Origin of the sequence: Henriciella marina (genome assembly GCF_027213945.1) — a bacterium.
Classification (GTDB): Bacteria; Pseudomonadota; Alphaproteobacteria; order Caulobacterales; family Hyphomonadaceae; genus Henriciella; species Henriciella marina_A.
In genome coordinates, this window is record NZ_JAPWGW010000002.1 from 1 (window position 1) to 57,671 (window position 57,671).

General features: G+C 58.7%; 50 protein-coding genes and 2 tRNA genes (1 of these 52 running past the window's edge). 23 read left to right on the plus strand and 29 right to left on the minus strand.

What is annotated here, in order from left to right; all coding sequences use genetic code 11:
• The 11 genes from O4G74_RS06450 to O4G74_RS06500 form a co-directional block, all read right to left on the minus strand.
• Positions 1-758, minus strand: a 758-nt coding sequence (locus tag O4G74_RS06450; protein WP_269401824.1) for a DUF2231 domain-containing protein, incomplete at its 3' end; no start/stop codon positions are given.
• A 9-nt stretch (positions 759-767) separates the two neighbouring features.
• Positions 768-1,571, minus strand: coding sequence for a copper resistance protein B (locus O4G74_RS06455; RefSeq protein ID WP_034813580.1), 804 nt, complete (start codon positions 1,569-1,571; stop codon positions 768-770).
• Positions 1,568-3,421, minus strand: a complete 1,854-nt coding sequence (locus tag O4G74_RS06460; protein ID WP_269401825.1) for a copper resistance system multicopper oxidase — start codon at positions 3,419-3,421, stop codon at positions 1,568-1,570. The genes O4G74_RS06455 and O4G74_RS06460 overlap by 4 nt, the downstream gene beginning before the upstream one ends.
• Positions 3,422-3,479: 58 nt before the next feature.
• Positions 3,480-3,866: a hypothetical protein gene (locus O4G74_RS06465; RefSeq protein ID WP_269401826.1), complete on the minus strand. Its 387-nt coding sequence runs from the start codon at positions 3,864-3,866 to the stop codon at positions 3,480-3,482.
• Positions 3,867-4,289: 423 nt separating this feature from the next.
• Positions 4,290-5,105 carry a crotonase/enoyl-CoA hydratase family protein gene (locus O4G74_RS06470; protein ID WP_269401827.1) on the minus strand — a complete coding sequence of 272 codons (816 nt, stop codon included), beginning with the start codon at positions 5,103-5,105 and terminating at the stop codon, positions 4,290-4,292.
• Positions 5,106-5,208: 103 nt separating this feature from the next.
• Positions 5,209-6,240 carry a 1,9-bis(guanidino)-5-aza-nonane synthase gene (locus tag O4G74_RS06475; protein WP_269401828.1) on the minus strand — a complete coding sequence of 344 codons (1,032 nt, stop codon included), beginning with the start codon at positions 6,238-6,240 and terminating at the stop codon, positions 5,209-5,211.
• Positions 6,241-6,356: 116 nt separating this feature from the next.
• The gene (locus O4G74_RS06480; RefSeq protein WP_269401829.1) at positions 6,357-7,544 is read right to left on the minus strand and encodes a type III PLP-dependent enzyme; all 1,188 of its coding nucleotides are present in this window, start codon (positions 7,542-7,544) and stop codon (positions 6,357-6,359) included.
• A gap of 98 nt (positions 7,545-7,642) precedes the next feature.
• A complete protein-coding gene (locus O4G74_RS06485; protein WP_269401830.1) occupies positions 7,643-7,777 on the minus strand; it encodes a hypothetical protein in 135 nt (44 codons plus the stop codon).
• Positions 7,778-7,922: 145 nt separating this feature from the next.
• Positions 7,923-9,083 (minus strand): cystathionine beta-lyase, encoded by a 1,161-nt coding sequence (gene metC, locus O4G74_RS06490; RefSeq protein ID WP_269401831.1) that lies wholly within the window; start codon positions 9,081-9,083, stop codon positions 7,923-7,925.
• Positions 9,080-9,931 (minus strand): sulfurtransferase, encoded by an 852-nt coding sequence (locus O4G74_RS06495; protein WP_269401832.1) that lies wholly within the window; start codon positions 9,929-9,931, stop codon positions 9,080-9,082. The genes metC and O4G74_RS06495 overlap by 4 nt, the downstream gene beginning before the upstream one ends.
• Positions 9,931-10,935, minus strand: coding sequence for a cysteine synthase A (locus O4G74_RS06500; protein ID WP_269401833.1), 1,005 nt, complete (start codon positions 10,933-10,935; stop codon positions 9,931-9,933). Before O4G74_RS06500 ends, O4G74_RS06495 begins: the two co-directional genes overlap by 1 nt.
• Before the next feature lie 127 nt (positions 10,936-11,062).
• Here O4G74_RS06500 and O4G74_RS06505 point away from each other — a divergent pair, with 127 nt between their 5' ends.
• Both O4G74_RS06505 and O4G74_RS06510 read left to right on the plus strand, forming a co-directional pair.
• Complete coding sequence (locus O4G74_RS06505) at positions 11,063-11,587, plus strand: cupin domain-containing protein (protein ID WP_269401834.1); 525 nt, start codon at positions 11,063-11,065, stop codon at positions 11,585-11,587.
• Positions 11,584-12,291, plus strand: a complete 708-nt coding sequence (locus tag O4G74_RS06510) for a DUF6134 family protein (RefSeq protein WP_269401835.1) — start codon at positions 11,584-11,586, stop codon at positions 12,289-12,291. Before O4G74_RS06505 ends, O4G74_RS06510 begins: the two co-directional genes overlap by 4 nt.
• 48 nt (positions 12,292-12,339) lie before the next feature.
• On the opposite strand, the gene O4G74_RS06515 is transcribed toward O4G74_RS06510, so the two are convergent.
• Genes O4G74_RS06515 through O4G74_RS06530 form a run of 4 tightly spaced genes read right to left on the minus strand, consistent with a single transcriptional unit; the run spans position 12,340 to position 17,133 of the window.
• Positions 12,340-13,572: an SAM-dependent methyltransferase gene (locus O4G74_RS06515; RefSeq protein WP_269401836.1), complete on the minus strand. Its 1,233-nt coding sequence runs from the start codon at positions 13,570-13,572 to the stop codon at positions 12,340-12,342.
• The gene (locus O4G74_RS06520; protein ID WP_269401837.1) at positions 13,569-14,372 is read right to left on the minus strand and encodes a DUF1365 domain-containing protein; all 804 of its coding nucleotides are present in this window, start codon (positions 14,370-14,372) and stop codon (positions 13,569-13,571) included. Before O4G74_RS06520 ends, O4G74_RS06515 begins: the two co-directional genes overlap by 4 nt.
• On the minus strand, positions 14,369-15,700 hold the full coding sequence (locus tag O4G74_RS06525) for an NAD(P)/FAD-dependent oxidoreductase (RefSeq protein WP_269401838.1): 1,332 nt from the start codon (positions 15,698-15,700) through the stop codon (positions 14,369-14,371). Before O4G74_RS06525 ends, O4G74_RS06520 begins: the two co-directional genes overlap by 4 nt.
• Positions 15,701-15,702: 2 nt before the next feature.
• Positions 15,703-17,133 (minus strand): cryptochrome/photolyase family protein, encoded by a 1,431-nt coding sequence (locus O4G74_RS06530; protein WP_269401839.1) that lies wholly within the window; start codon positions 17,131-17,133, stop codon positions 15,703-15,705.
• A gap of 181 nt (positions 17,134-17,314) precedes the next feature.
• On the opposite strand from O4G74_RS06530, the gene rfaE2 reads away from it, so the two are divergent.
• Complete coding sequence (rfaE2, locus tag O4G74_RS06535) at positions 17,315-18,766, plus strand: D-glycero-beta-D-manno-heptose 1-phosphate adenylyltransferase (protein ID WP_269401840.1); 1,452 nt, start codon at positions 17,315-17,317, stop codon at positions 18,764-18,766.
• On the opposite strand, the gene O4G74_RS06540 is transcribed toward rfaE2, so the two are convergent.
• The 3 genes from O4G74_RS06540 to O4G74_RS06550 are packed head-to-tail and all read right to left on the minus strand — an operon-like array spanning position 18,763 to position 21,051.
• Complete coding sequence (locus tag O4G74_RS06540; RefSeq protein WP_269401841.1) at positions 18,763-19,671, minus strand: hypothetical protein; 909 nt, start codon at positions 19,669-19,671, stop codon at positions 18,763-18,765. The two genes, rfaE2 and O4G74_RS06540, sit on opposite strands and share 4 nt — an antisense overlap.
• 2 nt (positions 19,672-19,673) lie before the next feature.
• On the minus strand, positions 19,674-20,051 hold the full coding sequence (locus tag O4G74_RS06545; protein ID WP_269401842.1) for a DUF6285 domain-containing protein: 378 nt from the start codon (positions 20,049-20,051) through the stop codon (positions 19,674-19,676).
• The gene (locus O4G74_RS06550) at positions 20,044-21,051 is read right to left on the minus strand and encodes a phosphotransferase family protein (protein ID WP_269401843.1); all 1,008 of its coding nucleotides are present in this window, start codon (positions 21,049-21,051) and stop codon (positions 20,044-20,046) included. The genes O4G74_RS06545 and O4G74_RS06550 overlap by 8 nt, the downstream gene beginning before the upstream one ends.
• A 227-nt stretch (positions 21,052-21,278) precedes the next feature.
• Here O4G74_RS06550 and O4G74_RS06555 point away from each other — a divergent pair, with 227 nt between their 5' ends.
• Positions 21,279-21,872: a DUF502 domain-containing protein gene (locus O4G74_RS06555; protein WP_269401844.1), complete on the plus strand. Its 594-nt coding sequence runs from the start codon at positions 21,279-21,281 to the stop codon at positions 21,870-21,872.
• Here O4G74_RS06555 and recG read toward each other — a convergent pair.
• Entirely contained in the window at positions 21,822-23,888 is a 2,067-nt protein-coding gene (recG, locus tag O4G74_RS06560) for an ATP-dependent DNA helicase RecG (RefSeq protein WP_269401845.1), read from the minus strand. The genes O4G74_RS06555 and recG overlap by 51 nt on opposite strands.
• A gap of 111 nt (positions 23,889-23,999) precedes the next feature.
• Here recG and O4G74_RS06565 point away from each other — a divergent pair, with 111 nt between their 5' ends.
• The 4 genes from O4G74_RS06565 to O4G74_RS06580 all read left to right on the plus strand — a co-directional run bounded on the left by O4G74_RS06565 (position 24,000) and on the right by O4G74_RS06580 (position 29,673).
• A complete protein-coding gene (locus O4G74_RS06565) occupies positions 24,000-24,260 on the plus strand; it encodes a succinate dehydrogenase assembly factor 2 (protein WP_119377988.1) in 261 nt (86 codons plus the stop codon).
• Between the two features lie 56 nt (positions 24,261-24,316).
• Complete coding sequence (gene mfd, locus O4G74_RS06570; protein WP_269401846.1) at positions 24,317-27,763, plus strand: transcription-repair coupling factor; 3,447 nt, start codon at positions 24,317-24,319, stop codon at positions 27,761-27,763.
• A gap of 111 nt (positions 27,764-27,874) precedes the next feature.
• Positions 27,875-28,972, plus strand: a complete 1,098-nt coding sequence (locus O4G74_RS06575) for a CaiB/BaiF CoA transferase family protein (protein WP_269401847.1) — start codon at positions 27,875-27,877, stop codon at positions 28,970-28,972.
• Positions 28,973-29,298: 326 nt separating this feature from the next.
• Positions 29,299-29,673 carry a helix-turn-helix domain-containing protein gene (locus tag O4G74_RS06580; RefSeq protein WP_269401848.1) on the plus strand — a complete coding sequence of 125 codons (375 nt, stop codon included), beginning with the start codon at positions 29,299-29,301 and terminating at the stop codon, positions 29,671-29,673.
• Between the two features lie 11 nt (positions 29,674-29,684).
• On the opposite strand, the gene O4G74_RS06585 is transcribed toward O4G74_RS06580, so the two are convergent.
• On the minus strand, positions 29,685-30,638 hold the full coding sequence (locus O4G74_RS06585; RefSeq protein ID WP_269401849.1) for a LysR family transcriptional regulator: 954 nt from the start codon (positions 30,636-30,638) through the stop codon (positions 29,685-29,687).
• Between the two features lie 122 nt (positions 30,639-30,760).
• Between O4G74_RS06585 and O4G74_RS06590 the strand changes: the two genes are divergently transcribed.
• From O4G74_RS06590 to O4G74_RS06600, 3 genes are all read left to right on the plus strand, one after another.
• Positions 30,761-31,336: a hypothetical protein gene (locus O4G74_RS06590; protein WP_269401850.1), complete on the plus strand. Its 576-nt coding sequence runs from the start codon at positions 30,761-30,763 to the stop codon at positions 31,334-31,336.
• A complete protein-coding gene (locus O4G74_RS06595; protein ID WP_269401851.1) occupies positions 31,336-31,980 on the plus strand; it encodes a GNAT family N-acetyltransferase in 645 nt (214 codons plus the stop codon). Before O4G74_RS06590 ends, O4G74_RS06595 begins: the two co-directional genes overlap by 1 nt.
• Before the next feature lie 109 nt (positions 31,981-32,089).
• Complete coding sequence (locus O4G74_RS06600; protein WP_269401852.1) at positions 32,090-32,473, plus strand: hypothetical protein; 384 nt, start codon at positions 32,090-32,092, stop codon at positions 32,471-32,473.
• 251 nt (positions 32,474-32,724) lie between these two features.
• On the opposite strand, the gene O4G74_RS06605 is transcribed toward O4G74_RS06600, so the two are convergent.
• Together O4G74_RS06605 and O4G74_RS06610 are read right to left on the minus strand one after the other, a co-directional pair.
• Positions 32,725-32,809, minus strand: a tRNA-Leu gene (locus O4G74_RS06605).
• 279 nt (positions 32,810-33,088) lie between these two features.
• A tRNA-Ser gene (locus tag O4G74_RS06610) sits at positions 33,089-33,178 on the minus strand.
• Between the two features lie 280 nt (positions 33,179-33,458).
• Between O4G74_RS06610 and O4G74_RS06615 the strand changes: the two genes are divergently transcribed.
• The 8 genes from O4G74_RS06615 (at position 33,459) to mazG (ending at position 41,062) form a co-directional block, all read left to right on the plus strand.
• Positions 33,459-34,472 (plus strand): septal ring lytic transglycosylase RlpA family protein, encoded by a 1,014-nt coding sequence (locus O4G74_RS06615; RefSeq protein WP_269401853.1) that lies wholly within the window; start codon positions 33,459-33,461, stop codon positions 34,470-34,472.
• Between the two features lie 510 nt (positions 34,473-34,982).
• Positions 34,983-35,573, plus strand: a complete 591-nt coding sequence (locus O4G74_RS06620) for an SPOR domain-containing protein (RefSeq protein ID WP_269401854.1) — start codon at positions 34,983-34,985, stop codon at positions 35,571-35,573.
• Positions 35,574-35,663: 90 nt separating this feature from the next.
• The gene (locus O4G74_RS06625; RefSeq protein WP_269401855.1) at positions 35,664-36,821 is read left to right on the plus strand and encodes a D-alanyl-D-alanine carboxypeptidase family protein; all 1,158 of its coding nucleotides are present in this window, start codon (positions 35,664-35,666) and stop codon (positions 36,819-36,821) included.
• Positions 36,818-37,441 (plus strand): dTMP kinase, encoded by a 624-nt coding sequence (gene tmk / locus O4G74_RS06630; protein ID WP_269401856.1) that lies wholly within the window; start codon positions 36,818-36,820, stop codon positions 37,439-37,441. Before O4G74_RS06625 ends, tmk begins: the two co-directional genes overlap by 4 nt.
• Positions 37,438-38,388, plus strand: coding sequence for a hypothetical protein (locus tag O4G74_RS06635; protein WP_269401857.1), 951 nt, complete (start codon positions 37,438-37,440; stop codon positions 38,386-38,388). Before tmk ends, O4G74_RS06635 begins: the two co-directional genes overlap by 4 nt.
• Positions 38,389-38,398: 10 nt before the next feature.
• Complete coding sequence (locus O4G74_RS06640) at positions 38,399-39,172, plus strand: TatD family hydrolase (protein WP_269401858.1); 774 nt, start codon at positions 38,399-38,401, stop codon at positions 39,170-39,172.
• Positions 39,169-39,981 (plus strand): MBL fold metallo-hydrolase, encoded by an 813-nt coding sequence (locus O4G74_RS06645; RefSeq protein WP_269401859.1) that lies wholly within the window; start codon positions 39,169-39,171, stop codon positions 39,979-39,981. The genes O4G74_RS06640 and O4G74_RS06645 overlap by 4 nt, the downstream gene beginning before the upstream one ends.
• Positions 39,982-40,252: 271 nt before the next feature.
• Positions 40,253-41,062, plus strand: a complete 810-nt coding sequence (gene mazG / locus O4G74_RS06650) for a nucleoside triphosphate pyrophosphohydrolase (protein ID WP_269401860.1) — start codon at positions 40,253-40,255, stop codon at positions 41,060-41,062.
• Positions 41,063-41,074: 12 nt separating this feature from the next.
• On the opposite strand, the gene O4G74_RS06655 is transcribed toward mazG, so the two are convergent.
• On the minus strand, positions 41,075-44,494 hold the full coding sequence (locus tag O4G74_RS06655; protein WP_269402328.1) for a DUF3971 domain-containing protein: 3,420 nt from the start codon (positions 44,492-44,494) through the stop codon (positions 41,075-41,077).
• 80 nt (positions 44,495-44,574) lie between these two features.
• Between O4G74_RS06655 and O4G74_RS06660 the strand changes: the two genes are divergently transcribed.
• The 3 genes from O4G74_RS06660 (at position 44,575) to O4G74_RS06670 (ending at position 46,972) form a co-directional block, all read left to right on the plus strand.
• On the plus strand, positions 44,575-45,033 hold the full coding sequence (locus O4G74_RS06660; RefSeq protein WP_269401861.1) for a peroxiredoxin: 459 nt from the start codon (positions 44,575-44,577) through the stop codon (positions 45,031-45,033).
• 192 nt (positions 45,034-45,225) lie between these two features.
• Entirely contained in the window at positions 45,226-46,443 is a 1,218-nt protein-coding gene (locus tag O4G74_RS06665) for a peptidoglycan DD-metalloendopeptidase family protein (protein ID WP_269401862.1), read from the plus strand.
• The gene (locus O4G74_RS06670; RefSeq protein WP_269401863.1) at positions 46,427-46,972 is read left to right on the plus strand and encodes a bactofilin family protein; all 546 of its coding nucleotides are present in this window, start codon (positions 46,427-46,429) and stop codon (positions 46,970-46,972) included. Before O4G74_RS06665 ends, O4G74_RS06670 begins: the two co-directional genes overlap by 17 nt.
• 53 nt (positions 46,973-47,025) lie before the next feature.
• Here the strand turns inward: O4G74_RS06670 and prfB are convergent.
• From prfB to O4G74_RS06685, 3 genes are all read right to left on the minus strand, one after another.
• Positions 47,026-48,139, minus strand: a protein-coding gene (prfB, locus tag O4G74_RS06675; protein ID WP_269401864.1) for a peptide chain release factor 2 whose coding sequence is annotated in 2 segments (ribosomal slippage) — positions 47,026-48,069 and positions 48,071-48,139 — 1,113 coding nt in all. Because the reading frame shifts where the segments join, the coding sequence is not laid out codon by codon here.
• A 62-nt stretch (positions 48,140-48,201) separates the two neighbouring features.
• Complete coding sequence (locus O4G74_RS06680) at positions 48,202-50,784, minus strand: penicillin-binding protein 1A (protein ID WP_269401865.1); 2,583 nt, start codon at positions 50,782-50,784, stop codon at positions 48,202-48,204.
• A 105-nt stretch (positions 50,785-50,889) separates the two neighbouring features.
• On the minus strand, positions 50,890-52,065 hold the full coding sequence (locus O4G74_RS06685) for an N-acetylmuramoyl-L-alanine amidase (protein WP_269401866.1): 1,176 nt from the start codon (positions 52,063-52,065) through the stop codon (positions 50,890-50,892).
• 402 nt (positions 52,066-52,467) lie between these two features.
• Here O4G74_RS06685 and O4G74_RS06690 point away from each other — a divergent pair, with 402 nt between their 5' ends.
• Positions 52,468-55,011: a ribonuclease E/G gene (locus O4G74_RS06690; protein ID WP_269401867.1), complete on the plus strand. Its 2,544-nt coding sequence runs from the start codon at positions 52,468-52,470 to the stop codon at positions 55,009-55,011.
• 89 nt (positions 55,012-55,100) lie between these two features.
• Here the strand turns inward: O4G74_RS06690 and O4G74_RS06695 are convergent, their stop codons facing one another.
• The 3 genes from O4G74_RS06695 to O4G74_RS06705 all read right to left on the minus strand — a co-directional run.
• Positions 55,101-56,147, minus strand: coding sequence for a Glu/Leu/Phe/Val family dehydrogenase (locus O4G74_RS06695; RefSeq protein WP_269401868.1), 1,047 nt, complete (start codon positions 56,145-56,147; stop codon positions 55,101-55,103).
• Between the two features lie 64 nt (positions 56,148-56,211).
• Positions 56,212-57,129, minus strand: coding sequence for an alpha/beta fold hydrolase (locus O4G74_RS06700; RefSeq protein WP_269401869.1), 918 nt, complete (start codon positions 57,127-57,129; stop codon positions 56,212-56,214).
• Between the two features lie 68 nt (positions 57,130-57,197).
• Positions 57,198-57,671, minus strand: partial view of a uracil-DNA glycosylase family protein gene (locus O4G74_RS06705; RefSeq protein ID WP_269401870.1) — the 3' portion only. It continues 51 nt past the right edge of the window; 474 of the gene's 525 nt are visible here — the last part of the coding sequence; the start codon falls outside the window, past its right edge; the stop codon is at positions 57,198-57,200.

Sequence of the window (57,671 nt, forward strand, 5' to 3'; positions counted from 1 at the left end):
CCGGTCTCCCAACCGGTTTCGATCGCGGCCATGATATCCAGGATCGCCTGTTCATCAGTCGAGACCGGTTTGGTGTCGTGATGGCCGTCGGAGTTGTCGTGTCCGGCGGGGACCGTGCCTGACATTTCTCGATCAGCTGCACCGTCGGTATGGTCGTGATCATGTCCATCGCCGCTCGCCGATGATCCATCCATCGTGTCGGATGGAGGCGCTCCGTGAGCGTCTTGATGATCGTCTGTTGAATTTACGGTGCCTTGGTCGCCATGACCGGCTCCGCCGCCATGATCATGATCGTGGCCTGGCCCGCTGGCTTCAGGAAGGGTCTGCACGCCAAGTCCGTACTTGTAGACAATTGTGCCTCCCCACCACGCTGTAACCGTCAAAAGACCTGCCACCGCCAGGGCACTGATCGCAAATACCGGGCCGGGCGACGAGGCCCTTCTCAGCCAGCGCCAACCGGCGAGGGCCAGTAATGCGAGGCCCGTGGGAACAGCCCAGTTGCGATGGGTTGTCATCGCTTCATGGGACGGCGCATCGTGAGCAACGCTGTAATAGGCCTGAAACCCGGCCGCGATGGTGGCCAGAACCGCCAAGGCAGCCAATGCCAGCATCCAGTCGGCGGCCGGTCGAAGGCTGTCGCGCCAGCGGCCTGCAGGTACGAGGAGGCCAGCCACATATGCCAGGGCTGCAGATGTGCCGAGGGCATAGGTAAAATGCACCAGCACGGGGTGAATATTGGGTTCTATGAAACCGCCCATTTTGTTCTCCTAATACCAGGTCCGCAGGCCCACGAGAAAGACGATATCGTCGCCTTCACCGCCTGCGGCTTTGATCATGTCGCGTGTCTCACCGAAGGCGCTTTGCCATTCGACGCCGACATAAGGCGCAAACTCCCTCCTGATTTCATAACGAAGCCGCAAGCCGGCATCGAGTGTGCTAAGTCCCGCGCCCGTTTCCCTTTCCGGTATGTCCTGCGCGGAAAGATTTGCTTCGATCCGAGGCTGCAAGATCAACCGCTGGGTCAGGAGCAACTCATATTCAGCCTCGATGCGGGCCGTTACATCGCCTTTTTCACTGAGAAAGGCGGAAGCGTCGACTTCGAACCAGTAGGGCGCCAGACCATTCAGTGCGACGACCCCATGCGCGAGACTATCCGGTTCGATGTCGTAGCGAACGCCCGCCTGAACATTCCAGAAAGGCGCAACCGCGCGGGAATAGAGTGCCTGGATCTCAGCATCATCCACGCCCTCTCCATTCAGAGAGGCGCGGCCTTCGCTCTTGAACCAGAGCTTGTTGATATCGCCCCCATACCAAGCCTGTCCGTTCCAGTACAAACTGTCGCCCTCGTCAGACATCTGAGCCTCGAGCTGGTTGAAGAGGATGTAGAAGCTCTTCTGGTCTCCGCCTTCCGCAAGAACGTCCCGGCGAGCGTCCGCCATTGCATCCTCGCCGTAGATGGCGTCGGCCTGATCCCAGGGCGGGGTTTGATTTGTGTCTTCCGCGAACGCGCTGCCGGTCGCGTAGAGCGCGAAGCCGAGGAGGAGAGGGGCTGCCAAATTCGGTTTCATCATGATTTTCCCTCCCCATGGTTCATGCCGTGATGGTCCATGGGCATATTCATCTGACCTGCCGGCATTTTTTCAGCTGGTGTCGTATCGTCTGCTGGCGGAATGACGCTGACGACCTGCATCATGCCAGCGTGCATGTGGTAAAGCAGATGGCAGTGGAACGCCCAGTCACCGACATGTTCTGCGGTGATGTCGACGCTGACCCTGTCTGCAGGCTTGACCGTTACTGTGTGCTTTCGAGGCATGTGATGACCACCGCCATTCACGAGATCGAAAAACATGCCGTGCAAATGGATCGGGTGTGGCATCATTGTATCGTTTACGAGCGTCAGGCGAACACGTTCACCCTCGTAGAACTTGATTGACTCGGTTACCTCGGAGAATTTTACACCGTCGAACGACCACATGTAGCGTTCCATGTTCGACGTCAGATGAATGACAATTTCGCGGCCAGGCGGGCGATGGTCCTCATTCATGTCGAGCGCGCGAAGCTGGTTATAGGTGAGCGTGCGGTGGGGGACATCATCAAGCCCGAGACCGGGTTCGCCCAAGCGGCTCATCGTCATGCCTGATACTTTTGCGACACCGGGGCCGCGCTCTATATCTGCTTCGATCTTGACGGGCTGGACGGCCGCACCGTTGGGGTCAGGCTGCATGGACATGGTGCCCATGTCGTGACCTTTCATGGCGTGATCCGACATGTCCGTGTCCATGCTGGTGCCGGGACTGTGATCCATGCCCTCCATGCCTGACATGCCCGCCATGTCTCCATGGGCCATTCCCATGTCCCGCATGGTCAGCATCGGCACGGCTCGAAGCGCAGGCGCATCGGCCCGCATACCGGCACGCGGGCCGAGCGTGGCAACGGCCTGGCCGGAGCGGTCGATCGATTCGGCAACAAAGGCGTAGGCGCGCGCTTCGGTCGGCGCGATGATGACATCATACGTCTCGGCCACGCCCATCTGGAACTCGTCGGTCTCAACCGGCTGGACATTCAGACCGTCGGCCTGGACCACCGTCATCGGCAAGCCCGGGAGGCGGACATTAAAGAGGGTCATGGCGGAGGCGTTGATAATGCGCAGGCGAACCCGCTCGCCCGGCTGGAAGACCATATTGAAATTATCGGCCGTCGAATGGCCATTGATCAGGTAGGTGTAGGTTTCGCCCGTCACGTCTGCGAGATCGCGCGGGCTCATTCGCATCTGCCCCCACATGCCGCCAAGTCCGGTTGGGTTCGACAGGGTCGGGCGGTTGAAATTCAGGCTCTCGGCATTCTTCTTGAGCTTGTCGAAGATCCGGTGCGGATGCGTGAAACTCCAGTCGCTGAGGACGAGAACATATTCCCGGTCATAAGCCACTGGGTCTGTACCTGCCGGGTCTATGACGATCGGACCGTAATGGCCGAGTTGTTCCTGCAGACCAGAATGGGAGTGATACCAGTAAGTGCCATTTTGCGGCACCTTGAACTGATATTTGAACGTTTCGCCCGGTTTGATGCCCGGGAAGCTGACGCCCGGCACGCCGTCCATATGGAAGGGGACAAGCAGTCCGTGCCAATGGATCGAAGTGTCTTCGGCAAGCCGGTTGGTGACGTTCATTGTAACGTCATCGCCCTCGCGCAACCGCAAGAGCGGACCGGGAAGTGTGCCATTGATTCCGGTTGCCATACCGACTTTGCCGTTGAGCCTGACCGGGAACTGCCCGATTTCGAGGTCGAAGCGCGTGCCCGAAAGTGAGGGCACACCAAGGTTTCCGTTGCTGGAAGATTTTGCCCAAGCGGGCAGGAGGCTGCTTGCCCCCCAGGCTGCGCCGGTGCCGAGCACCGTCTGCAGCATATGTCGTCTGTTCAACATAATCGTCTCCGTGAGGTGAATTTATGCAATCGAGCTGCTAATGCAGCGACGCACGAACTCAGCTCAGGGAGCGCACCTTTAATGTGATTGGCGTTTGTCGGAACAGGTGATTTCGGACCTCAAGCCAGGGCGTGTGGACATTGACGACGATATTCCAAGCGTGTTGCCATGATGGTTTTACAAGCCCGATCGGCTTCGTATCACCTGACACGTGCTGGACCGGGTTCGCCGTCTTGTCGGCTTGGGCGACCGTTGCTGTCTGAAGCTTGCAGTGATCAGTCTCATCATCGCAGGGCGCCTCAGGCCCATCGGCGGGCGCCTGGTGAGAATGAGCGGTGAACTCGGTTGCCATGCTGTTCGTCGCCGACATATCGACGGGACACGCGCAGAGCACCTGCGACAGGCTGAAAAATACCGTCACGAGAGTTGCGACAACAAAGTTCATGACTACCACTTATACCCCATAGGGGTTTAAATCAAGAAAGAACCTCTGAGCACTCAAGGTTTGTCGTAACGGAGCAGGATCAACCCAGACCCGCGGGTCAGTCCCGAGCGAAAAGTTGCATGGCTACGCTCCAGCGCGAATTTGAACGGCCAGCAAATCATGTTAGCGATGTGAATGTCGCTGATAGGCAGCGTCGAACTTTGACAACACGAAAGGGCTGCACCACAGTTTGCACTACAAATTGCAAACAATCTGCACAACAAGCGAAGTTTCGAGCGCCATAGTGCGTTGAATTAATTTAATTTCAAGCACGATTACCGGGCGCGTCACTCGCGCCACTTCGTTTGAAGTGGCAAAACAGATCAAGAAAAAGGCGACCGCCTCAAACGGTCGCCTTTCTTTTTGGACGAAATGTATTTGTCCTTAGCTATCCGCAAAGACAGCAGGGCGCTTCTGCAGCTCGGCCATAATTGCTTCGATCTGGTTCTTGCTGCCGATCAGTTTGTCCTGCAGCACCGATTCCTGAAGCAGGGCTTCTGCAGCCGTCATGTCAGGGAGATTGTTGAAGATGTCCTTGTTCGCGCGGATGGCGTCCGGGTTCTTTCCGGCAATCTGTACCGCAAGCTCCATGGCGCGCTCATACGGTGTCTCGCTGACTTCGGTGGCAAAGCCATATTCAGCCGCGTCAGCGCCCGAGAAGATACGTCCGGTATAGGTCAGCTCACGCAGGCGATCATCGCGGCAGAGCGACCCCATGATCGCGGTGCCGGCCATGTCTGGTACCAGGCCCCACTTGATCTCCATGATGGACAGCTTGGTCTCGGGATGAATGATCCGCATGTCGGCGCCCAGCATGACCTGGAAGCCGCCACCTAAAGCGACACCATGCACAGCGGCGATGACAGGCACGGGCAGGGCACGCCAGCCCCAGACAGCCTGCTGTGCCCGGTTCGTGATGCCGTGTGTGCGCGGCGTGAGCTCCTGACGCCCGCTGGGTGAACCGCCTTCCTTGTTGCCTTCGGCCATCTTGCCGAAATTGCCCATATCCAGGCCTGCACAGAAGGCACGGCCTTCGCCGGACAGAACCACGCAGCGGACAGACTTGTCGTTTGCCAGCTCTTCTGTGGTTGCCAGCAGCGCTTCGAACATCGCATCGTCCAGCGCATTCATCTTGTCGGTGCGAACGAGTTTGACGTCAGCGACGCCCTCTTTCTTCGTGACCTGAATCCTGTCGGACATGTGCGGTCTCCTCATGCTTGGAAATCTCGCTTCAATCTGCCCAACGAAAAACGCCGGGACAAGTAATGTCCCGGCGTCATGGTCATTCGTGTCGCGGTTCGCCCTAGAGGAAGAGCTTGGCGAACTCACGTTTGCGGCGGTTCTTCCAGGCGCCCTTGTGCCAGGCAGCGGAGGCCAGAAGCGGAACAACGGAGCCAGCTTCAGCAAATACCATCTGCTCATACACGGTCTGCACCTTGCCCCAGCTCGCCGCCTCTTTCAGCGTCGAGGACGAGCAAGCGCCGTCGCGCGTGTCAGCGACCGTGATCTGCACGGCATATTTGTGCATCTCGCATTCCTTGCCGAGGATCTCAGCGCAAACCACTGTATCCTGGACGAAATTCTTTGGCACACCGCCGCCCACCATGAGGAGACCCGTCGTACCGGCAGCAATCTTGACGTCCGTCAGTTCGCGGAAATCGGCAACGCTGTCGATGGACATGTAGTTGCCCGGATTTTCCACCTGATGTTTCACGAGGCCAAAGCCTGCCGAGCAGTCAGAGAAGGCCGGCACGAAGATCGGCACATTGTGATCATAGCAGGTCTCGATCAGCGAACCCTTCTTGACCGCATTCTCCTTCAGCCACTTGCCCATTTCCCAGATGAACTCACGCGAGGAGTAGGGGCGTGGCTCAAGCTTGTTGGCGATGTCATAGATGACGTGGTCGCAGGCCTGCAGCTCTTCTTCATCGATGAACGTGTCATAGATACGGTCGATGTAGAGATCCCGAAGGATATTGTCGTCGACCGACTCCGGCGCCTGATAGTGCTTGTAGCCAAGCGCTTCGAAGAAATCCATGTCGATGATCGACGCGCCGGTTGCGACGATACAGTCGATCAGGCCGTCCTTCACGAGGTCGCGGTAGACGTGCATACAGCCGCCCGCCGAAGTGGAGCCTGCGAGTGTCAGGATGGTCGAGCAGTCCTCGTCTTCAAGCGCCATATTGAAGATATCAGTCGCCCGCGCGAGGTCGCGCGAGGTGAATGACATCTTGCCCATCGACTCGACGATAGGACGCGCGTCGAATTTGGTGATGTCGATATGCTCTACCGGCTTGCTGAGCAGCTCGGCCTTACGATTGGAATTGTCAGACATATGGGTCTCCGATGACTTGGGAGGCGTTGTAACGGGGTGGGGTGATTGGGTCCAGAAGGCAGGCGGCCCTCACCCTTTCAGGCGAAGGTCGCTCTCAGACTAGATTGAAGGGATGACTACGCCATGACGGCGACGGTCGTCTCGCTGTAGAAGCCATTGAAACGCGAGGATAGCGCCTGACCATAGGCGCCGAGATGGCAGATCTCGACCCAGTCGCCTTCCTGCACATCGTCGGGCAGCTCGAATGGGCCATTCATGACATCAAGGCTGTCGCAGGTAGGACCAAAGAAACGGAACGCTTCGTTTTCGGCTTCGTCGCGCGGTTCGACCGTGTGAAGCTTCACAGGAAACTTCCACGCGCACTGGGCCGCATCGAACAGCGAGCCGTAGCTACCGTCATTGAGATAGAGGTCGCCACCTTTGCGAAGTTCAACACGGGCGAGCGTTGAACCGCCCTGCGCGCAGAGGGCACGGCCCGGCTCGCCAAGGACTTGCAAGCCGGCGAAGCCGTGAGCTGCCAACGACGAACGGATCGCGCTAAAATACTCACCCATCGGGCGCGGCGACATGCCTGGATACGGAACCGGGAAACCACCACCGCAATCGATCGAATCGATCTCAACGCCCGATGCGTCCACGATGGAGCGGACATAGGCCAGCGCCATGTCATAATCGCTAATCTCGAGGCATTGTGAACCGACATGGAAGGTGACGCCCAGCTTGAACGCATGTCGGCGGGCTTCGCCGAGAAGCTCGACGGCCTGGTCGCGGTCTGCGCCAAACTTGCCCGACAGCGGCATCGCTGCGCCGCCCTTTGGCAGCGCGACACGCAGGTGAAGTGTCAGGTCGCTCGCATAACCGGTGACCTCGAGCATCTTTTGAAGCTCGTCAGCAGAATCAAACGAGAAGTCCCGCACGCCGCACTCATAGGCGTGACGGATCGCTGCACGCGACTTCACAGGGTGCATGAAGAAAAGCTTCGCGCCCGGTACGACACTCTGGACGAGGTCCACCTCACGGGTCGAGGCAACGTCAAAGTTGCGCACACCGCTGGTCCACAGCGTCTTCAGGACGGCCGGATGCGGGTTTGCCTTCACGGCATAGAGAACCTTGCCGGGAAACCCATTCAAAAAGGTGCGCGCGGCGGCGGCGATCTTCTTCGGATAAAGGACGAAGATCGCATCATCGCCCTCATAGGCGCGCAGAACATCACCAACGCTCGCAAAGGCTGGAAGACCGGTGCGGGTGGTTGTGTCAGGAAGAATAGCAGGACGCGCCAGCGGCGCAGAACCAGATTTAAACATGGCAAGAAATCGGATGTTGGCTGGCGCAAGGCCAGTGAACTTATTGACTGCACCAGAACAAACGCCTGATGCGCACGACAGTTCGGCGGGCGAACCCGCTACCGCCTTATAAGTTCAGCGACCGCAGCCGCATAATCTCCGAATTTCTTATCGTAATAGTTATAGAGCCCGGTGTCCCAGGCCACATCAAAACGGCTGTAAGCTGCCGCCAAAGCGATCATGTTCGGTGCCATCCAAGTATCCTCGTCCAGCATTACCGGGCTCAGCACCCGATGATGAAAGTGAAGACATCTGGGCTCACCCGTACTGACGCCCTTTCGGGACCGTCGTAGCTCGCTTGCGTGTCGGCGGTCGAGATATTGAATCGCAATTCAAAGATCAAGTATTTTTTACGTCATGTAAGACGGCGAATGCGTGCGCCAGATCTGCGATGAGGTCGGCGGTGTCTTCAAGACCTGCATGGAGCCTGACAAGCCGCCCCTGACGAGCCTGCGTCCAGTCTTTCGGCAGCCGCGTCAGCTGCTCATCGCAAGGGATGATCAGGCTTTCAAAACCGCCCCAGGAGAAGCCCATCTTGAAGAGTTTCAGCGCTGACAGGAAAGCATCGACATGGGGATCCTTCGGCGCATCCAGAAGGAAACCGAACAGGCCGCAACTTCCTGAAAAGTCTCGCTTCCAGATCTCGTGATCGGGATGATTGGGCAGGGCAGGGTGAATGATGAGGCTGACATCATCCTGCGTTTCCAGCCAGTTCGCGATCTCAAGCGCGCTTGCTTCATGGGCTTTCAATCGTGTGCCCAGCGTGCGTGTGCCCCGGAGAGCCGCATAGGCATCATCTGGCCCGAGCGAGATGCCCCAGTCTTCTGTCAGTGCTTCAATCGCCGCTGCATGTCTTTTGTCATTCGTCACCACCGCGCCGCCGAACGCATCTGCATGGCCCACGACATATTTGGTGAGCGCCTGCAGCGAGATATCGACGCCAAGGTCCAGCGGGCGATAAAACACGCCAGCCCCCCAGGTATTGTCCATCACCGTCGTGATACCGGTCTTGCGCGCAATTTCGACAATGGCCGGCGTGTCAGAAATCTCGAAAGTGAGAGACCCCGGCGATTCGAGCACGATCAGTCTGGTCTCTGGCGTGATGGCCGCCTTCAACGCCTCAGGGTCGCGTGGGTTGAAGCGCGCGGCACTGACACCCATCGTCGGCAGTCGTTTCTCGCAGAAGCGCCTCGTGGGCCCATACACCGAATCTGACAGCAGCACGTGGTCGCCGGCCTCCACAACAGACGCGATCGCTACAGCGCAAGCACTGAGGCCCGAAGGCGTCAGCCGCGCATATTTGCCGCCTTCCAGCTCACACAGAGCCGCTTCCAGCTCCCGGTGCACCGACAGGCCCATCCGACCATATCCAGTCCCGCCGCCGTATAGCGACTGCCGGTCCGGCAGTAGAACGGTCGATGCGCGCTCGACAGGTGGGTTCACAGTGCGCCGCTCGGGATTGCCCTTACGGTTGTGGATGAGCCGGGTCGGAAGTTTCATGCCGATGCGGTCGCAATCTCGCTCTCTGGGTGCAAGGCCCATTCCGACCAGGAGCCGTCATAGACGGCGACGTCCCAGTTACCGATCTCGGCCAAGGCGAGCGCAATGACTGCCGCCGAAACGCCCGAGCCGCAGCTTGCAATAGCCGGCCGATCTGCATGATCTCCAAGAAGCGCCTCGATCTGGTCCTTCGAAACAAGCTTTCCGTCCGCGCCAACCAGTTTGCCGGACGGGACGTTCCCACTGCCGGGAATGTGACCGGACGGCAGATCCGGGCGTGGCTCTTTCTCAGTTCCGGAAAAGCGTCCCGCAGGCCGGGCATCGAGAATCGGTGTGTCCCCAGACGCCGACGCTGCAGCAACCTGCTCGCGCGACTTGATGAGTTCCGAGTGCACGCGCGGCGTGAAGTGGCGCCCGCCGGTGATCACAGGCGGCAGGTCTTCAAGTTCGCCGCCCTCAGCTTCCCAGGCGCGAAGACCGCCGTTCAGCACGTACACATCCTTGTGTCCCATGACGCGGAACATCCACCAGACACGCGCGGACGCGAAGAAGTCATTGGCATCGTAAACGACAACCCTGTTTCCGTCACCGATGCCGAGCTTGCGCACACGCGATGAGAACTTCACCGAGTCCGGCATCATGTGGGGCAGGCTGCTTTCCGTGTCGCTGATCTCGTCGATGTCGAAATAGACCGCGCCCGGAATGTGCCCGCGGTCATAAGACTGGCGCCCCGCACCGGCACTTGCCGTCCAGCTTGGGAACCAGCTCGCATCGACGACACGAAGATCGGGCGCTTTCAAATTGTCTTTCAGCCAGGCCGCTGAAACAAGCGGTGATCCATCAGCCATCAGGCTTCCTCCATCCATGGCGGAACGGGCAGGTCTTTGCTGCGCAGGAATTCAGGATTGTAGAGCTTGGACTGGTAGCGATTGCCGTAGTCACAAAGGATCGTCACGATCGTGTGGCCCGGGCCAAGGTCCTTTGCAAGGCGCACAGCGCCGGCAATGTTGATGCCGGCAGAACCACCGAGGCAAAGGCCCTCGTGCAGGATCAGATCGTAGAGGATATTAAGCGCTTCATCATCCTGACACCGATAGGCGTAGTCGACTTTCAGGTCTTCGATGTTCTTGGTGATACGGCCCTGGCCGATACCTTCGGTAATCGACGTGCCTTCAGACTTGAGCTCGCCATTCTTGAAATACTCATAGAGCGCAGCGCCGCCGGGATCGGCGATACCGATCTTTATGTCCTTGCTCTGCTCCTGAAGGTATTTCGCAACGCCAGCGAGCGTGCCTCCCGAGCCGACCGCGCAGATAAATCCGTCGACCTTACCATCAGTCTGTTCCCAGATTTCAGGACCGGTCGTTGCGTAATGCGCTTCAAGATTGGCAGTGTTGTCGAACTGGTTCGCCCAGATCGCACCATTCGGCTCTGTCTTCGCGAGTTCTTCGGCGAGCTTGCCAGAGTAACGCGCATAGTGATTGGGGTTGGAATAGGGGACAGCATCCACCTCGATCAGTTCCGCACCAAGCAACTTCACAGCCAGCTTTTTCTCCTGGCTTTGCGTGCGCGGCATCACGATCACGACGCGGTAGCCAAGAGCGCTGCCCACCAGAGCGAGGCCGATACCCGTATTGCCGGCTGTACCCTCAACAATAGTGCCGCCCGGCTTCAGCGCGCCAGAGCGCTCTGCGTCGCGGACAATGCCCAGCGCCGCGCGGTCCTTCACGGACTGGCCCGGATTGAGGAATTCGGCCTTGCCGAGAATGGTGCATCCGGTTTCCTCCGAAACACGTTGCAACTTTATGAGGGGTGTATTCCCGATGGCGTCGAGAACCGAGTTGAGGATCATTCAGACTACTCCGTTTGCAGTTTCGATGTAGCTATCAGCCACCGCAGTGACAACACCGGGACCGGCTGATCCAGTCCAGCTTTCTGCGCGTACACATTTCGAATCTAATCTGTTTGAGCGCACACGAATGTCCAACCCCGATACCTATCACGCCTTCATGCTAGATTATGCGACCGGCAATTTGTCGGCCAGCATGAGTCTCGCAGCAACGCTTCACCGTCTTATGACCGAAGAGGGAGATGAAGTAGCGCGCACTTGGGAAGCGGTTCGGGACAACATCAAACCAGCGCGCGAAGATCATCTGGAAGCACTCTTTCGCATGGAAGATATCGCGATCGAAATCATAAACACCGATTATCACGAGGTTTCGTGGCGCAAAGGCCTTTCGGGGGCCCAATTCTGCAAGCTTCCAGAAAATAGTGGGTCGCTGATGCGCCTGCAGTCGGGTGACCGGGTCTTCGCCCATGGCCATAGCGCCCTCGAGGCCATGATTGTCCTGGAAGGACAACTGGAAGATGGCCGCGATACCTTCGGCGCCGGAGATCTTGTTCTGGCGACACCGGGAGAGCGTCACCGACCCGCCGCAGCGGGGAACAAGGCCTGCACCTGCTTCGTTGCTAGAGCTGATACGCCATTCTGGAGATTTACGTGAAAACGACGCTCAGCACATTCGCACTCGCCACCGCATTCAGCGCTGCGCCATCATTCGCAGATACGGCTGAAACAGGCACCATCAGCACACCTGTCTCGCAAGAAGCTCCGACGGCCTGGCAACCCGAAGACGGCGATCAGATCGTCTTCAACGTTCTGCGCAAGGGCAAGGAGTTCGGGACTCACAAAGTCACCTTTGATGTCGAGTCCAATGACAGCTTTACCGCGCGTTCTGACGTCGAACTCAAGGCAGGTCTCGGCCCCATTACGGTTTTCAAGTACGAACTCGACGCGACCGAAACGTGGAAGAATGGCAAGCTTGTTGCCTTAAAAGGTCGGACCAATGACGATGGCGATGACGAATTCGTGGAAGCTGGCGTCAACGGCGATAACCTCGCGATCGAAGGTTCAGCCTATTCGGGTAATGCGCCCTTGGGAATCATCCCGTCGAGCCACTGGAACATTCAGCAGGCCTTCAGCCGTCAGATACTGTCAACTGAAACCGGCGAGCTGCTTGACACCAATGTGGAGAAAATAGGCCGCGACACGCTGACTATTGGCGGAGAAGAGGTTGAGGCCACTCATTACCGCCTTCAGTCCGATCTCACCGTGGACCTCTGGTACGACGATCAGTCTCGCTGGGTTAAGCTTGGATTTGAAGCGCGTGGCCAACAGATCGATTACGTGCTGACGCAGCTTTACTAGGCACGAGCAGAACCAAGGACTTTAGGCGGGCCGCATGGCCCGCCCTTTTTATGCTCGCGACAGCTGGAACTGACCAACATTGATCCGGCCATTGCCGAACCCAGCTTCACAATAGCTAAGATAGAAGCGCCAAAGCCTGCGAAAACGCTCATCAAAACCAAAGGTCTGGATCCTGTCCCAAGCCTCTTCAAAACGCTCGGCCCAAAGCTTTAGCGTGCGTGCATAATCCTGTCCGAAATAGTGCACGGCGTCGAAACGAAGACCTGCGTCGGCTAGTGAATCACGCAGTGCCTTCTCACTCGGCAACATCCCGCCAGGAAAGATATATCGCTGGATGAAATCGGTACGCTTGCGATAGCGCCTGAACAGCCGATCATCGATGGTGATAATCTGCAACGCCGCCTTTGCGTCCTCATTGAGACTTTCGCGCACCTTCTCAAAATAGCTTGGCCAGTACGCCTCTCCGACCGCCTCGAACATTTCTATGGAAGCAACGCCGTCATATTTACCCTGATGGTCGCGATAGTCTTCCAGTCGAATTTCCACACGGTCCGATAGGCCTTCACGCTGCATACGGGCGGCCGCATAATCTCGCTGCGCTTCCGAAATGGTCAGACAAGTTACCTTCGAGCCACGCGCCTTCGCGGCGTACTCGGCAAACCCGCCCCAACCGCAGCCAATCTCAAGTAAATGGCTGTCAGGTCCGGCGGCCAGCTGGTCCACGATGCCTTTATACTTTGCTGTCTGCGCCTGCTCCAATGAAAGGTTTGGCTTATCGTAGAGGGCAGACGAATAGGTCATCGTTTCGTCCAGCCAGGCAGAGTAGAAGTCGTTGCCGAGGTCATAATGCGCCATGATATTGCGGCGCGCGCCGGCGCGGCTGTTACGGTTAAAGAAGTGACGCATCTTATTGATGGCCTTCACCATCGATCCGCCAACCGCGAGCTTGCCGGCTGCCTCAAAATTCTCGGAGAAGTATTCCAGCACCGCGGTCAGGTCCGGCGTTGACCATTCGCCATCCATATAGCTCTCGGCAAAACCAATATCTCCGCCCGCGAGTGCGCGCTTCGCAAAGCCGAACTCGTGAACGTCAACGACGGCACGCGGCCCAGGCTTGCCTTGATCGAAAAGGACCGAGCGGCCGTCAGGGAGATTGAAGCGAAGCGAACCATTTTCTGTTCGCAAAAGGAAAAGCCCAGCTAACCTGAACCCAGCAGGTACTCCGGATAGCTGTCTCAGCGACGAAACCGTCGCGCGAATATCGGCTGATTGCTGGTTCATTGATGCGTGTCCTCCAAAGCGCTGCCCGAGGCGGTCGCAACTGACACCCTCCGCTGCGCCTGATGCGGTTTTGAATGATAGTTTGCGCCCTTCAGCCAAAGCTTCAAGGCTTCCCAATGGATGGCCAGAGTGACGCCAAGTGTCGAAAGCGGCATGAGGACCGCTTTCCGGATCAAGGAGCCGTCTGTGGCGGGCGCCGCTTTCGTTGACAGGGTCGCCATATGATTGACGCCGCCCTCGGAGACCGTGCTCACCCCAAGGCGAAGTGTCGTTTCGTCTCGCTGAAGCGAAAACTCATATTTTCCGGAAACATCGAAGAAGGGCGAAACATGAAAGACCTTGTCTGCAGCATGCCGGCTCCATCCGCCTTCAGCCGCTGCTACGTAAACGTGGCGCTCACCGAAAGTATTGCGCACTTCGTAGATAACGCCGGCAGGGCCGGCATCCTCATCCTCCGCAATCCAGACCGAGATGGGCGCAAACTTGTAGAACAGGTGCCGGGGAAACGAGATAAGCTTCAGTTTAAGCGCAGATGCGTCCACGCCCGCCTCGAGCAGCCGCTCCTCTGCCCAACCCCGCAATGACTGCCCACCTTGGGCGCCATGCTCATCTGTCCGAAAGCCAAACAGGGCGCCTTCATTGACACCAAATAAGCGACACTGACGACGCGCATCTTCCAGCCGGTCGACATCAACCTCGACCATGAAGACGCGATAGCTGAAGTCCGACACAAATGGCGTGAACCGCCGGTGCACCGTTTCACCATGGTGCAGCTTCAGTGCAGGGGCGGTGTCGCTCACTGCGCCGCAGCCCCGGCTGCCTTGGCATCCGCAGATATGGCACGTTCCGTTGACGGTACGACGAGTTCGACGCCCTCGGCGGCCCAAGGAACCTGTCCGCCAAGCGAGAGCGCCGCGCGAAGACCGCTTTTCAGGCCATCCTCATGGAAGCCCGATCCGAGCCACGCCCCTGCAAGCCAGAGCCCCCGGTCACCCTGAATCCGCTCCAGCGAGCGGCAGGCCGCAGCGGCCGGTGCGTCGAATTGCGGATGATCGAACGTCACCTCATGGAAAATATGGTCTGCCGCAGGTGGCACTGAAGGGTTCAGCGTCACAAACAATGGGCGCTCGTTTGGCAGGTTCTGCAGCCGGTTCATCCAGTAGGTAAGGCAGATGTTCTCGCCGTCTGAATACCTCTGAATGACGTTCCAGCTGGCCCAAGCGGCTTTACGATCCGGCATGTAAGCCGGGTCCCGATGAAGGAATATTCGGTTCGGTCGATAGCCGACGGAGTTCAGCAGGAAGCGTTGATCCTCATAGGCGGGGACCAGCATCTGCCGCGCCGTATCGGAATGAACGGCTAGAATGACATCGTCAAACAACTGCTCACGACCATCCTCGGTTGTGACGCGTACATGCTGACCGAAGGGGCTGACCTGTTTTACCGGCGCGCCGAGGCGCAAGCGGGACCCGAGCACCTCCGCTGCCTTGTCGACATATTGCTTGGACCCACCAGTCACCGTGCGCCATTTCGGGCGCTCAGCATGCATCAGATGGTGGTTTTCAAAGAAGCGAAAGAAGCTCAGCGCCGGATAGTCCATCATTTCCGAAGGGGGCGTCGACCAGATCGCGCCGCCCATCGGAAGAATGTAATTCTGCTTGAAGTCCTCGCTGAACCCTTTCTGGTTCAGCCAGACTCCCAGCGTCTCATTGCCGATTCGACCGGCCGCGAGTTCCTCGCGGGCGATGTCGTTGAATTTGAGGATCGTCCGCCAGAATTTATGAAACCGCGGGCGCAGCAGGTTCCGCTTCCGCGCGAACATGCCCTTGACGGTCGAGGCCCACTCGAACCCGTCCTCATTGGACACGGCAAAGCTCATATCGCTTTGCTCTGTCACTACGCCCAGCGCATCGAAAAATCCAGTGAGATTGGGATAGTTGCGGCCATTATAAACGATGAAGCCGACGTCGACGTTCAGCTCTTGCCCGTCATAGTCGATTGTCCGTGTATGGGCATGCCCACCCGCGCGCTCACGCGCCTCGAAGACGGTGACGTCAGCGTTATCTTTCAACGCATAGGCGGCACCCAGACCGGTAATTCCTGAGCCAATGACAGCTATTTTCTTCATGCTCAGTCCTGCTTTCCCTTGAGCGTTTCCCAGGCTTCCAGAGCACGCTGGCGGCCCTGCTTGTGTTCGATAATCGGTCGCGGATAAGTTTTTCCCAACTCGACACCCGCTTTCTTCAGTACGTCGCTTCCCGCTTCCCAGGGTGCATGAAGATGTTTGTTGGGCAGTTTTTTGAGCTCCGGGCACCATTTGCGGACATACGCACCGGTCTGGTCAAACTTCTGCCCCTGCGTGATAGGATTGAAGACCCGGAAGTAGGGCGACGCGTCCGCGCCAGACCCGGCCGTCCACTGCCAACCGGCGGCATTGGAGGCAGGATCAGCATCGACAAGCGTATCCCAGAACCAGTCTTCACCTTCAGTCCAGTTCAACAGCAGGTGCTTGGTCAGTAGCGAGGCAACGATCATGCGAACGCGATTGTGCATCCAGCCGGTCGTCCAAAGCTGCCTCATTCCAGCATCCACGATAGGGTAGCCTGTCTGCCCCTTCTGCCAGAGCTCAAGATCCTTTTTACTGGATCTCCACTCCATTCCATTGAATTTGCTATCGTAATTTTCCCGTCCCATCTTCGGGTGATGATAAATCAGAACGTAGGAAAATTCACGCCAGACGATCTCGGAGAGGAATGACCAGGCGCTTTCTTCCTCTTTCAAGCCGCGATTGATACGACCCATGACGGCCCGCCAGACCGTCGCCGGACTGATCTCGCCATGATGCAGGTGCGGAGAAAGCCCGGACGTGCCATCCTCATCCGGACGGTTGCGCATCTCTTCATATTCGCGGATTGGACCATCGAGGAAGTCCTGCAATCGCACCTGCGCGCCTTCCTCACCCGGGGTCCACATTTCGTCGAACCCCTTCGACCAGTCCGGCTTGCTTGGATGCAGCTCCCAGCTCTCAATCTCATCGCCGTCGATCCCGACACCGGCAAATGTCTCTGGCGCCTGCATCGGGTCCGGCGCTTCGAAACTGCTGCGGACCGCCCGCCAATAGGGGGTAAAAACCTTGTAATAACCGCCGGACTTCGTCTGGTAGGACCACGGCTCAGTCAGAAGGCATGTGTTGAAGCTTTTGGCCTCAATGCCATCATCCTGAAGCGCTTTCTTGATATCGGCGTCACGGTCCATTTCTGGCTGGGTGTATCTGCGCCCCCAGAAAACCGCGTCAGCACCTGTCTCACTGACAACATCACGCAGAATCTTCTCAGCATCTCCCTTCCGGCAGATAAGCTTGCCACCGCGCTGCGAAATTGCAGAGCGAAGAGACTTAAGAGACTTGTCCAGCCACCATTTCGAGGCGCCGCCAAGCTCACGTCTCCCGGCGACCGTCTCCTCGAGTATGTAGACCGGGAAGATTTTCGCATCCGCTTCTACTGCGGCAGCGAGGGCTGCATGGTCTGCAAGTCGAAGATCGTTCCTGAACCAGACGATCACTGAGGTTGGGTTTTCCTGTCCCAGCTTTTTCTCCTGTGTGCGCAATGTCGTAGGCGTCTACGCGGCAAACTGTGGCTCGGATCAATCTTGTCCACATTGTAGGTGTCTGGCGCCAAAGGAAATATTTGTTTAGTCAGGCGTGGCGCGACCGAAAACAAAGGCTGGCACGGGGAGTTGCGGCTTGAGACAACAAATATCTGACCTTCTGGACAAGGCGCACGGCAAGCAGATCATCTGCGTTGGTGACTTGATGCTGGACCGGTATGTCTATGGCAGCGTTGGCAGGGTCTCGCCGGAAGCACCCGTCCCGGTTCTGCGCAAATCGCATTCAACAGAAGTGCCCGGCGGCGCAGGCAACGTGGCCCGCAACCTCAGCGCCCTTGGCCTGCACACCATTATGATTGGCTGTATCGGTGATGATGATGCCGGCACGCATCTTACTGAGCTTCTCGAAGTCGATCCGCTGATCAGCTGTCAGCTTGTCCGCACGGGCAGTACGCCGACGGTGATAAAGACACGCTTCATAGCTGGCACACAGCAATTGCTACGCGTCGATACCGAAGACGATCGCCCAGACCTTGCTGATGCCTCATCAAAAATCGGTAAACTGGTCACAGACGCCGCAAGAACGGCTGCACTGATCATTGTGTCGGATTATGCGAAGGGTGCGGTCAATCCGATTGTTTTCGGCGCTTGTATCAACGCTGCCCGGGACAATGGCATACCCGTTCTAGTCGACCCGAAATCGAAGGATTTCAGCATCTACACAGGTGCAGACCTGATCAAGCCGAATGCGAGTGAGCTTGCGGCTGCCAGTGGTCTGCCCACCGCAAGCGATAGCGATGTCGAGACCGCACTTGGCACCTTGGCCGATAGCCTGCCTGGCACCAGGCTTGTCGTGACCCGCGCGGGAAAGGGCATGTCCTGGTATGAGGGGACAAAAACCTTCCACATGAAGGGAGAGGCCCGGCAGGTCTTCGACGTCTCAGGCGCTGGGGATACCAGCATGGCGGCGCTCGCAGCGGCCATCGCCGCAGGTGCAGAGCTCAACGACGCGGTTGCGCTCGCTATTGCAGCCTCCGGCATCGTCGTTGGAAAAGTCGGCACAGCAACTGTCAGCGTGGCGGAACTTCAGCGCGCGCTTCCAGCAGGTGAGGCACCGCAATCGGCAGGATTGTTGCCCCGCACAGATGCCGCTGAACTTGCAACGCGCTGGCGGGCATCTGGACTACGCGTCGGATTTACCAATGGGTGCTTCGACATTCTACATCCCGGCCATCTGAGGGTTTTGCGTCAGGCCCGGGCTCAATGCGACCGCCTGATCGTCGCGATCAATACCGACGCCTCGGTCAAGCGCCTCAAAGGCGAAAGCCGCCCGGTAAACACGGAGCAGGACCGCGCCGAGCTGCTTTCAGGCATCGCAGGCGTCGATGCTGTTACGAGCTTCGATGAAGATACGCCCGCTGAACTGATCGAAGCCCTGCAGCCAGATGTTCTGGTCAAAGGGGGAGACTATAAAGCCGACGAGATCGTGGGCGCCGACACGGTCAGGGCCCGCGGCGGTGAAGTGGTCATTGTTCCGCTGCTGGAAGGCCGGTCGACGACGAACATTATCGAGCGCTCGCGCAGCTAGTTGCCGCGCTCGCCTGAAATATCGCGTTCCGAATTCGGGCGTCGGATAGGAGCGACATCAACCACTTCCTCTGCAGCCCAGGTGTCAAAAGGCTCTGCTGGTTTGGGCAGGTTTTCTTCTAGCCATACGGACAGTGTTTCCGCTCGCGCATTGATCGAGTCGGCGAGGGTGCCGTCAGCGCTATAGACCAGGCGTGGACGCGGAAGGCTTGGCAGGAAGAAACGCCTGACAGGTTTACTGGCAGTGAGACCTGTTGAAACGACGCAAGCATCCACAGCATCGCTACAGGGGCCGGCCAGCTCGACCCATTCGGCAACGTCGATATTTGCTGGCATCATTACGCCGCCAAACCGCTGACGGAAATCTTCATCATCGGGCAGGGCGCTTAGGGCCGCTTCAAGAAGCGCCTCAGTGCCAGGTGCGGCCACAATCAGCACTCCGCGCTTGCGGTTGTCGGCGGACGCATAACGAGACACTGCGGCGGCGACATCGCCAGCCGCCAGCGCGCTCGCCTCACCGCGCATGCGCTTCCTCGAAGCAGGCGAAGGCGCACGATAGGAAGGTGCATAGACGACCGCACCCAGATCCGATGCGAGTCCGGCGTCATCCATGAAGTCTTCAAAATCGCTCCGGATGACATCGCTGGATGCCGGAAGCAGGCCTGCAGGCTGCGGCGTTGTTGGAAACGGCGCCAGTATGATGACATCGACGCCCCACGGGCTCGCCCATCCACCCGGCGGGGTCTTTGCCGGCCGCTGAAGCCAGTCTTCTTGCAGCCCATAATCAGGCTCTGCCGCTTCTCGCTCCCCCTGACCAAGCCAGGATGCGTAGACACTATCCTTGAACGCTACCCAACCAACAGCCAGCGCAGCGACAATGCCAAGCGCGATCAGGATAGGGCGCATATTCAATCCTCTATAGCTGTTGCCAGTCCGGAGTATTTCGGTTGATCGACTTTCAACTGCGCAATTGCGGTCTTTTTGAGGTGTTCCATCAGCGCCGCTGACTCAATCGTCAGCTCACCAGATCGGATTCTGACTTGAAGCTCCTCATTGAGAGCCTGTCGGCTTTTGCCATCACTATCAGGCAGTAACGCCTTCAGACGCTCATACTCGGCTGCGTCATTCGCGTCGCGGGCGTCCAGATCCCGAAGGATCGTGGCCAGTACGTTGGAGGCGACGCGCGCATGGAAGGCTGCCCGGCCTTTCAGTTCCGGCATCGCTGAATGGTCGACGAAATTCTTCACCGCCTGGACAAGCTCACTAACGCTTGGTTGATCATGCATATCGCTGGCCCTCCAGAAGGTTCACAAGGTCCATTTCTGTCTCGGAAACGCGGCGGCCAATGGCGGCGCGCTCAACACTGGCATCAGCGCCGGAGCGGAACGTCTCGTACATCCCCATGCACATGATGCCCCATTTCATGCTGCCCAGCATGTCCCACCAATCGATATCGCGCGGCGTGAACTCAGCCCCGCCCGCAGCGGCATAAGCGTCCAGCAAAGGCTCAACATCGCCAAAACCGCCAAGGCGTTTCTCAGATTGGCCGAAGCGCCACGAATTGGTGCACATCCAGCCAATATCCTCGCGCGGATCGCCATAATGGGCGAGCTCCCAGTCCAGCACCGCTGCGAGGCCCTGTTCGTCCACCATGATATTGCCGAGCCGGAAGTCGCCATGCACAAGCATCGGCTCGAGTGGCTTTGGGGCATTTTCCTTCAGCCAGACAATCGCCAGGTCAAAGATCGGCCGACAGACACCGATTTCCTGATAGGTCTGCTCATACTGCTCGACCTGGGCGAGGCCGGTACTCTTGCGAATACGAGGAACGTCAGACCCGTCGATGCGGTGAATCCCCGCCAGCGCACGTCCACACTGCGCGGGCAGGTTCTCCCTCGCCTTGGCGTACTCGTCATTGCGCAGGATGCGGCGGGCAATTGTCTCACCTTCAACACGAGACATGATGAAGCCTTCGCCGACACCTTCATCCGGTTCCAGAACATGGACAACTTCAGGGACGGCCACACCCGCGGCCGCTGCCTTGCGGATAAGCCGTGCCTCATTCGGCAGGCCGATGGCGCGCGAATCATCGGTCGCTTCCATCCCCTCAGGAGCACGGCGCAGAATCAGCGTTTCCGGCGCCCCGGTACCGTTGAGCGTAAGCAGCCAGGTCTCCTGACTTGCGCCACCTGACAGCCTGTTTGCAGAGGCCAGGGCTATCTGCTCGCCATACACGCGTCTAAGGACCGCCTGCAGCCTGCTATCGAATTCTTGTTTCTCACTCATCTTGGCCACAATTAACGGAAATCATATGATCTCCAAGCCATACTCAACGTAAACCCAGACCACTTTTCAGGAGCGCTTTTATGGCGGACAAATCCGGTCACTCTGACCATGGATTGATGGCACCCGAGCCCAAACGGCCCAGTCTGTGGGCATGGCTGCGGGGCAGATTCCTTGCAGGCATAGTCATAGCCGCCCCGATTGCGATTACTTTTTTCGTCCTGCAATTTTTGATCAATTTCATCGACAACAGGGTCAAACCCCTGCTGCCGCCGATCATCCAGCCAGAAACCTATACGAATATCGCGATACCCGGCTTTGGCGTGATCGTGATGATTGTGGCGCTCACGATACTGGGCGCGGTCACGACAAATCTGCTTGGCCGCTCAATCGTGCGGGGGGCAGACCGGCTTCTGTCCAGCGTGCCAATCGTTCGCAATGTCTATGCAGCTTTCAAACAGCTTATCGAAGTCCTCACCAACAACCAGCAGGCCTCCTATGACCGCGTGGTGTTGGTTGAGTACCCAAAGGTCGGTTCTTGGTGCATCGGCTTCGTATCATCCAACGCGAAGGGTGAGATCGCACATAGGCTGGGCGATGATTTCGTCGGTGTTTTCGTGCCGACAACCCCGAACCCGACATCCGGCTTTCTCATCTATGTTCGCGAATCGGAGTGCATTGAGATGAACATGTCGATCGAGGACGGTGCCAAGATGATCCTGTCGGCTGGTCTCGTCGTGCCCGAGCATGGCGACGAAGCGCCCGAACAGCGTTCACTCCCGCTGACGGACGAGGGGACTGAGAAGCTCTCTGAGGACGCTTAAAGCCCGGCCCCGGTCACTCGTAAGGCCGGGATCGGTTTCGATGGCATAACGCGCATCCTTGCGGGCAATCTCGATCAGGTCAGCGTCGGCTTGCAGATCGACAATACGGTAATCGACGGCGCCGGACTGGCGAACGCCCAACACATCACCGGGTCCGCGAAGCTTGAAGTCAGCCTCAGCAATCGCAAAACCATCCTCAGTCTCGCGAAGCGTTTCCAGCCGCTTGTGCGCGATTTCGCCAAGGGGCGGGCGATACAGCAGGATGCAGTAGGATTTCCGGTCGCCGCGCCCAACGCGCCCGCGAAGCTGGTGCAGCTGCGCCAGGCCGAAGCCTTCGGCGCGCTCTATCACCATGACCGTGGCATCGGGCACATCGACGCCGACCTCGATCACCGTCGTTGCAACAAGCACTTTCGTGTCACCGCGCCGGAATGCCTCAAGCGCCTCATCCTTCTGGTCACCGCGAAGCCGGCCATGGACGAGTCCCACCTTCTGCCCCAGCCAGTCCTCTAGCGCGGCGGCGCGGGCAACGGCGGAACTATCGTCCTCATCCGAATCGACACGCGGACAGACCCAGAAGACGCGCTCCCCCCTGTCGATGGCCCGCCCGATGGCTTCGACCACATCTCCAATGCGCGTGTCGGGAATAGCCCGCGTCTCGATAGGCTGACGCCCGGCCGGTTTCTCATCAAGAATCGAAATATCGAGGTCACCATGAACCGCCTGCGCAAGCGTCCTGGGAATAGGCGTCGCGCTCATCACCAGCATATGCGGCGCCGATGCCTTTTCGATGAGCCGCATACGGTCCGCAACACCGAATCGGTGCTGCTCATCCACGACGATCAGACCCAGTTTCTGGAAGAGCACGCTTTCCTGAAAAAGTGCCTGCGTACCGACAGCAACATGAATGCTGCCATCTGCGAGCCCCATCAGCGTTGATTCGCGCTTGGGGCCTTTCTCTCGGCCTGTGAGGATTGCTACTTCATGCCCTAAGGGCGCGAGCAGGCCAGCAACCGTCTCGAACTGCTGACGTGCAAGCACTTCGGTCGGTGCCATGAAGGCTGCCTGATATCCAGATGAAACAGCCTTCAGTGCCGCCATGACCGCGACTAGCGTCTTACCGGCACCGACGTCGCCTTGCAGCATCCGCCGCATGGGATGGGGTCTCGCGACATCATCGGCAATTTCGCGGACTGCGCGCCTTTGCGCGGACGTCAGCTTATAAGGCAGGCGCGCTGAGAGTGCGTTCAGCGTAACATTCGGACCTTCCAGTGGCGGTGCGGTTCGCCGCGTCCGACTTTCCCGGGCAAAGGCAAATACGATTTCGCGCGCCAATGCTTCGTCATAGGAGAGACGGCGACGTGCAAGTTCGAACGCATCCGGGTCGTAGGCATGAGGCGTATGCAGACCTGCCAGCGCTGCTTTGAAGCCAGGCCATCGCTGCGCGGCGACCAGATCGCTCCCGAGCCATTCCGGCAGATCCTCAGGAACAAGATCTAGGGCGGCGATCATCGCCGAGTGAACCCGCTTGTTCGTGAGGCCTGCCGTCAGCCGATAGATTGGCTCGACAGGCGGCGGCGGTTCACCTCGTGCCGGATCCACGACATGGTCCGGGTGCGACATCTGCCGTTCACCCTGAAACTCACTGACAAGGCCGGACACGATCCGTTCCTTGCCGATTGGAAACTGGCCCTGAAGCCAGCGCGGGTCAGCGCGAAAATAAGTCAGCGTCAGGAAGCCGCTGCCATCGAATAACTGGATGCGGTGAGGCGCCCGGTCGGAATACGGCGCCTTGTACGACATCACCTCGCCGCGAACCGTGGACACTTCGCCCGCTATCAGGTCCTGAAAACTGTCACGAACCCGTCGGTCGAGCCATTTTTCCGGCAGGTGCAATAGCAGGTCCCATACCGTTTCACCGTCGACCAGCCGCTCGAAAACTGGCTTCAACTTGGGACCAATCCCCGGGAGCTTGTCGACGGGCTGGAACAGGGGAAAGAGTCGTTCATCACGCATGAGCAGGCTGACAATATCGAAAGCGTCGCAGGCTTCAATTGAAGAGGTCGCTGGGCAATCGGTAAAGCTGCACCTATGTGACGGTTTCACGCTCAAACAGAGGTATCTCTCGTGGAAGAACGTAAACGCAAACTCCAGTTCCGTGCCTCGCGTCGCGGCTTCCGGGAAATGGACCTGATCATGGGTCAGTTCGCCCAGCAGAAAATCGACGCCATGTCCGAGACAGATCTGGACGAGTTCGAGCGTCTGCTCGCAACGCCGGACTGGGAAGTCTATGCCTGGATCATCGGCAACAAGCCGGTCCCGCCAAATTATGCAGGCCCTGTGCTGGACCAGCTGCTCGGCTTTAGATACGACGCGCGCGCTCTCTAGAAAACGGCGAACGCGCTGAAGGCGCGCTCCTGTCTATCCCGCCAGGTGATCGACCAATGCCCAGCCTTTCGCGCCTATCCGCCCTATCTGCGCCGACAAACGTCACTGGCGCTCCATTCGGGGTGGACCTCAAAGCTTTCCAGGACGCCCTGCTGAACAAGGGCGGTATCGCGCTTTACGTAGCGCGGGATGACAAGACTGCCGCCACGGCGATCAAGCTGGCAGAGTTTTTCCACCCGACGATGGACAGGGTGCTTCTGCCCGGCTGGGACATGCTTCCCTATGACCGGGTCAGCCCAAGCGCCGCGGTCGCCTCCCAGCGTTGCGCGGCACTTGCGCGGATTGCGCAGCAACGAGAGGGCAGCAAGCCTCTACTGGTCATCACGACTGGCTCGTCGCTGATCCAGCGCCTGCCGCCGCGCGAAACCATGCGCGCGGCCAGCTTTTCCATGAGTGTCGGCGAAGAACTCGCAGAGGACGCGCTTACCGACTACCTGTCCGTCAACGGCTATATCCGCTCCTCTACGGTGAGTGAGCGGGGCGAGTACGCAATTCGCGGCGGCATCATCGACATCTATCCACCAACCAGCGATGAGCCAATCCGGCTCGACCTGTTCGGCGATACGCTGGACCAGCTAAAAGCCTTCAACCCGGAAACCCAGATTTCGACGCGCGAGCTGCCTTCGATCACGCTTGCGCCCGTCTCCGAGATACTGTTCTCCAGCGACACGCTCAGCCTGTTTCGCGAGAAATACCTTGATGCCTTCGGTGCACCGGGCGGCGACACGATGTATGAAGCTGCTCGGGCCCAGATCCGCCGCCAGGGCCTAGAAAACTGGCTCCTGCTTTTCCACGATCATCTTGATAGCCTGTTCAATTATGTCGGCAGCGACGCGCTGGTTGGTTTTGGCTATCTGGCTGGCGAAGCTTCCAGCGAACGCCGTTCGCAGGCAGAAGACTATCACGCCGCCCGCCTCGAGGCGGCGACAGATGACCGGCCGGCGCGCGTCCTGCCGCCAGATGCGCTTTACCTAAATGCAAAGGAGCTCGACGAAGAGCTCTCCGCGCGCGGGATTGCCCGTTTCTCTGCGACCGGGGCCGAGACGGGCATTGACCTAGGCGGTAAACATGGACGCGATTTTGCGCCCGAACGCGCCCAGCCTGAGACAAATGTCTTCAAATCGGCCGCGGCCCATGCACAGGCGCTGCGCGAAAAAGGTCTCACCGTTATTTTCGGTGCATGGACATCCGGCTCGGCAGACCGGCTCGTCAATGTCATGGAAGACCACGGCCTCGGCACGCTTCCACGGGTCTACTCGATGGATGCCGCAGCCACCGCAGGTCTCAGCATCTGCGAACTGCCGCTAGAGCAGGGCGTCGAGACCGAAACCCTCGCCATCATCTCTGAGCCGGACGTGCTCGGTGACCGCCTCGCCGCCCCGCGCCGCAAGCGTAAGGCTGCCAACTTTATATCCGAGGCTGCGTCCCTCAATACCGGTGACCTTGTCGTCCACGTCGATCACGGCGTTGGTCGTTACGAAGGCCTCAAGACGCTTGAACTGACGGGTGCGCCGCACGATTGCCTTGAGCTGGAATATTCCGGCGGCGACAAGATCTATCTACCGGTTGAGAACGTCGATCTCATCAGCCGCTATGGCAGTGACGACGCTGAAAGCGCTGTCGACAAGCTGGGTGGTGTCGGCTGGCAGACCCGTAAGGCGAAAGCCAAGAAGCGCATCCTGGAGATGGCCGCTGAACTGCTTGAGATTGCGGCTGCGCGTGAGCTGAAACGGGCCGAGCCGACCACGACAGGGCAGGGGCTTTACGAGGAATTCGCCGCTCGTTTCCCTTATGAGGAGACCGACGACCAGCTCAACGCCATTGAAGACACGCTAACCGATCTCTCCAGCGGCAGGCCCATGGACCGTCTGGTCTGCGGCGATGTTGGCTTCGGCAAGACCGAAGTGGCCCTGCGCGCTGCCTTTGTCGCGGCGATGAGCGGCATGCAGGTGGCGGTGATCGCGCCAACCACGCTGCTCGCCCGTCAGCACTTCAATTCCTTTTCGGAACGCTTTGCCAACTGGCCCGTCAAAGTCCGCCATCTGTCGCGCATGGTCACCCAGAAGGAAGCCAATGAGGCCCGCGAAGGGCTCACCAACGGTGACGTCGACATCATCGTCGGCACCCATGCGCTTCTCTCCCAGTCTATCGAGTTCAAACGGCTCGGCCTGCTCATCGTCGACGAGGAGCAGCGTTTCGGCGTGAAGCACAAGGAACGCCTGAAAGAGCTGAAATCGGACGTCCACGTCCTGACGCTGTCGGCAACGCCGATCCCGCGCACCCTGCAGATGGCGCTCACCGGCATCCGGGACCTTTCCATCATCGCGACCCCGCCCGTCGACCGCCTGTCAGTGCGGACTTATGTGGCCGAGTTCGACACCGTCACAATCCGTGAGGCGCTACTTCGTGAGAAGTATCGCGGCGGTCAGGCTTTCTTCGTCGCCCCGCGGATATCTGACCTCGACTTCCTCGAAACCTTCATGCGCGACAACGTGCCGGAGGTGAGCTTCATCGTCGCCCACGGGCAGATGCCACCGACTGAGCTCGAGGACATCATGACCGCCTTCTATGAGGGCGAGTATGACGTGCTCCTCTCGACCACAATCGTCGAAAGCGGACTCGACATTCCGCGCGCCAATACGCTCGTCATCTATCGCTCCGACATGTTCGGCCTCGCGCAGCTCTACCAGCTTCGCGGGCGCGTCGGCCGCTCCAAGCTTCGTGCCTATGCCTATCTCACCACGCCGCGCGAGCATGTGATGACGCCTGGCGCCGAGCGGCGCCTGCGCATCCTGCAATCGCTCGATAGCCTTGGCGCAGGCTTCCAGCTTGCCAGCCATGACCTCGATATGCGCGGCTCAGGCAATCTCCTCGGCGACCAGCAGTCCGGCCACGTCAAGGAAGTCGGCGTGGAGCTCTACCAGTCCATGCTGGAGGACGCGGTCAACGCCCTCAAATCCGGCAGCGACGTGGAAGAAGAAGTCGCAGACGACTGGTCACCGCTGATCAATCTCGGCGTTGCTGTGCTCATACCGGAAGACTATGTCGAGGATCTCGGTGTCCGCCTCGCCCTCTACCGCCGCCTTGCTGAGATCGACACTGACGAGGGCCGAGAGCGTTTCGCCGCCGAACTCATCGACCGGTTCGGTCCGCTGCCGGAGGAGACCAAACAGCTTCTCGACATCACCGCCATCAAAGCAGCCTGTAAGAAGCTTGGTATCGGCAAGCTAGATTCCGGCCCGAAAGGCATCGTTATGGCGTTCCGCGAAGACACACCGGTGGAGCCACGCGAGCTGATGACCATCGTTCAGTCTCGTCCGAACTCCATGAAGCTTCGCCCCGACGGCAAGTTGGTCGTGACCCGGGCACCCGATGAGAAACACAAACGCATCCAACTCATTCGCAACCTGCTGCGAGAGCTTGGCGGCCTCGTGCCTGCCTGACGCCGCACCACCGCTGCAAACCAGCGCGCGGCACGACGCGACGGCAACTCTTGGCAGCAAGACCGGCTCTTATATGGTCTCGCCATTGCGAAATCATGGAGGAGCGAGGCGATGGCTAGCGGACCACTTACAGGCGTGAGGATTGTAGAATTTCAGGGCATCGGGCCAGGGCCGTTTTGCGGCATGTTGCTGTCCGATCTCGGCGCTGACGTTGTCCGGATCGACCGGGCAGGCAAGGGCGGGCGCGCCGCCACGCCAGCCAATGTCGAATCACGCGGCCGCCGATCCATTGCGCTCGACCTCAAGAACCCTGACGATGTCGAAACCGCACTCAAGCTGATCGAAAAGGCCGACGGCCTGATCGAAGGTTTCCGCCCGGGTGTCATGGAACGTCTCGGCCTCGGCCCAGATGTGGTCCTCGCGCGCAACCCAAAGCTCGCCTATGGCCGCATGACAGGCTGGGGTCAGTTCGGCCCGCTGTCACAGGCTGCCGGCCATGACCTCAACTACATCGCGCTGACTGGCGCGCTAGGTGCCATGGGCCGCAAGGGTGAGCGTCCATACCCACCGCTGAACCTCATCGGCGATTACGGTGGCGGCGCACTCTATCTCGCTTTCGGCCTGTTGGCCGCAATCCTCAACGCTCGCGGCGGCGGCGAGGGGCAGGTCATCGACGTGGCGATGACGGACGGCGCGGCCTCGCTCAGCTCCATGTTCTTTGGCATGCGTGCCATGGGCGTCTGGAACGATGAACGCGAGAACAATCTGCTGGATGGCGGCGCGCATTTCTATGACACTTATGAAACCAAGGATGGCGGCTATGTCGCCATCGGTTCGATCGAACCGCAATTCTACGCGCTCCTGCTTGAGAAAGCCGGTCTCACCGATCCGGACTTCCAACACCAGATGGACCGTTCCAAATGGCCGGACCTCAAGGCGAAGATCATCAATGTCTTCAAGACGAAGACCCGCGATGAGTGGTGTGAGATCATGGAAGGCACCGATGTCTGTTTCGCGCCGGTTCTGTCCATGGCAGAGGCGCCCGAACATCCGCACAACAAGGAACGCCAGACCTTCGTGAACTATGAAGGTGTGACCCAACCGGCTCCGGCGCCACGTTTTTCGAGGACGCCAGGTAAAATCCAGCGCCCGCCGGCAAGTCCGGGCGCGCATACCGACGAAGTCCTGAAGGACTGGGACATCGGCTGACCTCGGCCAGCATAGCTGAACACGGCACAACGAGCCGTATGCAGGCGTGTTCAGCTAGACTTTGCTATCAACAGGACGTCGGCTGCAGAGACAGGAGAAAAATTCTCCTGAAGCTTTGCGAGCCGGCGTCCTTCTTGCTTGAACTGGGCTGCCTTAGGGCGGCCCCTTTTTTTGCAATTCTATATTATTGAAAACTTTCTCTAAACTCGAAGATATATTTGTGTTTCATTTTCTTTATGAACGTCCCAATTGATGTAACGGATAAAGCTAGGCGATAACCTATATCAATAACTGTCAGTTAGAGTTGCAATTCACGAGGGGTTCCCATGGGCACAGTTTTGACTGCTTCGCCGCGCAAGGTGAGTGACGCTGATCGCGGAATTGGACAACTTGTACGACAGGCGCGCCGCCGCGTAGGCATGACCCTTGATGATCTCGCCAAGCAGCTTGGCCTGTCATATCAACAGGTTCACAAGTATGAGAACGGGACCAACCGTATCAGTGCAGGTACCCTTGCGGCCATCGCCAACCTTCTGGCGGTGCCAATCGACCATCTCTTCCCGGACGAAGTTTTGCTTGGTGGCACCGATGGCGGTGACAGTGAGATTGATCGCATGCGCGCTGAGGTCAGCCGGGTGACGCGAACCATTGATGATCCCAAAAAACTTGAGGCGATCATAACAATTCTCAAGACGTTCTGAAGTATAGAGACCTATCTGTCTCGCTTCGCATACTTGTCGAATTGATTGGGATGGACAAATGTGTCCTGAAACCAGGGGGACCTCTCATTTGAGAATTGCTTTCTCGTCCAGTCGATGAACTGCCGTCCGCGCGATAGACGTTGAATCCTCGGCGTATAGGTCAACCAGAACTGGATCGGCGCGACTTCCGGAAGCTCCAGCGCGATCAGACGCGGGTCAAGTTCCACCACATAGGATGGCATGACGGCAATTCCGCCACCATTCGCGCAGACTTCACGAAGGACAGTTCCTGAATTGGTCGTCAGCTTGAACCGGATGGCTTTCTTCAGATCGACAGCCCGGCTCGACCAGCTCTCGATCTGGTAGGAATAGGCGTCATGCATCAGCACGTCGTGACCAATCAGGTCATAAAGGCTTGCGGGCGCCGTACGCCCCGCGAGGTAATCCTTCGTCGTGAAGAACATGTAGTGGAGCACACCTAGCCTGATTGAGAGAATGTCTCTCAAGCGTGGCTCATTGAACGTGATGCTCAGGTCCGCATCGCCTCCTGCAAGATCTGCTTCACGATCGGCGATCTGAAAATCGAGATCTACCCCCGGTCTCTCTTCCTGGAATTGCGGGATGAGGCGGGCAAGCCAATGCGACGCCACGCCATCCTGTCCTGAAAACCGAAGGCTGCCGCTTCCCTCCAGATCAAAGTCACTCACCGTGTTGACGATGTCATTGGCGCTGTCGGACATGGCGCGGGTTCGTCTCTGGACTTCCCGGCCTGCCTCCGTCAGCTCCACGCCCTTCGTTGTGCGATTGAACAAATCACACCCGAGCATCTTCTCGAGCTCATCGATTTTCCGACTGACGGTTGGCGTGGACTCTCCGAGCCGTTTGCCCGCTGCGGTCAGGCTTTTCAGTTCAGCGACGACGCCAAAAACACGCAGCTTGTCCCAGTCGAGGGATGTCTTTTTCATTTAAATGCCTTCCGGACCAGGGGCGACCACCATGCCCTGACCGCGAATTGGAAAAAAGTAAATTACACAACTTGACAACCCTTGCGCGAAAACCGAAGAATCTCGCGTAAAGGGAGTTTTTTATGACCATTCACCGCACAGTTGTATCGCAAACCGCCCGACCATATTGCAACACATTACCCGGCCACGTCGCAAAGATCATGGGAAAGTATGCGATCCGCCGCGCCGGGCCTGGCGAAATCATTGAGACTTTAAGGCTTGGCGAAGCCCTTATCGGGGGCGCCCTCGCTCGTCCCGAAGTTGTTGGAACCATCGATGCAATTACGCAAATGACCATCTGGAACACGGGCGACCCGATTGCAGGTGTCTTCCTCCTGGTTCCGGTGACTGAAGAGGGCAGGGCGGCTGTCGAGAATGGCAGCTTCAACCCTGCAGACCCGGCCATTCGGCACATCGCGCCTGCTGGTACGCCGATCTTTGGCGTCTATTGTGGCATCTATGCGGGCGCCACACGTGACGCGCGCAAATCGGTGCTCATGGCAGCGGCAGATCTGCGGCTCAACGCCTTCGCACCTGTCCCCACCTATGCCCGCGGCGCAACCGAAGACGGCGCACGCTCCATGCTGAGGTTGGGCTACCGTCCGGTATCTGGCGGACTGAAAGACCTTTTCGTTTCTGACCCTGTGAGCGCCGACTGATGACCATCCCACTTCCATACCCGGCTACGGGCTGCAAGGCGCTGCGCCGAGCACCTTCGCCAGACAGTTTTCGCGCGCTGCGTGTGCGCCCCGTACAGTCACTGGATGACCTCCAGCGTGTCTTTGCCATCCGCGCCACCGTTTTCATGGCCGAACAGCGCTGCCCTTATGATGAAGAGTATGACGGCAATGACCTCGCCGCGCTTCACCTCATTGCCTTCATAGGCCGGGAGCCTGTCGGCACACTACGTCTCAGATGGTTTGCTGACTTCGGAAAGATCGAACGCGTCTGCATCCTGCCATCAATGCGGGGCCGGCACATTGAACGTATTCTGCTCGCCCACGCGATCGAGATTGCATCGCGCAAAGGCTACCGCCTGATGATCGGGCAGATACAGGCACGCCTATGGCCACTCTGGTCACGCGTGCTTCACTGCGAGCTTCAGGATGGAAGGGAAAGCTTCAGCTTCTCCGACTTCGAATATCTCGAAATCGATATTCCCGTTCCGCGCCATCCCAACCCGCTTACATCCGGAAGCGATCCCTTCATCCTGATACGTCCCGAAGGCGACTGGGATCGACAGGGCATACTCGAGGAATCAGCCCAGCGCTCCAGTGATCGGAACCGCGAGGAGGCTGCCTGAGCAGTTGCCGAGGGCACACTTCAAAGAAAACACCGTCAATGCACCGTCAGAAACACCATCTCTGCACCGAAGTTTCCGACACCGGTGGCGCACGGCTACATTCACTTCCATGATCGCCCGTGACTGGATCCTTGATGTACTGGCAGAGCTGGAGCTCTGGTACTGGCCCGTTTTCCTCTGGGAGGTTTACTGGCTGGACCGCTACCTCATGACGACGCGCACCGAACATCGCTCCGGGCTCATCGGCTACTCGGTCTGCAGAAAGGGCCGCATCTATATCACGCTACAGGCCTTTGGGGACCAGCCAGGTCCCGCGGACTGGACCGCTTTTGCGCCTCGCGAGCCCTGGAAGAGACTGCCGCTCGACTCTTTGGGGGTCCGGCAGGGCATTAGGGACGCCGAATTCAAGGCGCCCGCGCTACGGGCCCCGCAGGCACCGGTTGATGCATCCGGACGCACACTACCCGTACCCATCGAACTCGTGCCGCCTTAGTCACAGCGACCATCCTGCCGAAAACACCTGCGCAGGCAGGTATCTATAGCGCCGCACATAAATAGGCGCGCTCACTGCTCAAGGTCCGCCATGTGCACCTGACCCTCGTCCTGAGCCCATCAAAGGAGACAGGTGTCAGCAGCCGTCGCACCACAGATCACCGCAGCCCCAACGGGCCTGCGGCCGCAAGTGCTGGCCAAGCCCCAAGGTACTGATGAGAAAGCCATACATCGATCTTGGAAACTATCCGATGGTGCCCAGGAGAGGACTCGAACCTCCACGTCGTGAGACACACGGACCTGAACCGTGCGCGTCTACCAATTCCGCCACCTGGGCAATCCGGCTTCGGAACGCGGGTTGATACGGTGGGCACGCGTCAACGTCAACGGGCAAATCCAGCGAAATATCCGCGCATATGATGGCGGTATCTGCCGCTGCTTTGCTGGAGCGAATTTTTGACCCAGCCTATCTGGCCGTGGAGCGAGATGCCTCTACAGCTCATGATTTTATTGGGTTCGAGAACCTGACTGAACGTCACCACGCGGAGCCAGCCAGCATAGTCGATCCCCACGCGAGAGGCGCGGTTTCGAGAGGGTCACTGAATCAAATGAGGCCTGGCGGAGGGACGGGGATTCGAACCCCGGGAACGCTTGCACGCTCGCTAGTTTTCAAGACTAGTGCATTCAACCACTCTGCCATCCCTCCGCGGCGGGCGTCTGTTTCGGGCATCACGACGCAAAATGCAATAGCAGTGCTGAACCTCATTTCCGCCGTAATCTGAAGCGACCTGACTGCTCAGGATCCTGATCAAAGCAACACTTTGTTTGGAATTTGCACCGTAATTTGAACCACTGGGGAGGCTAGTTGAGCCGATGTTTGCGCAAGCATGCTTCGGCCAGAGCTAAACCCGCGCATCAAACGAGGTCCTAGAGTGACATCGATTCCTGTGTCAGCCCGTCTTTTCACAAGCGCCGTTGCGCTTTGCATGGCCGCGCTTCCGTCTTCATCAGACACCGTAGATTTTGATATATCTCAGCGGAGCAGTGCGCTGGATCTTTCGGCGCCACTTCTCAACCCGGCAAGTGCGACAACGTCTTTCGTCGCTGCCAAGGAGAGCGGCAAGGCGTCGTGGTATGGACGTGCCTTCAATGGAAGGCCAACTGCGAGCGGCGAGATATTTGACGCGGCGCAGCTGACAGCGGCTCACCCAAGCCTCCCACTGCCGAGCCTCGTAAAGGTTACGAACCAGTCAAACGGCAGGGAGATTGTCGTACGCGTCAATGATCGCGGTCCGTTCACGGGCGGACGTATCATCGACCTGTCGCGCCGCGCTGCGGAAACGCTCGGCATGCTGGAGCAGGGGGTGGCGACCGTCACACTTGACTATCTCGGTCCGGCACCAGCGAAACAGACCGTACAGTACGACGCAGCCGATCAATACGCAGCGCACGCCGAGACCCGCAGCTGGCCTGAACCGGAGGGTAGGGGAAATCAGCCCACGCTTTACGATGACACCCTCCTTGGTGGGGTCGAACCGTCATTGGGCGTTCCTGATCCCGGCAAATCGGCTCCGACGCCGGCCCAACTCGGCAATTCGGCGCCTGCTCCAGCGCCCGCCACGCCGCAAACCAGCGCTGCACCAGAACAGTTCGCTAGCTACCAGCCGCGACCGAACGATCTGCGCCCGGTTCAATCGAGTGATCTCGCCGCCATTCCCGCGCCGCCGCCAGCAGCGCCAATACAGGCCGCAGCGCCGATGCCTGCAAACGGGCCGCAGCTTTATGTGCAGGTTGGCTCATTTACGCGGATCAATAATGCCCAGGATGTCTCGCAGCGTCTCGCTTCAAGTTTCCAGACCGATATTGAAGCTGTCCGGATCAACGATGCCGATTATTTCCGTGTCTTCGCAGGCCCATTCGCAACGCGCGAAGCAGGCGAGCGGGCGAGGCAGAACCTGAAATTGCTCGGGCTTGGTGAAGGCTTCATCGTTAGCCGATAGAGCAGGGGCCATTTCGTAATCAAATTCCTACCGCAAAAGGCCCGAACTTTCAGTTAGTCTTCAATGGATTTCTACCTTGTTGGTCTAGCGTTCCTCATGACCGAATAAATCGGTCCGTGCGTCGGCAGAATGTCGGACACGAAAATATGACTTCAGAACGAGGTTGCCATGGCATTGAACGCCAATACGGGTCTGCGCGCGCTCGCAGCGACAACGCTTCTCGCGTCCATACTTCCGCTTTCTGCCCAAGCCGGGCCAAGAGACGCCGCCCCGATAGATTTTGTCCGCATCAGCTCTGTCGAACAGGCAAGACCGGCGCGGAGCATTGCTAGAGTTGGGACCACCACACCTCGACTGAACCCGAAAGCCGTTCAGGATACTTGGCGCGGCCCGGTCACGCACACCGGGTCTGGCGCCTTGCCCCAGGTCCGTCGCAGAATTCATTTCTCGTACCCGGGAAGCGTACGCACGCCAGTTTCCGCAAAGCCCATTCAGGTAACTGGAACGGCCTTGCCTGACCTGAACGGCGCCATCCTAAACAATGTCGCGATTTCATCAGCGCTCTCTGGCTCTGATGGACGCATGGTTGCAGGACATCCGTCCTTGCCGCTCAACAGTCTCGCCCATGTTCGCAACCCGGAAACAAATGCCGAACTCGTGGTGCAGATTACAAGCCGGACAGCGGCACGGCGCGAGGAAACGCTGACGCTTTCTTCGGACGCGGCCGATCTGCTCGGAATATCGAGGCCATTCGGCGCTCAGGTCGCGGTCGAGTATCTAGGCATCAGTTCCTCGGCGCCGGTAGAGCCTGAATCAACGCCTCAGCTTCTTCAGGCTGACTTCGAACGGCAAGCCACCCCCACACCCGCAACAGGCTCTCTATACGTGCAGGTCGGTTCGTTCACCGAGCCCAGCAAAGCCAGCAGTGTTGCAGATGGAATAGGTGGCGGACTATCGAGCGGCGTCCAGGCTGCGAATGTGAGAGGTAAGACCTATCACCGCGTGATGGTCGGCCCGTTCCAGTCGCGCGACGCGGCAGACAGTGCCCGCGCGAGCCTTCGCCAGCTTGGCTTTGCGGATGGCTTTGTAACGGCCGGCTGATACAGACTCCTGCATTGACCCGGGTTTCAAAACGCCGTCTGTGGTCTAGGTTATCGCTCCACCGCGTTACCTATTCCCGGAGACCCGAAAATGCTTCGCCCAAACCTGCTTGCCGCCCTCTCTGTCCTCGCAGCTGCGGCGCTGCCGGCATCTGCCCAGTATATCGACACTGAAGCAGAGTACGCGGTCATCATGGACTATGAGACTGGCGACATCCTGTTCTCCAAGCGCGGATCTGAGGCCATGATACCGGCCTCGATGACCAAGATCATGACCGCCCACGTCGTCTATGACGCGATCGAGCGCGGCGAGATTTCGCTCGACGACGAGTTGGTGGTCAGTGAACGTGCATGGCGCGAAGGTGGCTGGGCCACGGGCGGCTCGACAATGGGCCTCAAGATCGGCGAAACGCCGACTGTTGAGCAATTGCTACGCGGCGTGATCGTTCTTTCTGGCAATGATGCCTGCATCGTGCTGGCCGAAGGCCTCGCAGGCTCAGAAGAAGCCTTCGCCGACCGCATGACAGACCTTGCGCATGAGCTTGGCCTCACCTCCGCCAATTTCGAGAATGCGAGCGGCCTGCCAGCTGATGGCCATGTCATTTCCGCCGCTGATCTTGCAAAACTGGCGGCGCTCGAAATCCGCAAATACCCTCAGTATTACAAGTACTATTCTGAACTCGAGATGACCTGGAATGGCATCACGCAGGGCAACCGCAATCCGCTGCTCTATTCCATGGATGGGGCCGATGGCCTTAAAACCGGCCACCTCGAAGTGTCCGGCTATGGACTTACAGCGTCAGCTGAGCGCGACGGCCAGAGAATGGTCATGGTACTGAACGGTCTGCCAAGTTCGCAGGCACGCGCCGAAGAATCAGAACGCCTGATGCGTCTGGCTTTTACGGCCTTTGACACACGCACTGTTGAGCCGACCGAGGAGGCGTTCGCGGAGCTTCCCGTCTGGAATGGAGAGGTCAGCACAGTCGGTGTTCGTCTCGAACAGGCACTGCGCGTCGCCGGCCACAAGCGGGCATTTGATGAAGCCTCTGCTGAAATCGTCTATGACGGGCCGCTCTCCGCGCCAATCGAAGAAGGCCAGCAGCTCGCCACTTTGGTTGTTACCATGGAAGGGCGCGATGAGCCGATTACGGCACCGCTGGTTGCAACTTCATCCGTGGAAAAGCTCGGCTTCATGGGTAAGGCTGTCGCCGGGCTCAGCCTCAAACTGGGGGCTGGCGACGACCAATGAGCCGTCGCGGGCGGTTCATAACGATTGAGGGTGGCGAAGGCACTGGCAAGTCGACGCTGATTGCGGGCCTTGAGAACCACTTTCTGGATCATGGACAGCGTGTGACCGTCACGCGCGAGCCTGGTGGCACACCGCTTGCCGAGACACTCCGGGGCCTTGTTCTATCGCCGCCATCCGACGCCCGCTGGAGCGCCATGAGCGAAGCGCTTCTCGTATATGCGGCGCGGCGGGATCATCTCGAGAAGCTGATCGAGCCTGCACTTGCAGAGGGCCAGAACGTAATCTGCGACAGGTTCGCCGACTCAACGCGCGTTTATCAGCGCCTTGGCGGTCTCGCTCCAGCCATTATTGAAATGCTGGATGATCTCGTCGTGGCCGAGCACCAACCAGACCTTACGCTTGTCCTCGACGGCCCCGTGGAAGAACTGATGGCGCGGCGTAAGGCCCGCGGCGGCTCCGACGTTTTCGAAGCCATGCCGCTCGAGTTTCACATGGACGTCCGACAGGGCTTTCTGGACCTGGCCGCGGCCCACCCGGAGCGGTGCCGGGTCATGGATGCAACCCAATCTCCAGCTGCGGTGCTGGCCGATGCACTCCGTGCGATTGAAGACATGTCATGAGCGAAGACATCGCGCTTCCGCTATTCGGTCACAAGGCGCCTCAGGAGAAATTCCTGAAAGCGATGGATGGCGGGCGGCTTCATCACGCGTGGATCATCGAAGGGCCATCAGGGATTGGCAAGTCGCGATTTGCGCTTCGCCTGGCCGCTATGCTGCTTGGCGCACAGCCCGCAGCGGATAGCGACAGGGCAGGCGCCAGTGCAAGCGACCCAGTTATGCAGAAAGTGCTGTCGTCAGGACATCCTGACCTGAAGCACGTACAGCGCGCAGTTGGCGATAATGGCAAGTTGAAGCAGGACATCGCCGTCGATCAGATCCGGGAACTGAACCAGTTCTTTTCACTTAAACCCGCTCTGGGTGGCTGGCGTATCGGTATCCTCGATTCGCTTGATGAAATGAATGCAAACGGTCGCAACGCGGTGCTCAAAACGCTCGAAGAGCCACCGCCACGCGCAATGCTGTTTCTAATCTCGCACGCGACTGTTCCCGTACTCGCGACGATCCGTTCACGCTGCCAGTCGCTTCGCCTGACTAGCCTTAGGAAAGAAGAAACGCTCGCAGCTTTGAGAGCGCAGCAAGTTGAGTCGCCCGAGCAAGTTGCTGACCTTGTTGCGGGTCGGCCGGGACGTGTAGAAGCGCTCACCGGCCAGAAAGTTCTCGCCGCGTCGCACGCTGCCCGCAGCTTTCTGAAAGCTCTTCCAAAGCCTGCCGATGCCGTACTTTCCACGACGATACAGGCCGCTGCAGAAGATCAGGCCTCGTTTGGGGTTTTTGCGGAGGAGTTGCTGGGCTGGGTCAGTTCCAAGGCCGAGGAGTCGCCTGCATGGGCCGATGTCTGGTTTCAGCTTCACAATATTGTCGCCTCGCAGCGCAATCTGCACATGACCCCGGTGCAAGCGGCATCAAAGCTCGTCTCGACCCTTCAAACCGGCGCCGGGAAGGTCTAAGTCGCACCTCATGTTCGACACCCATGTAAATTTACACGCCGAGGCGTTCGAAGACGACCTTGAAGACGTGCTGGCACGTGCTCGTGAAGCTGGGATCAAGCGTTTCCTCGCCATTTGCGACCGCTTCGACAATTATCCGAAAGTAAGAGCGATCGTTGAGGCAAATAGCGATATCTGGAACACGGTTGGCGTGCATCCACATCACGCCAAGGACTTTCAGGATCTGACGGTCGAGGAGCTGGTCGGCGCAGCAGGGGACCCCCGTACGGTCGCCATCGGGGAGACCGGCCTCGATTTCCACTATGGCTATTCGGCAGAGGCCGAGCAGGTCGCGAACTTCAGCCGCCATATTGGCGCGGCCCGCGAAACCGGACTGCCACTCGTGGTTCATACGCGCGAGGCAGACGGTCTGACGGCAAATATTCTGGAAGACGAGTATAAGAACGGACCGTTCGGCATACTGCTTCACTGCTATACGGGCGGGCAGGAGCTTGCGGACCGCGGATTGGCGCTTGGCGCCTACTTTTCGGTTTCCGGCATTCTGTCTTTCAAGAATGCCAAGGACGTCCGCGCGGTCATATCCAAGATCCCACTCGATCGGGTCATTTTGGAAACGGACTGCCCGTATCTCGCACCAATGCCGTACCGTGGCCGCCGCAATGAACCTGCCTACTTGCCGTACGTCGCAGACGCCCTGGCGGATCTCCACGGGATGACACGCGAAGAAGTAACTTCAATATGCGAATATAACGCATTGACTTTATTCGATAAAGTAAATATATGACGAACTCAGCGCGCTTTACATTCCTTGGCACCGGCTCATCGGGAGGCGTACCGCGCGTCGGGAATGACTGGGGCGCGTGTGACCCGGCTGAACCACGAAACAGGCGCAGACGCTGCTGCGTGCTCGTCGATGCGGGCCCGTTGGATCGTCCTGATGACTGTACACGCATCCTGATCGATTCTTCGCCAGAACTCAGAGACCAGCTACTCGATGCCGAAGTTCGCCACCTGGACGCGCTGGTCTATACCCACGATCATGCCGACCAATCCCATGGAATTGACGATGTCCGCGCCTTGGCATTGCGCATGCGCCGCCGTGTGCCGACCTATCTCGATGCCCGAACGGCAGCGACCCTGACCAAGCGTTTCGGCTATTGCTTCGAAGGTCATGGTGGCTATCCGCCAATTCTCGACCAGCAAGAGGACATCGTGCCGTTAGAGCCGTTCAGCATCGACGGAGAAGGGGGGGCGGTGACTTTCCTCCCAGTAGAGCAAATGCACGGGCGGATCATGAGCCTCGGCTTTCGCATCGGCAATCTCGCTTATTGCAACGACCTGCATGATTTTCCGCCTGAGAGCCTCGAAGCGATTGCCGGCGTCGAAATCCTTATTCTTGACGCGCTTCGCTACACGAAACATCCAAGCCACGCGCATCTCGACCGCGCGCTTGGGTGGATAGAACAGCTCGCGCCTAAAAAAGCCTGGCTCACAAATCTTCATATCGATCTGGATTATCAGACGCTCTGTAATGAACTGCCTGCTCATGTACAGCCCGCCTATGACGGCCTCACCATCGATTTCGAGCTCTGATCACATCTCGCTATTTCCCATAATATTGATTATGCAATCTTTGTTATGAGTGGGCTGGACCCCACCTCCGTCCAGTTCACGCCTTTGTATCTCTAACGCTACCTCTAACAGATCACCCTGCGGCCAGATTGAACCGCAACGCCTGAAGCACTAGTCACTTGCAATATCTAACCGCCCTACTGACCATTGCTGCTTTAGCTACAATCAAGCGTATTAACGTCTCGGACATACGTACAGAACGCGCACAATAAGACCGGAGTGCCTGCCTCTCATGCCGAAATCTTCCACAAGCGAGTTCGAACGCCTTAAATCCATCATGCAGCAATTGCGCAATCCGGACGGCGGTTGCCCTTGCGACCTCGAGCAGACTTTTGAAACGATCGCGCCCTACACAATCGAGGAAGCTTATGAAGTCGCCGATGCGATTGAGCGCAAGGATCTCGGCGACCTCAAAGACGAACTCGGCGACCTTCTCCTCCAAGTCGTTTTCCACAGCCAGATCGCTCAGGATTCCGGTCTTTTCGATGTGGAGGATGTCGCCCGCAGCATCAATGACAAGATGGTTCGTCGCCACCCGCATGTCTTTGGAGATGCCAAAGAGCGTGACGCTGATACCCAGACCGAAGCCTGGGAGACCATCAAGGCCCGCGAGCGGGCCGCCAAGGGTGCCGTCACCGAAGACACATCAGCCCTCGCTGGCGTCGCCAAAGCGCTTCCGGCTCTGATGCGTGCCGAGAAGATTCAGAAGCGCGCCGCCCGTACGGGCTTTGACTGGACCGAGCCACGCGACATCCTGATGAAGCTGGACGAAGAATGCGCCGAAGTTCGCGAAGCGATAGATAGCGGCGATCTGAACGCGATCGAGGATGAGATTGGCGACCTGCTCTTTGTTGCCGCCAACCTCGCGCGGCGCTTCAAACTTGATCCAGAAATTGCGCTTCGCCGGTCAAACGCCAAATTCGAACGCCGCTTTCGCGCCATGGAAGCCCTTGCAAACGAGCAGGACCGGAACTTCAGTGAGCTTTCACTAGATGACCAGGGACAGCTATGGGACGCGGTCAAACGCCTCGAGAAAAGCTGAGCGGAGGCCGGTCTAATTCGTCTCTGAACCGGGTGCTGGCGCGATGAATTCTGCATCTGGCATGGGCGGCGCAGGCGGAGTCTTATCCGGATCAACCGGAATGCTGTCCGGTATCGACGTATCTGCCGGGTTCTCAAAGATACGGCGCAAAATTCCCGGCGTAACCGCGGACAGCGGGTTCACGGCGACTTGGGCACGATCGGTCGTCCCGCGCACTGAATAGGTAAGCGAGAATATCCCCTCGCCTTCTCGGCCAACGAAGAGGTCGCCGATAACCGGCACGCCGCCCAACATTGAGTTCATGCCAAAGCTCGGCACCAGAACTCCGCTGAGACGGATTTCGTCACTCTCCTGCTCGAACCAGCCATTAAGTGTCAGACCCAAGGCCGGGCCGTTAGCCCGCGCACCCTCAATTACAAACCGTCCAGACTGAATGGCGACCGGCACGCTGATATCGGTGAAAAGCACCCCTTCCCCGCTGAGCGTGTCGGCAAGTCCCCGAAGGGAAGCCAATGAGAGCACTTGCGTAAGGAACGGCGCATCGCGCATGCGCACGTCTGAAAGCTCGAGTTGGAGGCGCGCCGGGTCCGAGCCACGCGCAAGCTCGCCGTTCAGGCTGAGGGAACCTCCAGTGAGGAAATCCTGTCTCAGCAAGGCGCGCATGAAGAAACCGGCGTCATCGCTGTCGAGGCTGATACGCGCTGGATCTTCGGCGGTCGGGCCAGTATAAACAGCGCTCATCTGACCGCCTGTCTCAATCGTTCCGTCAGCGCGAACCTCCCGGACGCCTGTTTCGGCGCTGATAAAGCTCAAGGATGCGTCCTCAAGGTCCAGACCGCTGCGCAGGCGTAGCGTATCGAGATTTGCCGTTAGCACGATCGGCAGACTGATGCCTGACGCATTGCCACCCATGGATGCGAAGTCGCCGAAGAACGCACTTGCATCTAGGAACGCACCGTTCAGTTCGCTGACAAGCTTGCCATTCTGTTCGCGGCGAACGCTGCCGCTCACATCCATGAAACCGTCATGGAAGGCCTCCCGCACGTCCAGCGATTGAAGCCTTCCTGCCTTGGTCAGGATGACATCCCCGTCAAAGCGTGCCTTTTCGCTCAGGAAGCGAAATGTCGATGCGTTCGTTTCCGATTTCGCGTCATAGGAGAGTGTCGCGCGGGCCGGCTCCCCCACAGGTTTGATGTAGCCAATCTCAGAAATATCCACGCGTGACTGCTGGAGTTCGAAACCGACCTCGACACCCGCAATGCCATCTGCAGCGACTTGCGCCTGCAACTCGACCGGAATGTCCTCTGATACGTAGGCCCGCCCGACAATCCCAAAACGGTTCAGGAAATCAGGCGACACGAACGCACTGGCCGATAGATCAGCTGTATCGCCGCCATCATTGAATTCGTCGCGCCACGTAAACTGGACAGGCGCAGGGCCAAGATCTCCGAAGCCGGTCATGACGAGGCGCATATTCTCCAGCGACACGTCTACTCTCATATCGGTCAGGTCGAGCCCCGGTAGCGCCTCGGCGAGCATCCCATCCGTGACCTGCGCCTTGACGGAGATCTGCGTGTCCTCAACCGGAACATCGTCCAGTGCGGGACGCAACAGCTCAATCGCGGCCACCGCATCCCCAGAGAAGCGTTCGGGGTCGAGCGCGTCTGGATTGCCTCGCATGAGGCGCGAGCCTGCGATATTACGCATGACATTCACGAGAGGCCCCTGCCCCTTCGCTGAAACGCGAAACAGCTCTCCCTTCGGGTTGAACTTCGGGAAGTGAACACTGCCCTCGCTCAGCACCCAGCCATCATAGCTGCCTTCGCTAAGCTGCACCTGGAGGCCATTCCCAGTCAGCCTGCCGCTGCCGATGGCATCGGTGACAGGCGGAAGATCATCCAGAAACTTTACGGCCGCGTCTTCGATGAAAAACCGGACCGTAAGGTCCTCGTCGCGCAGGAACCCTTCCGCGAAACTGTCCCGCTTCAGCTCCAGCCTGTAGCTCGCGGCAGTCACGCGGCCATCCAGAACCCGGTTCTGCGCGAAATTGCGAGCGCCCGCGCCAAGCGTTTCAGGCCAGAAAGCCAAAACCTGCTGCTTGGTAATCGTGCCTTCCGCTTCGCCTTGAGACGTGATCTGAAATGGCAGCTCGCCCTCTTCTGGCTCTCTCACGGGCATCATATCTGCAGCGCCGGTAAATTCGATCCCTCGCGTTCGTACGGTGTAAGAAGACAGCGCGACGGCTGTCGTCTCCATATCCAGCGTCCCCTGCAAGGCCACACCATCCAGGTCCCAAACATCGGGAAAATATGGTGTGAAATCGAGTGAAGCGCTCTCAGAAGACAGATCGAAAGTGATCTTCTCATCCTCTCGCACGAGCCCTTCGATCCAGCCGCTGAAGACGCCATCGGCGCGTTCGGTTTCAATCGCCAGATCGGTATAGGTCAGCCGGTCATCGGAAGGCGAATAGGCCGCATCAAACCGCAATGTTTCGAAGTCGAAGTCACGTCCGGCAAGCGTGATATTGCCCGCTTCAGCGTCAGCCGCGAGGCTGAGTGCGGCAATACCCTCTTCTTCCTCATAGGACAGCCCGATTGTTATGTCGGCTGGAAAGCCCGCAACGAGTGAGGCGCCTGCGCCAAGTCGGTTCGCAAGATCTCCGATGCTCCAATTGGTGATGCCAATCTCAAAATCGAGGGCCGTATAGCCCTCTGGGATGCTCAGCGACGTTGTCAGATCACCTGGAAGACCAATCCCCTCCCCGCTTCCAGACAGCGTGGCTTCAAGCCCGCTAGCGGTCTGATCGAAGCGGCCACGCGCCTCATCCATAACCGCTATAACGTCGCCGGCCTGATCGAAAAAGCGCAACTCCATGTTTTCGAATGCGGCAACTTCAAGCGTGTTCGACGCCCGGCTTTCCTTCAGGCCCTCCAGAAGGCTTGCGAGGGTCGAATTGGAAAGCGCGAGCCACCCTTCCGGCGTGTTCGGCAAAGTGCGCGCTTCGAATTCCGGCAGCGGCTCGCCCGCAAACGTCCATTCGGTTGGTGAGATATTGCGCACATCCGCCCAACCATTGCGCAATTGCGTTTCGGTCACTTCCACACGGCCGAAAATCAGGGAGCCAGCATCGAGGGTAATGACGGCCTGTTCTGCCTCGCCCGCTAACTGGCCATCATTATCGGCAAGCTTCAGGCCGTTAGCCGCAAAGATGACACGCCGATCTGCCGGCGACCATTGCAGTGCAAGCCGATCAATGTTGACGTCCCTGCCGTCGCGCGCGGCGACGAGAGCATCTTCGACTTCACCTTTGAAAAGACTAAGCTCTACAGGCCCGCGCGACAGCATGTAGGCAAGCGCCACGGCGCCAGCGATCGCCAGCAACAGGATGCCGCCAATGATCTCTAGCGTAACAATAGCTGCAGTCTGTCGCACCAAGGCCTGATTGTCTCCTCTACGCCAGCCGATAGGCTTGGCTTAATCTTTCAATACAGCAGAAATAGGACAATCCAGCGATGTCATCAGTAATATCTGCAGGCGATCCCGCTCCACGCCTCCAGCTTGAGACGACCAGCGGCACCGTTTCCATTCCCTCCGGCAGAGGCCGGGGCCTCATCCTCTTCTTCTATCCAAAGGATAACACGCCGGGATGCACGAACGAGGCCAAGGATTTCTCAGCGCTGAAAGCTGCTTTCGACGTGAAAGGTTTCGATATCGTCGGCATCTCGCGCGACAGTCTTCAGTCCCACGAAAAGTTCATAGAAAAGCAGGCACTTACCATACCACTCGCGGTGGATGAGGACGGGTCTGTCTGCGAAGCCTTTGGGGTCTGGAAGGAAAAGAACATGTATGGGCGCAAATTCATGGGTATTGAACGCTCTACTTTCGCGATCAGCGCTGATGGCATGATTATTGAAGGTTGGCGAAAGGTACGCGTCAAAGGACATGCAGACAAAGTGCTGTCTGTACTTTAACTATTTCTGCATCGACACAGTTAAAACTCAGGCGAAATTAGCAAAATTTTTTATCGATTGTGAGAAAAATGAGGCAACTTTCTGGATTCGCCCTTTTCCGATGCAAGCAAATGGCGTTAAACATTACCGCGAGGGTTAGCTGTGGATAAAAACACAGCGCGTATAAGAGTAAAAGCAGAGGCGGGGCCGTCTATGAAGCGAAAGACGATGAAAATCGGGGAGCTTTTCAGTCGCCTATTTCCCGAACGGCAAATTTACCATCGCAGCGGCGGCACCGTCCGCTATTTCACTGTTTCTCCTCTGCAGCAGTCCGTTCTATCCATAGCGATTGCCGCGGTCGTTGGCTGGACACTTTACGCAACGGCGAGCCTCGTCTTCATTCCGAACAGTACACTTTCGGCCCAGGGCCAGCAGCAGATCGACAAGTATGAGCGGTGGGTGCAGGAACTGCGCGCACGCGACGCCCTGTCCCGCTCCCAGCTCGTCGAACGCACCGAAGCCTTCCAGGAAGCCACAGTCAGTTTTGAACAGCGCCACCGCACGCTTGAGGTGATGCTCGATTCGCTTCGCAATGGTGGTGAGCTTGAAGTCGCCGCCCTGCGCGGTGATGGCAGCGCCCTTCTCGTCAACGCATCGATTGAGGAAGCTGACCGGCGACAGGCCCGAACGGATGCACAATATCAGGAAGCCAGCGCGGCCAATCCTGGCGTTCGCGGCCAGATCGCCGAACTCCAGCGCGAACAGCAGGCATTTCTGGACGAAGTCGAAGACATCGCGATCGAACGTGCCGAAGCGGCACGCGGCGTCCTTCGCCTGACCGCCGTTGGAACAAACCGTATTGCTGAAACCCGGGAGATGGGCGGCCCACTTGTTCCTTTTGCAAATCTTGCCTCAGGCAATTTCGACACTCCCGAAGAAGCCATGTTCGCTGAGCGCGTTGCACAGGTTGCCGCTCGCATGGAAGAAGCGCGCTTCTATCAGTCCGTCGTATCGACGCTGCCGCTTGCCGACCCGGTCGGTGTGCCTTCGCGCCTGACCTCCGATTATGGCCTTCGGGTTGACCCGTTCAATCAGCGCCCTGGCTGGCACAACGGTGTAGATGTTGGCGCCTACTGGAACGCCCCGATCACGGCAACCGGTCCAGGCACGGTCAGCTTTGCAGGTACCAAGTCCGGTTATGGCCGCATCGTGGAGATCGACCATGGGCATGGCTTCAAGTCTCGTTACGCACACTTAAGACGCATTAATGTCGACAAAGGTGATACAGTCGCAATTGGCGACGTTGTGGGCGCCATGGGCTCCACCGGCCGGAGCACCGGCCCACACCTTCACTACGAAGTCTGGTTTAATAACAAACCATACGATCCAGTTGAGTTTCTGAGGGCAGGTAAACATGTTTACGAAGAATAAGGACGGCGCATCCGCACAGAGCTATGTGCCGCCAGCTGACGCAAGCAAATCGGCTGCAAGCCGGACCGGAGCCCGCTCGACCGGCGTTGCTTCCATCATCTGCAACGACATGGAAATCAAAGGGTCGATCAACTCCGAAGGCGCCCTTCACATCGACGGTGTTGTCGATGGCGACGTGACGGCGGGTGACATCACAATTGGTGCAACCGGGAAAGTCATCGGCGAAGTTAAAGGCGAGGCCGTGAAGGTCAAGGGCGAAGTCCTTGGTTCCATTCGTGGCCGCCGCGTTGAGCTCGAGACCGGCGCACGCGTAGAGGGCGACATCCTGCACGCCTCTCTCAGCATCCAACCGAACGCGATTTTCGAAGGCCAGGTCAAACACGCCGAAGACCCGCTCAAGACCTCTGCGCCAAAAGCCGCACGTCCCGCCAGTGGCGACACGGCTTCATCAACAACCAAGCCAGCCGCGACTGACAGCAAGTCAGCCAGCACAAGCGCCAGCGGTGCGCATGGCTCTGCCCTGTCCTGATCAGGCGTTGAGGTAATCAAGTTAAACGGCCGCGCATTTGCGCGGCCGTTTTCTTATGCGTCTTCGTCGTTTCCAGCAGAAACATTGTGCGCGAGTGAGGCGCTCAGGAAGCCGTCAAGATCACCGTCAAGCACACCGCCCGTATCAGACGTCTCGTGGCCGGTCCGCAGATCCTTTATCAGCTGATATGGCTGCAGCACATAGGAGCGGATCTGGTGTCCCCAACCTATTTCTGACTTGGAGTCATGACTGTCCTGCGCGGCTTCGCGGCGTCTCTGAAGTTCAAGCTCATAAAGTTTCGAGCGGAGCATCTCCCAGGCTTTGGCCCTGTTCTGATGCTGCGATCGGCCGGCCTGACACGCCACAACAATCCCCGTTGGGTCATGCGTCAGCCGGACGGCGGAGTCAGTCTTGTTGACGTGCTGCCCCCCCGCACCAGAGGCCCGATAAGTGTCGGTACGCACATCAGACGGGTCGATATCGACCTCGATCGTCTCATCAATCACCGGTGAGACCGTGACCGAGGCGAAGGATGTATGGCGGCGGGCCGATGAATCATAAGGCGAGATGCGCACCAACCGGTGGACGCCCGATTCCGACTTCAGCCAACCATAGGCATTGAGGCCAGAGATCAGCAGCGTTGCCGACTTGATACCTGCCTCATCCCCTTCATGGGCATCGACTTCCTCGACTTTATAGCCGCTGCTGTCTGACCAGCGCACATACATGCGACGCAACATCGAAGCCCAATCCTGGCTTTCGGTGCCCCCCGCCCCGGCGTTGATCTGAAGGTAGCAGTCATTGGAATCGGCTTCGCCGGATAGCAGTGCCTGAAGCTCTGCCTTGGCCGCGCGCTCACGCGCCCGTTTCATATTGGCCGAGATATCCTGGATCAGGTCATCATCCCCGTCCGCAAGCTCGAGCAGTTCGCGGCCATCAACCGCCTCCTGCTCTAGCTCCTGAACGGTATTGATTCCCGTCTCCAGCTGCTGGCGCTCAGCCATCAACTTTCGGGCCTTTTCAGGATCGTTCCAGAAGTCTGGTTGTTCTGAGAGGGCGTTAAGTTCGTCTAAGCGTTTCTGGGCGACGTCCCAGTCAAAGACGCCTCCTCAGCAGCGCGGAGGACTGCTCAATTTCGTCAATAAGCGAGAGAATTTCTGTCGACATAAGATTTTCTGTGTTTTCAGTTGGTTACAGGCTGGCCCGAATGCACAAATCTGCGCGCCCGGTCAATAAATCCCGCCCAGGTTTTCATCGGCAATATCATCTCGGTCCTGGGCCTCCGAAATGCCGTTCTGACCGAAGCCTTCAGATGAAGGATCGGCCAGATCACCGAACATTCCGCTCGTCGCGCCCTGATTGCCAGAGATGGAGAAGTCGTCCTCTTCATCGAACACCGCGCCCGGTTCCGTGCCAGGACGGAAGGCTTCGACGATGATTTCTCCGGAGCTGGCCGTCGGCAGGCCGCCCGTATCATGATCCACGGATACGAGCCTTACGCCTGGTGGAATACGGAATGGCATTGCCGGGGCATCCTCAAGCACTTCTTCCATGAAGCTGACGAAGACAGGCAGCGCGACAGAGCCACCCGCCTCACCATTGCCGAGGGTCTGTGGTTGGTCGAACCCGACCCACACGCCCACAACGAGGTCGGGCGAGAAGCCATAGAAAAGCGCGTCGAAATAGTCGTTCGTCGTACCGGTCTTGCCAGCAAGCGGCTTGTTGAGGCGCGCGGCGCGGCGTGCGGTGCCACGTTCCACCACGCCTTCCAGCATATGCGTGACCTGATACGCAATGACCGGGTCGATCAGCTGCTCACGTGTGTCTTCCAGTTGCGGCGGCTCCTGTCCTTCCCAACTCTCGGCAAGGCAGTCCACACACGCGCGCTGGTCGTTGCGATATAGCGTCTCGCCATAACGATCCTGAACGCGGTCGAGCATCGTAGGCGTTACGTCCTTGCCGCCATTCACGAAAGAGGCATAACCAGTCGCCATGCGCAAGGGGGTCGTTTCGCCAGAACCCAGTGCCATGGCCGGGAAACGCGGCAGGTGGTCGTAGAGACCGAACCGTTCCGCTAGGCCGGAAACGTCTTCCATACCGATATCAACCGCGATGCGGGCCGTAACCTGGTTGAACGAACGCTCAAGCGCGGTGCGCATGGTCACTTCTCCATAGCTGCGACCGGCCGAATAGTTCTGCGGCTTCCAGGTCGTCCCCGACCCTTCGTCATAGTAGACGAAGGGCGAATCCAGCATCTTCGTTGAAGGCGTATACCCGTTCTCAAGAGCGGCCGCATAGACAAAAGGCTTGAAGGCAGAACCTGGCTGGCGCATGCCCTGGGTCACGCGGTTAAACGGGCTTTTGAAGAATGAATAGCCGCCTACCATCGCCAGAACACGGCCGGTATGCGGGTCTAGCGCAATGATCGCGCCTTCGACTTCGGGCACCTGTTTCAGGCGCGCGGTTTCGGACGGCACGGAAATCCAGTCATCCTCATTGCGGCGCTCACCTTCTGCGGCAGGTTCTGCGCCATCACGAAGCGTTTCGGTACGCTCGACGTCGACAAGGATCACATCGCCGCGCGCGAGCCCTTCCCCGCCTTCGGGACGGTCCCAGCCGCTCGCCCACCGAACGTCCTCTTCTGGAATACGTGTCGTACGGCCATCATTCAGAACAATGGTAGCGGCATCGCCTGCGACGTCGCGCACCATGCCGGCTTCCCAGGCGCCATAGCCTGCCGGGCGCTCCACTTCCTGAAGCTGCGCCGGCACATCACCTGACGCATCAATTGACGTAAAAGGGCCTCGATAGGAATGACGACGGTCATAGGCCTCAAGACCGGACTGGAGGGCCGTCTGCGCCGCCAGCTGCATCTTGGAGTCCAGCGTCGTACGGATCGAAAGACCGCCGCGCTCGAGCGCTTCTTCGCCATACTCCTTGATCAGGTCACGGCGAAGTTCCTGTACGAAATAGGTTGCGGCGGCGTATTCAGGCCCACGCAGGCGTTCGACCACTTCAAGCGGCTCGGCTTTTGCCTCTTCCGCCTGCTCTTCGGTGATGTAACCGTCTTCGAGCATGCGGTTGAGAACATAATCTCTTCGGGCAAGCAGGCGCTGCGGGCGTCGATAAGGGTTCACCGTGGATGGCGCCTTAGCGAGCGAGGCAAGAATCGCCGCCTCTGACAAATTCAGCTCTGGCAGCGACTTGTTGAAATAGATGAGCGCGGCAGAACCGACCCCATAGGCTCGAACGCCAAGATAGATTTCGTTCAGGTACAGTTCGAGGATCTCATCCTTGGTAAAGGTATTTTCCATCCGGCGCGCAATAATCGCCTCTTTCACCTTGCGTTCGATACGCTGGTCGCGGGTGAGCAGCATGTTCTTGGCGACCTGTTGGGTAATGGTCGACCCGCCCTGGAGATTACCATCGCTACCCGACAGCTTGATCTGCGCGGAATTGATCGCGCCGCGCATGATACCGACATAATCGAGGCCGCCATGCTCGAAGAACTTCTTGTCTTCTGCCGCGACGAAGGCCTGCTTCACATGGTCCGGGATGGATTCGATCGGCACGAAGACGCGGTGCTCGTCCGCAAACTCGGCGATGAGCGTGCCGTCACCTGCATGGACACGCGACGTGATGGGCGGCTCATAATCGGCGAGACGCTCGTGCGACGGCAGGTCCCGCGCAAGCGAAGCCACCCAGATCATGACGGCGATAAAGACAAGCGCGCCAATTATGACGAGGCCGATCGCGACACGGCGCGCCAGCTTCCAGGTCAGATAGCGTCTCCAGACCGGCTGTTCACTCATTCAAATTTTCCGTCCCTGCCCAGATTTGCGTTCGCGATAGCGTCGCCTCGCATCATTCCATGACAAGAGTAAGGCGTGCCGGCGGCGGACGAAAGTCGAAAGACGCTAATTTACTGCAGTGTGCGCCACTGAACGGTCGAAATAGGCGTCGATCGCGCGTGCAATCGCCTTGGCCGAGCGCTCTCGCCCATCAGCGGATGCCAGCCTTGCCGCATCGGCGCGGTTGGTCAGGAAGCCCACTTCGATCAGTACGGCTGGCACATCAGGCGCCAGAAGGACGAAGAAGTTTTCCTGCCGGTGGCTATTGCGGACGATTGGCCCTGCAGAAGCCAGCTCGGGAATGAGGATTTCGGCGAAGATGGCCGAATTTGTCTTTGTCTCGCGCTTGGTGAGGTCCGTCAGGATGCTCGCTACCTCGTTTGATGTGCCGTCCTCGACCGGCAGGTGCCAGCCATACTTGTTCGCCACTGGATCAACCCGGTTCTGGCCCCGGGAATTCAGCGTGTAGACAGTGGCTCCTGCGACAGAGCGATTGGCTGCTGCGTCGGCATGAATCGATATGAAGAGATCCGCGCCCCAGTTGCGGGCCATTGTCACCCGGTCCTCATGTTCGACATAGGTATCGTCATCGCGCGTCAGGTGGATGGTGTAGCGCCCACTCGCCTCAAGTGCTGTCTTGAGCGAAAGCGCTGTTTTCAGAACCACGTCCTTCTCTCTGGTGGAATCAGCAGCCAGAGCGCCCGGGTCGCGTCCGCCATGACCGGGATCGATCACGATCACCTGCTTGACGGGCGGGAGCGATGCCAGCACCATATCCTCCGCGCCAACCACCTGCCCGCCACTGAACGCGGCCCGGCGGTCCAGATCGATAGCTGCATCCCTGTCGAACCGGTCCGGCGAAACTCGCACAAGATCAATCACGAGCCGGTGACGCGGATCGGATACGGTTGGGCCGATGTTCAGCGCCCGGGACACCGTGACAGCATGTGACAAGTGGAAAGAGATACCGCGCGGCGACACTTGATACGTCGTAACGGCGCCAGCTGGCGGCGGCGTGTCAGCCAGCTCATCAAGACGAAAGTCAGGCAGGTCAACCGCGATCGACCGCATACCTGTTTCACTGAGCGAAAAAATGCCGTGCGCGAGCTCGCCATCGGCGGCGAGAGTGATTCGGGTATACTCCCCTGCTCCCTCGACCCGGATCTCATTGATTTCGGTTGCATAGGCATGGCTGACCATGCTCGCCAGGAACCCGATGAGTAGAAAAAACGATCGAAACATCTCGCCCACAGCCTACTGGAATTTGACTTTATTGCGTGACGGGGAGTGTGCACATCCTTCATTAATCAAGCGTTTACCGTCTCTGCTGGCACTGCCTATTTTGCTATTCTCTGATTTTATAGCTTTTCTTTAGGCTCGGCTTTCGGCATGGTCGGACAGACCTCTATTTGGAGGCCAAGACCATTTCCCAGATGGTATGCGAACGGATCAATAGTCCGTGCATGGCCTGATCGGACACGGAACAACTTGTAATGTATCTTTCGCCACTGAAAGCATCGTCGAGACTAGCGCCTACTGGCGCGCAGACGCGCTGGCGCAAGATATCCCGTCACAACTTAACTGGCGTTCGCTGCAGCACGGTCAATTACCGCGCCGCGCCGCCAGATCACAAGGCGATAAGCTATGAGCAAATTGATGCTGATCGATGCGGTCCACCCGGAAGAGACCCGGGTGGCGCTCGTTTCGGACGGACGCGTAGACGACTTTGACTTCGAAACCGCAGGTAAGGAACAGCTAAGGGGCAATATCTATCTCGCGAAAGTCACGCGCGTAGAGCCATCCCTCCAGGCCTGTTTTGTAGAATATGGCGGCAACCGCCACGGTTTTCTGGCCTTCAGCGAAATCCATCCCGACTACTACCAGCTTCCTCAGGAAGACCGCGAAGCGCTGCTTCAGGATGCGGCTCGCGCCGCCGCTGAGGAAGACGAAGACGATGTCGACGAGGAACGTGACATCGACGATGAAGACAATGACGGCGAAGAAGATTCAGACGCCGATGAAGCGGCCGCCGAAGCAGCTGCCGCCAAACCAAGGCCGCAATCGAGCTCGAAGCGCTACAAGATCCAGGAAGTAATCCGCCGCCGGCAGGTCATGCTGGTTCAGGTCGTCAAGGAAGAACGCGGCAATAAGGGCGCAGCCCTCACCACCTTCCTGTCGCTCGCCGGACGCTACAGCGTTCTCATGCCGAACACCCCACGCGGCGGCGGCATTTCGCGCAAGATCACCAACGGTGCAGACCGCAAGCGCCTGAAGGAAATCATGTCGAGCCTGGACGTGCCGAACGGTATGGGGCTGATCGTGCGTACCGCAGGTGCCAAACGCACTAAGACCGACATTCGCCGCGACTATGAATATCTCCAGAAGCTCTGGGACAATATCCGGCACCGGACCATGGAATCGATTGCGCCCTGCATCATCCATGAAGAAGGCGGCCTCGTTCATCGCGCCATGCGCGACATGTTCGACAAGGATATTGAGGAAGTCATCATCCAGGGCCCATCGGCCTATCGCGAGGCAAAAGACCTCTCGAAGATGATCATGCCGACGCAGGCCCGAAAGGTAAAACAGTGGAAGTCCGCTGCCCCGCTTTTTGTCTCTGAATCGGTCGAGGACCAGCTTGATTCCATCTTCTCGCCCACGGTGCAGATGAAGTCCGGCGGCTACCTCGTCATCAACCAGACCGAAGCACTGGTCGCCATCGACGTGAACTCCGGCAAGGCGACCAAGGAACGCAATATCGAGCAGACCGCTCTGCGCACCAATCTGGAAGCAGCCGAGGAAGCCTGTCGCCAGATGCGCCTGCGTGATCTTGCCGGCCTCGTTGTCATCGACTTCATCGATATGGAGGAGAACAAGAACAACCGGGCCGTCGAGAAGAAGCTCAAGGATTGTCTCAAGATCGACCGCGCGCGTGTGCAGTGTGGAAAGATCTCCCAGTTCGGCCTGATGGAAATCTCACGTCAGCGCCGCCGCGCAGGTGTGCTCCAGGCGACATCCGACCCATGCGAAGCGTGTAACGGTACTGGCCGTCGCCGTTCCGTCCCGTCAGCAGCGCTGCAGCTCCTGCGCGCGCTTGAAGCAAGGGCGGCTGGTGGTGGTCTTTCATCCATTACCGTTCACGCACCGACGGACGTTGCGCTCTACCTGCTCAACAATAAGCGTGAAGCTGTTACCGACATCGAGGATGTCGCCGGTTTTGCGATCTCGATCAGTTCGTCTGATGAATTTCTGCCGGGCGACTTTCGCATTGATGCGGAAAAAGACCCGAACCAGAAGTCCCGCCGCAATCGCAAACAGGATCGCAGCCGCCACATCATCGGTGATGAGGATGACGACGAATTGCCAGATGAGGCAGAAGATGCCAGCGCTGAGGACGACGCCGAAGCGGCTGACGCGTCCGATATTGACGGCGAAGAAGATGCCGACAATGAAGCCGCCGCTGACGATCAGTCTGATAATGACGACCAGTCTGGCGGTTCGCGCAAGCGCAGACGCCGTGGCCGCCGCGGCGGTCGCCGCAGACGCCGTGAGCCAAACCCGATCGTGCCGCTCGATGGCGGCGCGCTTCTCGATGGCCTTGCCCATAGCGCCCCGGCAATGCTGGACGAAACACCGCCTGCCCTGCCCGACCCGGACGAGACGAGCCGCGCCACGGCATCTCAGCCGCAGCTTGCAAAGACCGTCGCGCTTGATGCGGTCAAGCAGGACGCAGCCGATAGCGATGGTTCGTCTGACGATAATGGCAATGACGCGGAAAGTTCTGACGACAAGCAGGATGAGAAGCCTCGTTCGCGTCGGTCACGTCCGCGCCGCAGAGGCGGCAAGCGCAACGGGAAGCCGAAGAACACCGAAGCAGAGACCGACACGTCTGCTGAAGCTTCTGGTAGCGACGAACAGGCCGTTGAGCCTGAGGCGACGTCTGAAACAGCGCCAGAACCGGCTGAGGTAAAGACGGAAACGCCTGAGCCAGTCACCGAAGCGCCTGCTGCCGAAGAAAAAGCTGTAGAGCCAGCGCCCTCGAAGACGTCAGCCGTGTTCGAAGAAGACAAGCCGATCGCAAGCGAGCCTGTTCTGGTCACCGAAGAAAAGTCGGAGGACCAGAAGGAAGACGCGTCCAAGAAGGACGAAAAGCCAAAGCGGCGCGGCTGGTGGTCCCTTCGCCGCTAGGGCGAAACCGGCCCGGCGAAAATCACCGCCCAATAAAAAAAGCGTCAGTCCCCGGACTGACGCTTTTCTGTATCGACCGACCCAATCAATCAGGCAGGCTTCGCGTTCGCAATCCGCGTGCGTGCAATCTGCTCGGCCACTTCATTGGTCGGTGCATTCTGCTTCAACGCTTCGTCCAGCACTTCTTCCAGCGTCTCGATCAGCACGTTCAGCTTGCCCATTACCCAGTTACGCGAATACGCGCCTGAAATTTCGGCCGCGACATTGATGATGCCGCCGCCATTGATGACATAGTCGGGCGCATAGAGAATGCCGCGGTCCCGCAGTGCAACGTCCATCTCGGCGATGGATAGCTGATTGTTGGCACCACCTGCAACGACGCGCGCCTTCAGGCGCGGCAGTGTTTCCGGATTGATAACGGCGCCCAGCGCGTTCGGCGAAAAAATGTCGACATGCTGGTCATAGATTTCGTCCGTCGCAACGATCTTAGCGCCGGTACGCTCAGACACCTCTTTCAGAAGCGTCTCGTCGATATCGGTGATGATCAGCTCTGCGCCTTCTTCGGCGAGGTGGTCGCAGAGGTATCCGCCGACATGGCCGACACCCTGTACCGCGATCCGGCGGCCAGACAGGTCATCGCTGCCAAAGGCGCGTTTGGCGCTCGCCTTGATACCGCGATAGACGCCGAGCGCCGTGATCGGCGATGGGTCGCCGCTGGCGGCTTCGCCCTGATCGAGACCCGCGACATACTTCGTCTGCGTTGCGACGATCTCCATGTCCTTGGTACTGATCCCTACATCTTCGGCGGTATAGTATTTTCCGTTCAGAGACTGGATCGCGCGGCCAAAAGCCTCGAACAGGGCGGGCGACTTGTCGGTCTTCGAATTGCCCCAGATGACGGACTTGCCGCCACCCAGCGGAAGCCCCGCCATGGCGTTCTTGAAGCTCATGCCCTTTGAGAGGCGCAAGGCGTCGCGCAGTGCTTCCTCGCCGGTCGCGTAATTCCACATCCGGCAACCACCTGCAGCCGGGCCAAGCGCCGTTGAGTGAACCGCGATAATGGCCTTCAGACCGCTCGCCTTGTCCTCGAACATATGGACACTCTCATGGCCGTCGAAGGAAGGATGGTCGAACATGGATACTCTCCTGACTGTCTCGTCCCGGCCTTAGCGCTCTTGAATGCGCGGTCAACTGCTTCGTTCACTTCGCAGGTATGCTTGCGACGCCGGACGGCAAAGGCGCAGAAGGATCTTGCATGAACGCCCACATATCCGCGTAAACTGTTTCGGCCTGAAGGTCTCTCAGCAGCATATGATACCCATTGGGGTAGTACGCCGTACGCACATGGGGCGGTAAGATTTTAATCGTGCGTTTCACGCCTCCAGGCGGGATAACGATGTCTTTGGCTCCGTAGGTGAGAAGCGTCGGCATCTCGGCTGGAAGCCGCGGCGCGGCAAGATGCGCCTCCTCCATAAGGGCGACGACACCATAGACTTGGTCGATCCGGTTATCGGTCATACGCAGCGGATCTGCCCACATCCTACGCAGCATTTCGACATTGTCCGACGGCTCGATCTTCACGCCGCGCGGCGGACGCACCACCCAGCCCGGCCGGCTATGGGCCGACACCCAGAGCGCGCCGCGATAGAGCCAGTTCATGGCCCCCCAGCCGCGAAGGCCCGGCCCGGAAAGGATAAGCCGGTCAGCGCCTACGGGCGGATTGTCCCCGGCAAACGCGGTCATCGACATCGCGCCGCCCATCGACACGCCCACAATCGTGAGGGTCGCGTCAGGGTGGCGCTCCCGCACCAGACGCACAGCCTGACGCAAATCCTCGCGCATTAGTTCTGGCTCAGGCCATATCCCCCGCTTCAGCGATCGTCCGAAGCCGCGCTGGTCATAGGCATAGGTCGTGACGCCGCGCTCTGCGAACCAGGGCGCCGCCATATGGAAGGCCTCGGCATAGTCATTCATGCCGTGCACGCCGACGATCACATGGTCGACGTCGTTACCGTCCACCTTGCGCGGCCAGACGGTCAACCCCAGCTGCGCGCCGTCAGAGCTGACAAAGGTCGACTCATCCGGAACCAGTTTCGCTTCAATCAGCTGATCAGGCATGAGCGCGCCCTGCATCTTCGGCGTCGCGCAAGCACACAGTCCAAGGAGGAGAAGATAGGTCAGCCATTTCAAAGCAGGTCTCTCACTTTCTGTCGGAGGACGGGCAGGATATCCGTCTCGAACCAGGGGTTTTTCTTCAGCCAGGCATTGTTGCGCCAGCTTGGATGAGGTGTTGGCAGGATACCGGTCTCTAAATGGGTGCGCCAGTTGCGAACCGTTTCAGTGAGCGTCTTCGAGGCTGCCTGCCCGAGATGCCACTTCTGCGCATAGCCACCGATCGCGAGGACCAGTTCAAGATCAGGCAGTCGCTCCAGCAAACCAGCCCGCCAGGTCGGCGCGCAGATTTTCATTGGCGGCAAATCACCGCCATTCTTGTCATAACCCGGAAAGCAGAATCCCATCGGCGCGATGACGATCCGCGACTCGTCGTAAAATTCGTCCTCGCTCACGCCCATCCAATCGCGCAGGCGCACGCCGGACGGGTCTGCGAATGGCTTTGATGAACGGTCCGCGAGATTGCCGGGCGCCTGGCTCGCAATCAG

Coding starts and splice junctions, on each gene's coding strand:
- O4G74_RS06455 (WP_034813580.1), bottom strand. CDS start 1,571: ATGATGAAACCGAATTTGGCAGCCCCTCTCCTCCTCGGCTTCGCGCTC.
- O4G74_RS06460 (WP_269401825.1), bottom strand. CDS start 3,421: ATGTTGAACAGACGACATATGCTGCAGACGGTGCTCGGCACCGGCGCA.
- O4G74_RS06465 (WP_269401826.1), bottom strand. CDS start 3,866: ATGAACTTTGTTGTCGCAACTCTCGTGACGGTATTTTTCAGCCTGTCG.
- O4G74_RS06470 (WP_269401827.1), bottom strand. CDS start 5,105: ATGTCCGACAGGATTCAGGTCACGAAGAAAGAGGGCGTCGCTGACGTC.
- O4G74_RS06475 (WP_269401828.1), bottom strand. CDS start 6,240: ATGTCTGACAATTCCAATCGTAAGGCCGAGCTGCTCAGCAAGCCGGTA.
- O4G74_RS06480 (WP_269401829.1), bottom strand. CDS start 7,544: ATGTTTAAATCTGGTTCTGCGCCGCTGGCGCGTCCTGCTATTCTTCCT.
- O4G74_RS06485 (WP_269401830.1), bottom strand. CDS start 7,777: ATGGCACCGAACATGATCGCTTTGGCGGCAGCTTACAGCCGTTTTGAT.
- metC (WP_269401831.1), bottom strand. CDS start 9,083: ATGAAACTTCCGACCCGGCTCATCCACAACCGTAAGGGCAATCCCGAG.
- O4G74_RS06495 (WP_269401832.1), bottom strand. CDS start 9,931: ATGGCTGATGGATCACCGCTTGTTTCAGCGGCCTGGCTGAAAGACAAT.
- O4G74_RS06500 (WP_269401833.1), bottom strand. CDS start 10,935: ATGATCCTCAACTCGGTTCTCGACGCCATCGGGAATACACCCCTCATA.
- O4G74_RS06505 (WP_269401834.1), top strand. CDS start 11,063: ATGTCCAACCCCGATACCTATCACGCCTTCATGCTAGATTATGCGACC.
- O4G74_RS06515 (WP_269401836.1), bottom strand. CDS start 13,572: ATGAACCAGCAATCAGCCGATATTCGCGCGACGGTTTCGTCGCTGAGA.
- O4G74_RS06525 (WP_269401838.1), bottom strand. CDS start 15,700: ATGAAGAAAATAGCTGTCATTGGCTCAGGAATTACCGGTCTGGGTGCC.
- O4G74_RS06540 (WP_269401841.1), bottom strand. CDS start 19,671: ATGCGCCCTATCCTGATCGCGCTTGGCATTGTCGCTGCGCTGGCTGTT.
- O4G74_RS06545 (WP_269401842.1), bottom strand. CDS start 20,051: ATGCATGATCAACCAAGCGTTAGTGAGCTTGTCCAGGCGGTGAAGAAT.
- O4G74_RS06550 (WP_269401843.1), bottom strand. CDS start 21,051: ATGAGTGAGAAACAAGAATTCGATAGCAGGCTGCAGGCGGTCCTTAGA.
- recG (WP_269401845.1), bottom strand. CDS start 23,888: ATGCGTGATGAACGACTCTTTCCCCTGTTCCAGCCCGTCGACAAGCTC.
- mfd (WP_269401846.1), top strand. CDS start 24,317: ATGCCCAGCCTTTCGCGCCTATCCGCCCTATCTGCGCCGACAAACGTC.
- O4G74_RS06575 (WP_269401847.1), top strand. CDS start 27,875: ATGGCTAGCGGACCACTTACAGGCGTGAGGATTGTAGAATTTCAGGGC.
- O4G74_RS06580 (WP_269401848.1), top strand. CDS start 29,299: ATGGGCACAGTTTTGACTGCTTCGCCGCGCAAGGTGAGTGACGCTGAT.
- O4G74_RS06585 (WP_269401849.1), bottom strand. CDS start 30,638: ATGAAAAAGACATCCCTCGACTGGGACAAGCTGCGTGTTTTTGGCGTC.
- O4G74_RS06590 (WP_269401850.1), top strand. CDS start 30,761: ATGACCATTCACCGCACAGTTGTATCGCAAACCGCCCGACCATATTGC.
- O4G74_RS06595 (WP_269401851.1), top strand. CDS start 31,336: ATGACCATCCCACTTCCATACCCGGCTACGGGCTGCAAGGCGCTGCGC.
- O4G74_RS06600 (WP_269401852.1), top strand. CDS start 32,090: ATGATCGCCCGTGACTGGATCCTTGATGTACTGGCAGAGCTGGAGCTC.
- O4G74_RS06615 (WP_269401853.1), top strand. CDS start 33,459: ATGGCCGCGCTTCCGTCTTCATCAGACACCGTAGATTTTGATATATCT.
- O4G74_RS06625 (WP_269401855.1), top strand. CDS start 35,664: ATGCTTCGCCCAAACCTGCTTGCCGCCCTCTCTGTCCTCGCAGCTGCG.
- tmk (WP_269401856.1), top strand. CDS start 36,818: ATGAGCCGTCGCGGGCGGTTCATAACGATTGAGGGTGGCGAAGGCACT.
- O4G74_RS06635 (WP_269401857.1), top strand. CDS start 37,438: ATGAGCGAAGACATCGCGCTTCCGCTATTCGGTCACAAGGCGCCTCAG.
- O4G74_RS06640 (WP_269401858.1), top strand. CDS start 38,399: ATGTTCGACACCCATGTAAATTTACACGCCGAGGCGTTCGAAGACGAC.
- O4G74_RS06645 (WP_269401859.1), top strand. CDS start 39,169: ATGACGAACTCAGCGCGCTTTACATTCCTTGGCACCGGCTCATCGGGA.
- mazG (WP_269401860.1), top strand. CDS start 40,253: ATGCCGAAATCTTCCACAAGCGAGTTCGAACGCCTTAAATCCATCATG.
- O4G74_RS06660 (WP_269401861.1), top strand. CDS start 44,575: ATGTCATCAGTAATATCTGCAGGCGATCCCGCTCCACGCCTCCAGCTT.
- O4G74_RS06665 (WP_269401862.1), top strand. CDS start 45,226: ATGAAGCGAAAGACGATGAAAATCGGGGAGCTTTTCAGTCGCCTATTT.
- O4G74_RS06670 (WP_269401863.1), top strand. CDS start 46,427: ATGTTTACGAAGAATAAGGACGGCGCATCCGCACAGAGCTATGTGCCG.
- O4G74_RS06680 (WP_269401865.1), bottom strand. CDS start 50,784: ATGAGTGAACAGCCGGTCTGGAGACGCTATCTGACCTGGAAGCTGGCG.
- O4G74_RS06685 (WP_269401866.1), bottom strand. CDS start 52,065: ATGTTTCGATCGTTTTTTCTACTCATCGGGTTCCTGGCGAGCATGGTC.
- O4G74_RS06690 (WP_269401867.1), top strand. CDS start 52,468: ATGAGCAAATTGATGCTGATCGATGCGGTCCACCCGGAAGAGACCCGG.
- O4G74_RS06695 (WP_269401868.1), bottom strand. CDS start 56,147: ATGTTCGACCATCCTTCCTTCGACGGCCATGAGAGTGTCCATATGTTC.
- O4G74_RS06700 (WP_269401869.1), bottom strand. CDS start 57,129: ATGCCTGATCAGCTGATTGAAGCGAAACTGGTTCCGGATGAGTCGACC.